General features: G+C 65.9%; 53 protein-coding genes, 5 tRNA genes and 1 pseudogene (1 of these 59 running past the window's edge). 20 read left to right on the forward strand and 39 right to left on the reverse strand.

Features of this window, described 5'->3' with window-relative positions; genetic code table 11:
• Positions 1-52: 52 nt before the first annotated feature.
• From NMG10_RS03395 to rluC, 3 genes are read right to left on the reverse strand one after another with little or no spacing between them, the layout of a single operon-like run.
• Positions 53-1039, reverse strand: coding sequence for a S49 family peptidase (locus NMG10_RS03395; RefSeq protein ID WP_232857560.1), 987 nt, complete (start codon positions 1037-1039; stop codon positions 53-55).
• Positions 1040-1041: 2 nt separating this feature from the next.
• Positions 1042-1722 (reverse strand): HAD family hydrolase, encoded by a 681-nt coding sequence (locus NMG10_RS03400; RefSeq protein WP_232857561.1) that lies wholly within the window; start codon positions 1720-1722, stop codon positions 1042-1044.
• 3 nt (positions 1723-1725) lie between these two features.
• Positions 1726-2679 carry a 23S rRNA pseudouridine(955/2504/2580) synthase RluC gene (rluC, locus tag NMG10_RS03405; RefSeq protein WP_203647551.1) on the reverse strand — a complete coding sequence of 318 codons (954 nt, stop codon included), beginning with the start codon at positions 2677-2679 and terminating at the stop codon, positions 1726-1728.
• A gap of 796 nt (positions 2680-3475) precedes the next feature.
• On the opposite strand from rluC, the gene rne reads away from it, so the two are divergent.
• The gene (rne, locus tag NMG10_RS03410) at positions 3476-6721 is read left to right on the forward strand and encodes a ribonuclease E (RefSeq protein WP_232857562.1); all 3246 of its coding nucleotides are present in this window, start codon (positions 3476-3478) and stop codon (positions 6719-6721) included.
• 186 nt (positions 6722-6907) lie between these two features.
• Here the strand turns inward: rne and murB are convergent, their stop codons facing one another.
• The 8 genes from murB to NMG10_RS03450 all read right to left on the reverse strand — a co-directional run bounded on the left by murB (position 6908) and on the right by NMG10_RS03450 (position 13838).
• Positions 6908-7927, reverse strand: coding sequence for a UDP-N-acetylmuramate dehydrogenase (murB, locus tag NMG10_RS03415; RefSeq protein WP_203647552.1), 1020 nt, complete (start codon positions 7925-7927; stop codon positions 6908-6910).
• Entirely contained in the window at positions 7924-8388 is a 465-nt protein-coding gene (locus NMG10_RS03420; RefSeq protein WP_232857564.1) for a low molecular weight protein-tyrosine-phosphatase, read from the reverse strand. The genes murB and NMG10_RS03420 overlap by 4 nt, the downstream gene beginning before the upstream one ends.
• Positions 8388-9152: a 3-deoxy-manno-octulosonate cytidylyltransferase gene (gene kdsB / locus NMG10_RS03425; RefSeq protein WP_232857566.1), complete on the reverse strand. Its 765-nt coding sequence runs from the start codon at positions 9150-9152 to the stop codon at positions 8388-8390. Before kdsB ends, NMG10_RS03420 begins: the two co-directional genes overlap by 1 nt.
• Entirely contained in the window at positions 9149-9334 is a 186-nt protein-coding gene (locus tag NMG10_RS03430; RefSeq protein WP_011532874.1) for a Trm112 family protein, read from the reverse strand. The genes kdsB and NMG10_RS03430 overlap by 4 nt, the downstream gene beginning before the upstream one ends.
• Before the next feature lie 34 nt (positions 9335-9368).
• Positions 9369-10373, reverse strand: a complete 1005-nt coding sequence (gene lpxK, locus NMG10_RS03435) for a tetraacyldisaccharide 4'-kinase (protein ID WP_254463838.1) — start codon at positions 10371-10373, stop codon at positions 9369-9371.
• Positions 10373-10807, reverse strand: coding sequence for a biopolymer transporter ExbD (locus NMG10_RS03440; RefSeq protein ID WP_186735899.1), 435 nt, complete (start codon positions 10805-10807; stop codon positions 10373-10375). The genes lpxK and NMG10_RS03440 overlap by 1 nt, the downstream gene beginning before the upstream one ends.
• On the reverse strand, positions 10804-11439 hold the full coding sequence (locus NMG10_RS03445) for a MotA/TolQ/ExbB proton channel family protein (RefSeq protein ID WP_028690976.1): 636 nt from the start codon (positions 11437-11439) through the stop codon (positions 10804-10806). The genes NMG10_RS03440 and NMG10_RS03445 overlap by 4 nt, the downstream gene beginning before the upstream one ends.
• A 182-nt stretch (positions 11440-11621) precedes the next feature.
• On the reverse strand, positions 11622-13838 hold the full coding sequence (locus NMG10_RS03450) for a DNA internalization-related competence protein ComEC/Rec2 (RefSeq protein ID WP_232857568.1): 2217 nt from the start codon (positions 13836-13838) through the stop codon (positions 11622-11624).
• 144 nt (positions 13839-13982) lie between these two features.
• Here NMG10_RS03450 and NMG10_RS03455 point away from each other — a divergent pair, with 144 nt between their 5' ends.
• Positions 13983-14624, forward strand: coding sequence for a DUF2062 domain-containing protein (locus NMG10_RS03455; protein WP_052896362.1), 642 nt, complete (start codon positions 13983-13985; stop codon positions 14622-14624).
• Here the strand turns inward: NMG10_RS03455 and NMG10_RS03460 are convergent.
• The 3 genes from NMG10_RS03460 to NMG10_RS03470 all read right to left on the reverse strand — a co-directional run bounded on the left by NMG10_RS03460 (position 14508) and on the right by NMG10_RS03470 (position 16972).
• A complete protein-coding gene (locus NMG10_RS03460; protein WP_186716199.1) occupies positions 14508-15287 on the reverse strand; it encodes an ABC transporter permease in 780 nt (259 codons plus the stop codon). The genes NMG10_RS03455 and NMG10_RS03460 overlap by 117 nt on opposite strands.
• A complete protein-coding gene (locus NMG10_RS03465; RefSeq protein WP_028690973.1) occupies positions 15284-16216 on the reverse strand; it encodes an ABC transporter ATP-binding protein in 933 nt (310 codons plus the stop codon). The genes NMG10_RS03460 and NMG10_RS03465 overlap by 4 nt, the downstream gene beginning before the upstream one ends.
• A gap of 132 nt (positions 16217-16348) precedes the next feature.
• Entirely contained in the window at positions 16349-16972 is a 624-nt protein-coding gene (locus NMG10_RS03470) for a glutathione S-transferase (protein WP_232857570.1), read from the reverse strand.
• A gap of 531 nt (positions 16973-17503) precedes the next feature.
• Here NMG10_RS03470 and NMG10_RS03475 point away from each other — a divergent pair.
• The 4 genes from NMG10_RS03475 (at position 17504) to NMG10_RS03490 (ending at position 21246) form a co-directional block, all read left to right on the forward strand.
• Positions 17504-17743, forward strand: a complete 240-nt coding sequence (locus tag NMG10_RS03475) for a hypothetical protein (protein ID WP_203647562.1) — start codon at positions 17504-17506, stop codon at positions 17741-17743.
• The gene (locus NMG10_RS03480) at positions 17740-17979 is read left to right on the forward strand and encodes a DUF3077 domain-containing protein (protein ID WP_203647563.1); all 240 of its coding nucleotides are present in this window, start codon (positions 17740-17742) and stop codon (positions 17977-17979) included. The genes NMG10_RS03475 and NMG10_RS03480 overlap by 4 nt, the downstream gene beginning before the upstream one ends.
• Before the next feature lie 234 nt (positions 17980-18213).
• Complete coding sequence (locus NMG10_RS03485; protein ID WP_203647564.1) at positions 18214-20661, forward strand: acyl-CoA dehydrogenase; 2448 nt, start codon at positions 18214-18216, stop codon at positions 20659-20661.
• Between the two features lie 174 nt (positions 20662-20835).
• Complete coding sequence (locus tag NMG10_RS03490) at positions 20836-21246, forward strand: PA2817 family protein (RefSeq protein WP_232857572.1); 411 nt, start codon at positions 20836-20838, stop codon at positions 21244-21246.
• A gap of 63 nt (positions 21247-21309) precedes the next feature.
• Here NMG10_RS03490 and NMG10_RS03495 read toward each other — a convergent pair whose 3' ends face one another.
• From NMG10_RS03495 to NMG10_RS03520, 6 genes are all read right to left on the reverse strand, one after another.
• A complete protein-coding gene (locus NMG10_RS03495) occupies positions 21310-21534 on the reverse strand; it encodes a hypothetical protein (RefSeq protein WP_232857574.1) in 225 nt (74 codons plus the stop codon).
• A 249-nt stretch (positions 21535-21783) separates the two neighbouring features.
• Positions 21784-21859: transfer RNA gene (locus tag NMG10_RS03500), tRNA-Gly, on the reverse strand.
• A gap of 81 nt (positions 21860-21940) precedes the next feature.
• A tRNA-Gly gene (locus NMG10_RS03505) sits at positions 21941-22016 on the reverse strand.
• Between the two features lie 5 nt (positions 22017-22021).
• Positions 22022-22097 (reverse strand) — tRNA-Glu (locus NMG10_RS03510).
• A gap of 92 nt (positions 22098-22189) precedes the next feature.
• A tRNA-Gly gene (locus NMG10_RS03515) sits at positions 22190-22265 on the reverse strand.
• 5 nt (positions 22266-22270) lie between these two features.
• Positions 22271-22346: transfer RNA gene (locus NMG10_RS03520), tRNA-Glu, on the reverse strand.
• Positions 22347-22779: 433 nt separating this feature from the next.
• On the opposite strand from NMG10_RS03520, the gene NMG10_RS03525 reads away from it, so the two are divergent.
• Positions 22780-23547 (forward strand): hypothetical protein, encoded by a 768-nt coding sequence (locus tag NMG10_RS03525; protein ID WP_050704683.1) that lies wholly within the window; start codon positions 22780-22782, stop codon positions 23545-23547.
• Between the two features lie 162 nt (positions 23548-23709).
• Here the strand turns inward: NMG10_RS03525 and NMG10_RS03530 are convergent, their stop codons facing one another.
• Together NMG10_RS03530 and NMG10_RS03535 are read right to left on the reverse strand one after the other, a co-directional pair.
• A complete protein-coding gene (locus NMG10_RS03530; protein WP_232856389.1) occupies positions 23710-24192 on the reverse strand; it encodes a GAF domain-containing protein in 483 nt (160 codons plus the stop codon).
• Complete coding sequence (locus tag NMG10_RS03535) at positions 24193-25080, reverse strand: ATP-binding protein (protein WP_254463839.1); 888 nt, start codon at positions 25078-25080, stop codon at positions 24193-24195. It lies immediately after the preceding gene.
• A 167-nt stretch (positions 25081-25247) separates the two neighbouring features.
• Between NMG10_RS03535 and NMG10_RS03540 the strand changes: the two genes are divergently transcribed.
• Complete coding sequence (locus NMG10_RS03540; protein ID WP_254463840.1) at positions 25248-27602, forward strand: response regulator; 2355 nt, start codon at positions 25248-25250, stop codon at positions 27600-27602.
• Here the strand turns inward: NMG10_RS03540 and NMG10_RS03545 are convergent.
• Together NMG10_RS03545 and msrB are read right to left on the reverse strand one after the other, a co-directional pair.
• Positions 27592-28080, reverse strand: coding sequence for a glutathione peroxidase (locus NMG10_RS03545; protein ID WP_232856392.1), 489 nt, complete (start codon positions 28078-28080; stop codon positions 27592-27594). The genes NMG10_RS03540 and NMG10_RS03545 overlap by 11 nt on opposite strands.
• A 12-nt stretch (positions 28081-28092) precedes the next feature.
• Positions 28093-28488 carry a peptide-methionine (R)-S-oxide reductase MsrB gene (msrB, locus tag NMG10_RS03550; protein WP_254463841.1) on the reverse strand — a complete coding sequence of 132 codons (396 nt, stop codon included), beginning with the start codon at positions 28486-28488 and terminating at the stop codon, positions 28093-28095.
• Between the two features lie 167 nt (positions 28489-28655).
• Here msrB and NMG10_RS03555 point away from each other — a divergent pair, with 167 nt between their 5' ends.
• The gene (locus tag NMG10_RS03555) at positions 28656-29867 is read left to right on the forward strand and encodes a pyridoxal phosphate-dependent aminotransferase (RefSeq protein ID WP_050704677.1); all 1212 of its coding nucleotides are present in this window, start codon (positions 28656-28658) and stop codon (positions 29865-29867) included.
• 254 nt (positions 29868-30121) lie between these two features.
• Positions 30122-31009 carry a protease HtpX gene (gene htpX / locus NMG10_RS03560; protein WP_038705666.1) on the forward strand — a complete coding sequence of 296 codons (888 nt, stop codon included), beginning with the start codon at positions 30122-30124 and terminating at the stop codon, positions 31007-31009.
• A gap of 192 nt (positions 31010-31201) precedes the next feature.
• Here htpX and NMG10_RS03565 read toward each other — a convergent pair whose 3' ends face one another.
• On the reverse strand, positions 31202-31852 hold the full coding sequence (locus NMG10_RS03565; RefSeq protein WP_254463842.1) for a thiopurine S-methyltransferase: 651 nt from the start codon (positions 31850-31852) through the stop codon (positions 31202-31204).
• Between the two features lie 101 nt (positions 31853-31953).
• Here NMG10_RS03565 and NMG10_RS03570 point away from each other — a divergent pair, with 101 nt between their 5' ends.
• Positions 31954-32706, forward strand: a complete 753-nt coding sequence (locus NMG10_RS03570; RefSeq protein ID WP_232856395.1) for a class III extradiol ring-cleavage dioxygenase — start codon at positions 31954-31956, stop codon at positions 32704-32706.
• Positions 32707-32844: 138 nt separating this feature from the next.
• On the opposite strand, the pseudogene NMG10_RS03575 reads toward NMG10_RS03570, so the two are convergent.
• Positions 32845-34555: pseudogene (locus NMG10_RS03575) on the reverse strand (DEAD/DEAH box helicase).
• A gap of 397 nt (positions 34556-34952) precedes the next feature.
• The gene (locus tag NMG10_RS03580; protein WP_234562532.1) at positions 34953-35708 is read right to left on the reverse strand and encodes a spermidine synthase; all 756 of its coding nucleotides are present in this window, start codon (positions 35706-35708) and stop codon (positions 34953-34955) included.
• A 116-nt stretch (positions 35709-35824) separates the two neighbouring features.
• Between NMG10_RS03580 and NMG10_RS03585 the strand changes: the two genes are divergently transcribed.
• Entirely contained in the window at positions 35825-37171 is a 1347-nt protein-coding gene (locus NMG10_RS03585; protein ID WP_028691729.1) for a class II 3-deoxy-7-phosphoheptulonate synthase, read from the forward strand.
• Here NMG10_RS03585 and NMG10_RS03590 read toward each other — a convergent pair.
• Positions 37152-38372: a winged helix-turn-helix domain-containing protein gene (locus NMG10_RS03590; protein ID WP_232856397.1), complete on the reverse strand. Its 1221-nt coding sequence runs from the start codon at positions 38370-38372 to the stop codon at positions 37152-37154. The genes NMG10_RS03585 and NMG10_RS03590 overlap by 20 nt on opposite strands.
• Positions 38373-38528: 156 nt before the next feature.
• Entirely contained in the window at positions 38529-38747 is a 219-nt protein-coding gene (locus NMG10_RS03595) for a DUF1127 domain-containing protein (protein WP_028691731.1), read from the reverse strand.
• A gap of 96 nt (positions 38748-38843) precedes the next feature.
• Between NMG10_RS03595 and NMG10_RS03600 the strand changes: the two genes are divergently transcribed.
• Positions 38844-39695, forward strand: coding sequence for a LysR substrate-binding domain-containing protein (locus tag NMG10_RS03600; RefSeq protein ID WP_028691732.1), 852 nt, complete (start codon positions 38844-38846; stop codon positions 39693-39695).
• A gap of 66 nt (positions 39696-39761) precedes the next feature.
• Here NMG10_RS03600 and NMG10_RS03605 read toward each other — a convergent pair whose 3' ends face one another.
• Entirely contained in the window at positions 39762-40511 is a 750-nt protein-coding gene (locus tag NMG10_RS03605; protein WP_203647577.1) for a sulfite exporter TauE/SafE family protein, read from the reverse strand.
• Positions 40512-40628: 117 nt separating this feature from the next.
• On the opposite strand from NMG10_RS03605, the gene NMG10_RS03610 reads away from it, so the two are divergent.
• The 3 genes from NMG10_RS03610 to NMG10_RS03620 all read left to right on the forward strand — a co-directional run bounded on the left by NMG10_RS03610 (position 40629) and on the right by NMG10_RS03620 (position 42655).
• The gene (locus NMG10_RS03610) at positions 40629-41585 is read left to right on the forward strand and encodes a LysR family transcriptional regulator (RefSeq protein WP_232856398.1); all 957 of its coding nucleotides are present in this window, start codon (positions 40629-40631) and stop codon (positions 41583-41585) included.
• A gap of 55 nt (positions 41586-41640) precedes the next feature.
• Complete coding sequence (locus tag NMG10_RS03615) at positions 41641-42096, forward strand: MarR family winged helix-turn-helix transcriptional regulator (RefSeq protein ID WP_203647579.1); 456 nt, start codon at positions 41641-41643, stop codon at positions 42094-42096.
• A 130-nt stretch (positions 42097-42226) separates the two neighbouring features.
• The gene (locus NMG10_RS03620) at positions 42227-42655 is read left to right on the forward strand and encodes an organic hydroperoxide resistance protein (RefSeq protein WP_023632623.1); all 429 of its coding nucleotides are present in this window, start codon (positions 42227-42229) and stop codon (positions 42653-42655) included.
• Between the two features lie 213 nt (positions 42656-42868).
• Here the strand turns inward: NMG10_RS03620 and efp are convergent, their stop codons facing one another.
• Together efp and earP are read right to left on the reverse strand one after the other, a co-directional pair.
• Complete coding sequence (efp, locus tag NMG10_RS03625) at positions 42869-43438, reverse strand: elongation factor P (protein ID WP_060483780.1); 570 nt, start codon at positions 43436-43438, stop codon at positions 42869-42871.
• A gap of 48 nt (positions 43439-43486) precedes the next feature.
• The gene (earP, locus tag NMG10_RS03630) at positions 43487-44620 is read right to left on the reverse strand and encodes an elongation factor P maturation arginine rhamnosyltransferase EarP (RefSeq protein WP_254463843.1); all 1134 of its coding nucleotides are present in this window, start codon (positions 44618-44620) and stop codon (positions 43487-43489) included.
• 133 nt (positions 44621-44753) lie between these two features.
• On the opposite strand from earP, the gene NMG10_RS03635 reads away from it, so the two are divergent.
• Positions 44754-45152 (forward strand): hypothetical protein, encoded by a 399-nt coding sequence (locus NMG10_RS03635; RefSeq protein WP_234562527.1) that lies wholly within the window; start codon positions 44754-44756, stop codon positions 45150-45152.
• A gap of 2 nt (positions 45153-45154) precedes the next feature.
• Positions 45155-45637, forward strand: coding sequence for a GreA/GreB family elongation factor (locus tag NMG10_RS03640; RefSeq protein WP_234562526.1), 483 nt, complete (start codon positions 45155-45157; stop codon positions 45635-45637).
• A 127-nt stretch (positions 45638-45764) separates the two neighbouring features.
• On the opposite strand, the gene NMG10_RS03645 is transcribed toward NMG10_RS03640, so the two are convergent.
• Positions 45765-46697 (reverse strand): LysR family transcriptional regulator, encoded by a 933-nt coding sequence (locus NMG10_RS03645; protein ID WP_234562536.1) that lies wholly within the window; start codon positions 46695-46697, stop codon positions 45765-45767.
• A 125-nt stretch (positions 46698-46822) separates the two neighbouring features.
• Here NMG10_RS03645 and NMG10_RS03650 point away from each other — a divergent pair, with 125 nt between their 5' ends.
• Complete coding sequence (locus NMG10_RS03650) at positions 46823-47572, forward strand: 3-oxoacyl-ACP reductase family protein (RefSeq protein ID WP_254463844.1); 750 nt, start codon at positions 46823-46825, stop codon at positions 47570-47572.
• Between the two features lie 138 nt (positions 47573-47710).
• On the opposite strand, the gene NMG10_RS03655 is transcribed toward NMG10_RS03650, so the two are convergent.
• Positions 47711-48589: a LysR family transcriptional regulator gene (locus NMG10_RS03655; protein ID WP_203647582.1), complete on the reverse strand. Its 879-nt coding sequence runs from the start codon at positions 48587-48589 to the stop codon at positions 47711-47713.
• Positions 48590-48697: 108 nt separating this feature from the next.
• Here NMG10_RS03655 and NMG10_RS03660 point away from each other — a divergent pair, with 108 nt between their 5' ends.
• Positions 48698-49897, forward strand: coding sequence for an MFS transporter (locus NMG10_RS03660; RefSeq protein ID WP_254463845.1), 1200 nt, complete (start codon positions 48698-48700; stop codon positions 49895-49897).
• Between the two features lie 131 nt (positions 49898-50028).
• Here the strand turns inward: NMG10_RS03660 and NMG10_RS03665 are convergent, their stop codons facing one another.
• The 5 genes from NMG10_RS03665 to NMG10_RS03685 form a co-directional block, all read right to left on the reverse strand.
• Positions 50029-51312, reverse strand: a complete 1284-nt coding sequence (locus NMG10_RS03665) for a TolC family outer membrane protein (RefSeq protein ID WP_232856449.1) — start codon at positions 51310-51312, stop codon at positions 50029-50031.
• Positions 51313-51391: 79 nt separating this feature from the next.
• A complete protein-coding gene (locus NMG10_RS03670) occupies positions 51392-52684 on the reverse strand; it encodes an HlyD family type I secretion periplasmic adaptor subunit (protein WP_203647584.1) in 1293 nt (430 codons plus the stop codon).
• Positions 52681-54402 carry a type I secretion system permease/ATPase gene (locus tag NMG10_RS03675; RefSeq protein ID WP_254463846.1) on the reverse strand — a complete coding sequence of 574 codons (1722 nt, stop codon included), beginning with the start codon at positions 54400-54402 and terminating at the stop codon, positions 52681-52683. The genes NMG10_RS03670 and NMG10_RS03675 overlap by 4 nt, the downstream gene beginning before the upstream one ends.
• A gap of 44 nt (positions 54403-54446) precedes the next feature.
• Positions 54447-54824 (reverse strand): AprI/Inh family metalloprotease inhibitor, encoded by a 378-nt coding sequence (locus NMG10_RS03680; protein ID WP_203647586.1) that lies wholly within the window; start codon positions 54822-54824, stop codon positions 54447-54449.
• 53 nt (positions 54825-54877) lie between these two features.
• Positions 54878-55010, reverse strand: the 3' portion of a protein-coding gene (locus NMG10_RS03685) for a serralysin family metalloprotease (RefSeq protein WP_203647587.1). It continues 1325 nt past the right edge of the window; 133 of the gene's 1458 nt are visible here — the last part of the coding sequence; its start codon lies beyond the right edge, outside the window; the stop codon is at positions 54878-54880.

Below are 55010 nucleotides of genomic sequence, written 5' to 3' on the forward strand. Positions count from 1 at the left end.
TCGCAAAGCGACCCCTGCATCTTGGACCGATCCACGACGATGAACCTTCAGCTCAACGCAGCGAAGGCCCCTGGAAGCCCATGTACAGCGCCAGGCGCTCAGCCACGCTGGCACCGATGCGCTTGGAGAAGCGATCGAACGGCGACTCCTGAACGGTGAAGTCAACCAACTCCTTCTCACCCACGATGTCGCGGGCGACATAGCTGGCACTGCCCAGCCCATCCACCAGCCCCAGCACCTTGGCCTGCTCGCCGGACCAGATCAGCCCGCTGAACAGCTCCGGATGCTCCTTGTCCTTCAAACGCTCGCCCCGCCCCTGCTTGACCATGGCGATAAACTGGCGATGAGTGGTGTCCAGCACACCCTGCCAGAACGCGGTCTCCTCGGGTTTCTGTGGCGAGAACGGATCGAGGAACGCCTTATGCTCGCCAGCCGTATAGGTACGACGCTCCACCCCCAGCTTGTCCATGGTCCCGACGAAGCCATAACCGGCCGCGGTGACACCAATGGAGCCGACCAGGCTGGCCTTGTCGGCATAGATCTCGTCGGCGGCGCTGGCGATGTAGTAGGCGCCGGACGCGCCCAGGTCGGCGATCACCGCATACAGCTTGATGGCCGGGTACTCGGCGCGCAGGCGACGGATCTCGTCATACACGTAGCCCGACTGCACCGGACTGCCGCCCGGGCTGTTGATGCGCATGACCACGGCCTTGGTCTTCGGATCCTTGAACGCCTCGCGCAGGCTCTTGACGATATTGTCGGCACTGGCCGGCTCCTGGTCGGCAATCACCCCGCGCACCTCAACCAGCGCGGTATGGTTGCCGCTGCGCGAGGCCGCCTTGTCCACATCCATCAACGGCGTGAACAGGAACAGGATGCCGAACAGGTAAACGAAGGTCAGCAGCTTGAAGAAGATCCCCCAGCGCCGCGCCCGGCGCTGCTCCTGGACGCCGGCCAGCAAGGTCTTCTCCAGCAGCTTCCAGCTCTTGCGCTCCTCGCCGGTTTCGTCCGGCTCGGGCGCCTTCCATTCGTCAGTCATGCTCACCTACCTTGGAAATTGATCTGCGCAGGCTCGGCCAGCCATTCGCGCAACTGGGAAAAATGCTCGATGCACACTTGCGGACCGAATTCGGCCAGGGCCTGCAGCGACATGGCGCCGTAGCCCACGGCAACCGAATGCATGCCGGCATTGCTGGCCATCTGCAGGTCGAACGCCGAATCTCCGACCATCAGCGCCCGTCCAGGTTCGACCCGGCAATGGGCGAGAATTTCTTCGAGCATCAGCGGATGCGGCTTGCCACGGGTTTCGTCGGCCGCCCGGGTGATATCGAAATAACCTTCCCAGCCATTGGCCTTGAGCACCCGATCCAGGCCGCGTCGCGCCTTGCCGGTGGCCACCGCCAGGCGATAGCCCTCGGCACGGAACGCTTCCAGCGACTCGACCACGCCGTCGAACAACGGCGACGGCTGTTGGTCCAGCGCCATGTAGACGTCGGCGTAGTGCTGACGGAACGCCTCGACCTGCGGTGCATCTAGGTGCGGGTACAGGGTAGCGATCGCCTCCCCCAGCGCCAGGCCGATAATACCCTTGACCGCCTCGTCGCTACTGGCGACCTCGCCGGCACGCCCGGCGGCCACGTTCATGGCCTCGACGATGCGCCCGATGGAGTCGGCCAGGGTGCCGTCCCAGTCGAAGATCAGCAGGTCATAACTTTTATTCATGGCTCAGGACGCCAGCCGCTCGATGGTCTTGGCCCACATCTCGTCCACCGGCGCCTCGAGCTTGAGCTCGCCACCGTCGGGCAGCGGCACGGTCAGCTGGTAGGCATGCAGGAACAGACGCTTGCCGCCCAGCTCGCGGATCTCGCGACTGAAGTCTTCATCGCCGTACTTGCTGTCGCCGGCGATCATGTGCCCGGCATGCAGGGTATGCACGCGGATCTGGTGGGTACGCCCGGTGATCGGCCGCGCCTCGACGATGGTGGCGAACTCGCCGAAGCGGCGCAGCACGCGGAACATCGTCAGCGCGTCCTTGCCCTCGTCATTGACCTCGACCATGCGTTCGCCGGAACGCAGGTTGCTCTTTTGCAGCGGCGCGTTGACCTGCTTCTTCGAGGTCGGCCAGTGGCCGCGCACCAGCGCCATGTAGCGCTTGTCGACGCCATCACCGCGCAGGGCGGCGTGCAGGTGGCGCAGCATGCTGCGCTTCTTGGCGATCATCAGCAGGCCCGAGGTGTCGCGGTCCAGGCGATGCACCAGCTCGAGCTCCTTGGCGTCCGGGCGCAACTGGCGCAGCGCCTCGATCACGCCGAAGCTCAGGCCGCTGCCGCCATGCACGGCGATGCCGGCTGGCTTGTTCATCACGATCAGCGCCTTGTCCTCATAGACAATGGCGGCCTCAAGGCGCTGCAGCAGCCCCTGGGCCACCGGTGCCGGCTCGTCGCGCTCGGGCAGACGCACCGGCGGCACGCGCACGATATCGCCGGCCTGCAGCTTGTACTCAGGCTTGATCCGACCCTTGTTGACCCGCACCTCACCCTTGCGCAGGATGCGGTAGACCAGGGTCTTGGGCACGCCCTTGAGGGCCGTGATGAGGAAATTGTCGATGCGCTGGCCGGCAAGCTCCGGCGGGACTTCGATCAGCTGAACGCCGGAAGTCGGGGGGGTATTGGTCGTCATGGCGGGATCATAACAATTTTTTATGGAATTGAAGCACTTAATCATTGCTGCTATAGTCGCGAACGCCGCCAAAAGCGGCAGGCCAGCGGCACCAGGCTCTACGCCGGCCCTGACCATCGCAATTCCCGAGGACGCGAGGCCGTCCTACGGAGCGTTCGCCAGTTTAACTAAATGCCTGGAATCGCCACCAGCGCTGTGTAGAGAAGACCGAAAAAAAACGACAAGTGCGGTGTTTCACCTGCTTACCCGATTCTTTTCGCCGTACCTCTGCCCGCCACCGTCGTCTCCGCGCATTTGGGCGAATGCCTCGGAAATTCCTGCCTTGGATATGTTATGGCGCCAGCCCGGAACCGGGCTGGCGAAAAATGCAACCCGTTGCGGATTCAGCGCGCGGCAGCACCGAATTTTCAAGGGATACGTGCAGGGTGGAGATGCACAGCCCTCGGACCGTGTGGCACCGAACCCGCCCCAGCGCCCCACTCAACGGGCGATGAGCGGACAAGGTCCTCAACAGACGCCCTAGTGGCGTCCACGGCCGACCGGTTGATTCCTCCTCCTGACTGAGTGCACCAGGCCCGCTCGATTGATTCGGATAACCTTCGAAAAGCTCGACAGGTCTTTTGGCACCGCAAAACAGGACGCGTCGTCGCGACAACGGCAGGCTGGGCAACCGGCTGGTGCCGAACGTCGCCAGACACGGGGGTGGCCCGCCACCCTTTGCGCACCTTGGCACCGACCCTGAGAAGTCGTGTGTGCCGCACGCCGTTTCCGGCAGCCCGGAAACCGACGGTACAACATGAAAAGAATGCTGATTAACGCAACTCAGCCCGAAGAGTTGCGTGTAGCCCTGGTGGACGGCCAACGTCTCTACGACCTGGACATCGAGTCCGGCGCCCGTGAGCAGAAAAAGGCCAACATCTACAAAGGCAAGATCACCCGGATCGAGCCCAGCCTCGAAGCCGCCTTCGTCGACTTCGGCTCCGACCGTCACGGCTTCCTGCCGCTGAAGGAAATCTCCCGCGAATACTTCAAGAAAGCCCCTGAAGGCCGGGTCAACATCAAGGAAGTCCTGAGCGAAGGCCAGGAAGTCATCGTCCAGGTCGAGAAGGAAGAGCGCGGCAACAAAGGCGCCGCCCTGACCACCTTCATCAGCCTGGCCGGCCGCTACCTGGTGCTGATGCCCAACAACCCGCGCGCCGGTGGCATCTCCCGCCGCATCGAAGGCGAAGAGCGCAACGAACTGCGCGAAGCGCTGAACGGCCTGACCGTTCCGGGCGACATGGGCCTGATCGTGCGCACCGCGGGCCTGGGCCGCAGCAGCGAAGAAATGCAGTGGGACCTCGACTACCTGCTGCAGCTGTGGACCGCCATCAAGGAAGCCTCGCAAGACCGCGCCGCGCCGTTCCTGATCTACCAGGAAAGCAACGTCATCATCCGCGCCATCCGCGACTACCTGCGCCAGGACATCGGCGAAGTGCTGATCGACAGCATCGACGCCCAGGAAGAAGCCCTGACCTTCATCCGCCAGGTGATGCCGCAGTACGCCAGCAAGGTCAAGCTGTACGAAGACAGCGTGCCGCTGTTCAACCGCTTCCAGATCGAAAGCCAGATCGAAACCGCCTTCCAGCGCGTGGTCGACCTGCCGTCCGGCGGCTCGATCGTCATCGACCCGACCGAAGCCCTGGTGTCCATCGACATCAACTCGGCGCGCGCCACCAAAGGCAGCGACATCGAAGAAACCGCCCTGCAGACCAACCTGGAAGCGGCCGAAGAGATCGCCCGCCAGCTGCGCCTGCGTGACATCGGCGGCCTGATCGTCATCGACTTCATCGACATGACCCCGGCCAAGAACCAGCGCGCCGTCGAAGAACGCGTGCGCGAATGCCTCGAGGCCGACCGCGCCCGTGTGCAGGTGGGCCGCATCTCGCGCTTCGGCCTGCTGGAGATGTCCCGTCAGCGCCTGCGTCCATCGCTGGGCGAAAGCAGTGGCATCGTCTGCCCGCGCTGCTCCGGCACCGGCATCATCCGTGACGTCGAGTCGCTGTCGCTGGCGATCCTGCGCCTGATCGAGGAAGAAGCGCTGAAGGACCGCACCGCCGAAGTGCGCGCCCAGGTGCCGATCCCGGTGGCCGCCTTCCTGCTCAACGAGAAACGCAACTCGATCACCAAGATCGAACTGCGTACTCGCGCACGCATCATCATCCTGCCGAACGATCACCTGGAAACCCCGCACTTCGAAGTCCAGCGCCTGCGCGACGACAACCCGGACGTGCTGACCAACCAGTCCAGCTACGAGATCGCCTCGGCCGAGACCGAAGAAGCGCCGCAGCCGACCGCCACCCGCACCCTGGTGCGCCAGGAAGCCGCGGTCAAGACCGCGCCGGCCCGTGCCAACGCACCGGTTCCGGCCACCGCTGAAGAACAGCCTGCCCCTGCCGCGCCGGTCGCTGCCCCTGCCGCCGCCGAGCCGAGCCTGTTCAAGGGCCTGGTCAAGTCGCTGGTCAGCCTGTTCGCCGGCAAGGAAGAGCCCGCCGCCGCACCGGCCGCCGCCACCGAGAAGCCAGCCACCGAGCGCTCGCCACGCAATGAAGAGCGTCGCAACGGTCGCCAGCAGAGCCGCAACCGCAACGGCCGTCGCGAAGAAGACCGCAAGCCACGCGAAGAGCGCGGCGAGCGCGCCCCGCGTGAAGAGCGTCAGCCTCGCGAAGAGCGTGCCCCGCGTGAAGAACGCGCGCCACGTGAAGAGCGTCAACCGCGCCAGCCGCGTGAAGACCGCCGCGGCAACCGCGAAGAGCGTGTGCGCGAACTGCGCGAGCCGCTGGACGCCGCGCCGGTTGCCCGCGAAGAACGCGCCCCGCGTGAAGAGCGTGCGCCACGCGAAGAACGCGTAGCCCGTGAAGAGCGCGCACCACGTGAAGAACGTGCTCCACGTGAAGAACGTGCTCCACGTGAAGAACGTGCCCCTCGCGAAGAACGCGCTCCACGTGAAGAACGCGCCCCTCGCGAAGAGCGTGCTCCACGTGAAGAACGTGCCCCTCGCGAAGAACGCGCTCCACGTGAAGAACGTACCCCTCGCGAAGAGCGTGCCCCACGGGAGGAACGCGCTCCACGCGAAGAGCGCCAGCTGCGCCCTGAGGTGCAAGCCGCCGAACAGGTTGCCGAGCTCGCCGAGGAAGAACTGCCGAACGAAGAGCTGCTGCAGGACGAGCAGGAAGGTGCCGATGGCGAGCGTCCGCGCCGTCGTTCCCGTGGCCAGCGTCGTCGCAGCAACCGTCGTGAGCGCCAGCGCAACGCCAATGGCGAGCTGATCGAAGGCAGCGACGAAGACGCCGGCGAAGAGCAGCCACAACAGCACCAGGCCACCGAGCTGGGTGCCGAACTGGCCGCCGGCACTGCCGTCATCGCCGCTGTCGCCACCAGCAACATCAGCGCTGACGCCGAGGCCGAAGCCAACCAGCAGGCCGAACGCGCCAGCGCCGCTGTCGCCGAGACCCAGGTGGAAATCACCGAAGTCGTGGCCGAGCAGGTCGCCATCGCCCCGGTGGTCGAGCAGCCTGTCAGCGAGCCTGTGGTCGCCGCCGAGCCAAGCATCGAGCCTGTAGTTGAAGTGGCGCCGCAGCCAGTGGTTGAAGAAGCCGCCGCCGAGCAGCCGGCCGCCGCCGTTGTCGAGGCAGCCGTCGAGCCTGCAGCGGTCGTGGAAGCCCCTGTGGTGGAAGCGGGCGAGATCGAGAAGGCACCGGTTGCCGAAGTGGTCGAAGCCCAGGCGCCAGTCGCCGAGCAGCCTGCTCCGGTGGTCGAAGCCGTCGAAGCCCAGCCTGAAGTGGTCGAAGCCCCGGTGGCCGAGCCTGCGCCAGCCGTGGTTGCCGAAGAAGCGCCAGTCGAGCCGTCCACCATCATGCTGTCGAACGGCCGTGCGCCGAACGACCCGCGTGAAGTGCGTCGCCGCAAGCGTGAAGCCGAAGCAGCCGCCGCTGCCCTGGCCGCCGCTGCCCCGGCCGAAGCCCTGGAAACCGCTGACGAGCACAAGCCTCATCACGGTTGATAGCCTCGGCTGAATGAAAAAGCCCCGCCAGTGCGAACTGGCGGGGCTTTTTCTTTGCCGGTGTGGATGGCACCGGCTCTGCCGGTGATCGCGGGGCAAGCCCGCTCCCACGCAGTCCCTCTCAGCCGCGGGACGGTGGCGTGGGAGCGGGCTTGCCCCGCGATAGGGCTGGCACAGGCCAACCCATCAGTACAGGTTCGGCTCCATCTCCAGCTCCACCCCGAAGCGCTCGAGGATATCCGCCTGGATCCGCCGCGCCAGGGCATGCAACTGCGCCCCACTCGCCTGGCCGTAGTTCACCAGCACCAGCGACTGCAAGCGGTGCACCCCGGCATCACCATCGCGATAGCCTTTCCACCCCGCCTGCTCGATCAGCCAGCCGGCCGCCAGCTTCACCTGGCCATCGGCCTGGGGATAGGCCACCACGCCAGGGTGCCCGGCACGGATGCGCTCGACCAATTCAGCGGGCACCACGGGGTTCTTGAAGAAGCTCCCAGCGTTACCCAGCTCAGCCGGATCCGGCAGCTTTTCCCGACGGATACTGCAGATCGCGTCGCTGATCGCCTGCGCGCTCGGCTGCTCGACGCCCTGCTCCGCCAGGCGCTGACGCACCGGGCCGTAGTCCAGGTGAGCCTGCAAGGTGCGGCTCAAGGCAAAGCGCACGCGCAGGATCAGCCAGCGCCCGGGGCTGCGCTTGAACAGGCTGTCGCGATAACCGAACGCGCAGTCCTCCAGCGAGAAGTCCCGCAGCTCGCCGGTCTCGCGGTCCAGCGCGGTCAAGCCGGCGAACACATCCTTGATCTCCACGCCATAGGCACCGACGTTCTGCATCGGCGCGGCGCCCACGGTGCCGGGGATCAGGCTGAGGTTTTCCAGCCCGCACAGCCCCTGCCCAAGGCTCCACTGCACAAACGGGTGCCAGGGCTCGCCGGCCTCGGCCTCGACCACCACCCGCTCGCCGTCGTCGCTGAGCAGGCGTCGGCCACGGCTGGCCATATGTAGCACCAGGGCCTCGACATCGCGTGACAGCAATAGGTTGCTGCCGCCGCCGATCACCAGCACCGGCACCTGCCGCTCGGCGGCCTGGGCCAGGGCCTGGCGGACTTCGTCGTCGTCATGGGCCTGGGTGAAGTAGCGGGCACTGACATCGATGCCGAAGGTGTTGTAGGGCTTGAGCGACACCCGCTCCTGCCAGTGCGTCGTCATAACCGCCCCTTGATTTCCACGACCAGCTCGCGACAGGCCGCCTCGATCAGGTCCAGGACCTGCTCGAAGCCTTCGACACCGCCGTAGTAAGGGTCCGGCACTTCGTCCAGGGCCGCGCCATAGCGGCGCAGGAACAGGTCGAGCTCGCCCTTGGCGTTGTGCGGGCGCAGGGCCTGCAGGTGGCCCAGGTTGCTCTTGTCCATGGCCAGGACCAGGTCGTACTCGGCGAAGTGCGCCGCCTTGACCTGCTGGGCGCGCTGGCGCGACAGGTCGTAGCCACGGGCCAGGGCGGCCTTGCAGGTACGGCTGTCGGGCGCCTTGCCGACATGCCAGTCGCCGGTGCCGGCGGAGGCCACCTGCACCACATCACCCAGGCCTGCGGCCTCGAGCTGGTGGCGCAGCACGCCTTCGGCGGTCGGAGAACGGCAGATATTGCCGAGGCAGACGAACAAAACGCGCATCAGGCCTCCAGCAAGCGCCGTACGCGCTCCAGGTCTTCAGGGGTGTCCACACCCACGGCCGGTGCCTCGATGGCGTCGGCGACATGGATGCGCACGCCGTGCCACAGGGCGCGCAGCTGCTCCAGCGATTCGGTCTGCTCCAGCCAGCACGGGCCCCAGGCGACGAAGTCCTGGAGGAAGCCCACGCGGTAGGCGTACATGCCGATATGGCGGCGATAGGGCACGCCCTCCGGCAACTGGTCGCGGTTTTTGGCGAAGGCGTCGCGGGCCCAGGGCAGCGGCGCGCGGCTGAAGGTCAGGGCCAGGCCGTGCTTGTCGCTGACCACCTTGACCGCGTTGGGATTGAAGATGGTTTCTGGCGCGTGGATCGGCTCGGCCAGGGTGGCGATGCCGGCTTCCGCGTGCGCCGCCAGGTTGGCCGCCACCTGGTCGATGATCACTGGCGGAATCAGCGGCTCGTCGCCTTGCACGTTGACCACGATGGCATCGGCGGCCAGGCCCAGTTGGGCAGCCACCTCGGCCAGGCGATCGGTGCCCGACTCGTGGTCGGCGCGGGTCAGCAGCACTTCGGCGCCGAACGCTTGGCAGGCTTCGACAATGCTGGTGTCGTCGGTGGCGATGACCACGCGGCTGGCACTGCTCTTGCGCGCCTGCTCCCACACATGCTGGACCATCGGCTTGCCGGCGATCGGCAGCAATGGCTTGCCCGGCAGGCGCGTGGAGCGCAGCCGGGCGGGAATCACCACGGTGAAGTCCAGGCTCATTTGTCCAGGCGCTCTTCATCGGTCAGGGTGCGCGCCTCGCTTTCCAGCATCACCGGGATGCCGTCGCGGATCGGATAGGCCAGGCCCGCGCCCTTGCTGATCAGCTCGGTCTTGTCGGCGCTGAGCTTGAGCGGGCCCTTGGTGATCGGGCAGGCCAGGATATCGAGCAGTTTGGTGTCCATGGAGGTGTCCTTGCGACGGAAAATGAAAAAAGGCTCAGGGGCGGCCGGGCAGCAGGCGGTCGAGCTGGGCGTCGAACCAGGCGCTGAAGGCGGGCGTCGGCACGGCGTCGACCGCCAGGTACCACCAGTCGTCGGCGGCGAAGGGCCGGCATTTCACCGCATCCTTCTCGGTCATCACCAACGGCAGCGGCGGGCTGAACGACAGCACTTCACGGCTGTAGGGCGCATGGTCGGCGAAAGGGTGCGGCACCGGCTGCCAGTGTAGCCCCAGCAGGGTGTTGAAGAAACGTTGCGGATTGCCGATGCCGGCCACGGCGTGCAGCGCCTGGCCAGCCGGGAACAGGTCGAGCTCGCGGCGTTCGCCGCTGCGCAGGTTGATCAGCGCCGAGGGTTGCAGGCGGAAGGCGAAGCCGTCGTCGCGGTCGCTCTCGGCGCCGTTGAACAGCACCGCGTCCGCCTCGCCCAGCCGCTCGGCCGGTTCACGCAACGGGCCGGCCGGCAGGCAGCGGCGATTGCCCAGGCCCCGGGCGGCGTCGATCAGCACCAGCTCCAGGTCGCGGGCCAGGCGGTAATGCTGCATGCCGTCGTCGCACAGGATCAGGTCTGGCGCGTCGCTGGCCAGCAAGGCCTGCACGGCGCGGGAACGGTCGGGGTCGATCACCAGCGGCACGCCGGTGCGCTGGACGATCAGCAAGGGCTCGTCGCCGGCCTGCTCCGCAGGCTGGTCAGCCTGGACGCGCCAGGGATAGTGCGGCGGCTTGGCGCCATAGCCACGACTGACCACGCCGACCTTGAGCCCCTGCCGGCGGCAGTGCTCGATCAACCAGAGGATCATCGGCGTCTTGCCGGTACCGCCGACGGTGATGTTGCCCACCACGATCACCGGTACCGGGGCACGGTAGCTGGGGCTTTCGCCACTGAGGAAGCGCGCGCGCTTGCGCGTCACCACGCGCCGGTACAGCGCCTCCAGCGGACGCAGCAGGGCCAGCGCCGGATGCCCGGCGTACCAGGCGGCGAGCAGACGGTCGGCGAAGGCCATCAGGGCTTGCCCTGCGCGGCCTCGACGGTGGTCATGCGCAACTTGCTGAAGCCGAGCTTGCCGGCCGCGTCCATTGCGGTGATCACAGCCTGGTGCGGGGTCTTGCCGTCGGCGCTGATGGCCAGCGGCAGAGTGATGTCACCGCCGGACTCCTTCTCGATCGCCTCGGTCAGGGTGTCCAGGTCGCTCTTGGGCAGCAAGTGGTTGTTCACCGAATACACGCCGTCGGCGCTGATGGAGATCTCCACCAGCTTGCCCGGGTCGGCCGGCGGCTGCTCGGCGCTGCTGGCCTCGGGCAGCTCGACGCGCAACTGGGTCTCGCGGGTGAAGGTGGTGGTGACCACGAAGAACAGCAGCAGCACGAAGACCACGTCGATCAACGACGCCAGGTTGATGTCGACGTTCTCGCGCTGGCGATTGCGCCGGAACTTCACGCCTTGCCTCCGGCCACTTCCACTTCGCGGTCGCCCTGCAACACTTCCACCAGCTTGATCGCTTCCTGCTCCATGCCCACCACCAGCTCATCGATGCGGCGCAGCAGGAAGCGGTGGAAGAACACCGCCGGGATACCGACCATCAGGCCGGCCGCGGTGGTAACCAGGGCCTTGGAGATACCCCCGGCCAGAACGGCGGCGTTGGCGGTCATCTGCGAGCCCATGAAGGCGCTGAAGATGTCGATCATGCCCAGCACGGTGCCCAGCAGGCCCAGCAGCGGGGCCATGGCGGCGATGGTGCCGAGGGTGCTGATGTAACGTTCCAGCTCGTGGATGACCCGCGAGGCGGCCTCCTCGATGCACTCCTTCATGATCTCGCGGCCGTGGCGCGAGTTGGCCAGGCCCGCGGCAAGGATCTCGCCCAGCGGCGAGTCGGCGCGCAGGGCCTTGAGCTTGTCACTGGTGAGTTGTTTGTCCTTGATCCACATCCACACCTGGCCCAGCAGGTGCGGCGGGGTGACACGGCTGGCGCGCAGGGTCCACAGGCGCTCGACGACGATCGCCATGGCGGCGATGGAGCTCAGGATGATCGGCAGCATCATCCAGCCACCGGACTTGACCAATTCCCACACAGTTAGCATCCCCTCGGAAAAAGGCCGCCACTCTACCATAGGACCGCCTGGGGCTCATCTGCCGGAGGTCAGGGAAACGTTCGGTCCGCGTAATCGCGGGGCAAGCCCGCTCCCACGCAGGTCCGCTCACACGATGGTTTCGCGCTGGCGTGGGAGCGGGCTTGCCCCGCGATGGCGCCGGCTCAGCCCTCGTCAACCTCACGCCAGAACCGCCGCTCCCGCCGCACACCCTCCACCCCGCCCTGGCTCCCCAGCACCAACCGCAACGCCCCCTCCACCGCCGTGTCATGCACCACCACCCCATGCCGCCGATAGCGCTCGATCACCTGCCCATGGGGATGCCCGAAGCCATTGTGTCGCCCTCGGGAAATCAGCACCCCGCGCGGCGCCGTGGCCTGGACGAACGGCTCGCTGGACGACGTGCGGCTGCCATGGTGCGGCGCCTGCAGCCAGTCCACCCGAGGATCCTCGACCGTGGCCAGCCAGGCGCGCTCCGCCCCGGCCTCCATGTCCCCGGCCAGCAGCAGGCGCTCGCCCATGGCCTGCACCCGCAACACACAGGAACGCTCGTTGCTGGAAGCCCCCTGCGGCCAATGCCAAAGCTCGAAATCGACGCCATCCCACTGCCAACGCTCACCACTGCTGCACAGCGACGCCGCCTCCAGCCCGTCGACCTCGCCGGCCAGCACCCGCGCCACCGGTACCCCACGCCGCACCGCCGCCGCCCCACCGGCATGGTCGGCATGGCCATGGCTGATCAGCATCACATCCAGCGCCTTCACCCCGAGCTTGCGCAAGGCCGGCAGCACCACCGTCTCGCCCAGGTCACTGCCACCCCGGGCCGGGCCTGCGTCATACAGCAGCGCGTGATTGCGGGTACGCAGCAGCACCGCCAGACCCTGCCCCACATCCAGCTGCCAGACCTGCACCTGGCCCAAGGGCACCTGTTCGCGTGGCGCCCACAGCGCCAGCAACATAACCGCCCCCGGTGCCCGCAATGGCACGCCCCGGGGCAGCAGCACCAGCACGGCGCCCAGGCACACCAGCAGCCAGGCCCACAACGGCAGCGGCTCGGGTATCCAGGCCGGCTGCTGGCCCGCCAATCGCGTCAGCACGGCAAACAATCCATCCAACGACAGGCCCGCCAGCCACAGCATTCCCTCCCCCAGCCCAGGCACCGGCAACATGGCCGTGCCCAGCAACGCCAACGGCAGCACGCCCAAACTAAGCCACGGCACCGCCAGCAGATTGGCCAGCGGCGCGCTGAGGCTGACGGGCAGCCCCAAGGCCAGCAATACCGGCAACAACCCTACGGCGATCACCCACTGGGCGCGGGTCCAGGCCTGCCAGGGCCGCCAGGCGCCCAGCCGCGCGGCAAAGCACAACACCAATACCGCCACGGCAGTGAACGACAGCCAGAACCCCGGCAACAGGCTGGACAGCGGCTCGACCAGCAGCACGCCCGACAGCGCCATCAGCAACGGCACCCAGGCGCCCAGGTGACGAAAACGCAAGCGCCAGAGCAGCACCACCGCCAGCATCAGGCACGCCCGCTGCACCGGCACGCCGAACCCCGCCAGCCAGCCGTACCCTAGCGCCGCCGTCATCGCCAGGCCGCAGGCCCAGGGCAGCCACGGCAACCGCCGGGGCCAGGCCCCCAGACGCGCCAACCCTGCCACCAGCCCATAGACCAATCCGGCCAGCAAGCCGATGTGCTGTCCGGAAATCACCAGCAGGTGCACCGTGCCGGTGGCCTGCAGCACCTGCCAATCCTCCCGTGCCAGGCCTGCCCCATCCCCGAGCACTAGGGCGGTCAACGCCGCCTCCCGGCCATGGGCATCGGTGGCCAGCAAGCGCTGGCGCAGGCCGTCGCGCCAACTGCTGGCCTCCTCCCCCTGGCGTGTACCGGCCTTGACCGTGCCGGTGGCGCCGACCCGCCGTGCCAACAGCGTGGCCTCCTGATCCGGGCCATGCGGGTTGAGCAGGCCCTGCGGCCGACGCAGGTTGACTGCCAGCCGCCAGTGCTCCCCCGCCCGCAGCGGCGGCCCGTCAAACCAGCTCAATTGCACCCGCTGCGGCAACCGGGCCCGGCGCGACTGCGGCTGCTCCAGCTCAAAACGCACGCCGCGCTCGGTGCGAGTCGGCAGGCCCACCACCCGCCCCTCCAGCCACAGCGTACGGCCGTCCAGCGCGGCCGGCAGGCGGTCGTCCAGGGCCTGCTGCGCCGACCAGCAGGCCCAGCAAACACCCAGCAGGAACCCGCCCAGCGGCCAGGCCCGGGTACGCAGGCAGGCCAGGGCCAGCAACAGCAGTGGAATCAGCCATCCGACCGGTGGCAAGGCAGGCAAGAAGCGCAGGCTCAACAGCCCGAGGACCAGCGCCAGCATCCCTGTGCGCATGAGATAGAGCTCCAGAAGCGAAAACGCCCCCTGAGGCTTAGCCGATTGGCGGGAAAAACCTGCTAATCAATTGTCACAAACTCTGAACGAGGTTGCGCTTGAATGAAGGCATACTGACGCCCTTCAACCCCGCCGGGAGCCCACATGCCGCGCCGTCTGTTCAAACGCTACATGCCGGACCCGACCAGCATCCGCGAACACAAGTCCTTACGTTTTTTCGGCAAGCTGCTGCACGACCCCAACCTGTGGCACCTCAATCGCCATTCGGTGGCGCGGGCCATGGGCGTCGGTCTGTTCGCGGCGTTGATCCCCATCCCCATGCAGATGCTGCTGGCCGCCGCGCTGGCGATCCCGGTGCGCGGCAACCTACCGATCGCGGTGAGCCTGGTGTGGCTGACCAACCCGCTGACCATGCCGCCGGTGTTCTTCGTCACCTACATGACCGGCGCCTGGCTGATGCAGGTGCCGCCGCGCACGCTGCCCGACGAGATCACCGTCGACTGGGTCACCGACCAGCTGGCGACGATCTGGCAACCGTTCCTGCTCGGCTCGGTGGTGTGCGGGGTGGTGCTCGGCGTGCTCGCCTACTTCACCACCATGGGCTACTGGCGCTGGTGGGTGGGCCGGCAGTGGCGCCGGCGCCAGTGCCGCTGTGCCCTCACCCGCAGCTCAGGCACGCATGCCGCGGCCGCTGACCAGCAGGCGCACGCACAGCAGGTAGAGCAGCGCGGTGGCCACCAGCATGAAGCTGATCGCCGTGCCGATGCTGATGTCCGACACCCCTAGGATGCCGTAGCGGAACGAGTTGACCATGTGCAGCACGGGGTTGGCCAACGACACGGTCTGCCAGAACGGCGGCAGCAGGTTGATCGAGTAGAACACCCCGCCCAGGTAGGTCAGCGGCGTCAGCACGAAGGTCGGAATGATCGAGATGTCGTCGAAGTTGCGGGCGAATACTGCGTTGACAAAGCCCAGCAGCGAAAAGATCGTCGCCGTCAGCAGCACCACGATGACCGTCACCCCCAGGTGATGCACCTGCAAATCGGTGAAGAACAGCGACAGGAAAGTCACGATCACCCCCACCGCCAAGCCGCGCAGCACGCCACCCAGCACATAACCGACGAGGATGGTGTGCGGCGACACCGGCGAGACCATCAGTTCCTCGATGGAGCGCTGGAACTTGCTGCCAAAGAAGCTCGACACCACGTTGCCGTAGGAGTTGGTGATCACCGACATCATGATCAGCCCCGGCACGATGTACTCCATGTAGGTGAAGCCGCCCATGTCACCGATCTGCCGGCCGATCAGGTTACCGAAGATCACGAAGTACAGGACCATGGTGATCGCCGGCGGCAGCAGGGTCTGCGGCCAGATGCGCAGGAAGCGCCGCACTTCGCGGTAGACGATGGTGTTCAGGGCGACCCAGTTGGTGCGCAGCTCCACACTCATACGGCCACCTTCGACAGGTTCTTTTCCACCAGGGACACGAACAGCTCCTCGAGTCGGTTGGTCTTGTTGCGCAGGCTTTGCACCTCGATGTTCTTCAACGCCAGCTGGCCGAACAGCGCGGTGATGCCGATGTCCTTGTCCACCTGCACCTCCAGGGTGTGCGGGGTGATCAGCCGGCACGGGTAGCCCTGCAGCTCAGGGGCGGCGGGCAGGTCGTGCTTGAGGTCGAGGACGAAGGTCTCGACATGCAGCTTGCCCAGCAGCTGGCGCATGCTGGTGTTCTCGACGATGGTGCCGTGGTCGATGATGCCGATGTTGCGGCACAGCTGCTCGGCCTCTTCGAGGTAGTGGGTGGTGAGGATGATGGTGATGCCCTTCTGGTTGAGCTCGGTGAGGAAGCTCCACATCGAACGGCGCAGCTCGATGTCGACCCCCGCGGTCGGCTCGTCGAGGATCAACAGGCGCGGCTCGTGGATCAGCGCCCGGGCGATCATCAGCCGGCGCTTCATGCCGCCGGACAGCGAACGCGACGGCACGTCGCGCTTGTCCCACAGCCCGAGTTGCGTCAGGTACTGCTCGGCGCGTTCCTTGGCCACCTTGGGCGGGATGCCGTAGTAGCCGGCCTGGGTGACGACGATGTCGAAGGTCTTCTCGAACTGGTTGAAGTTGAACTCCTGGGGCACCACGCCCAGGCAGCGCTTGAGCGCCGCCGGCTCGCGGTCCAGGTCGTGGCCGAACACGTTGACCGTGCCGCTGGTCTTGTTCACCAGGGTCGAGAGAATGCCGATGGTGGTGGACTTGCCGGCGCCGTTGGGGCCGAGCAAGGCGAAGAAGTCGCCTTCGGAAACGTCCAGGTCGATGCCCTTGAGGGCCTGGAAACCGTTGCCGTAGGTCTTGGTCAGCTGTCGGATGGACAGGGCGGAACTCATAGCGGGTCGGGTACCGAGAAAAGGGTTCGGGACACGCCAGGCAAAGTCACTGGCGCAGTGAGTGCGGCCATGGTGCAAGGGCTGGCCGCACAAGTACAGTCACATCTATTGATAATGACTATCGAAGTGGCGTCACGTCAGGGCGGTCATCACCGCCGCCTGGTAGGCCGGGCGCTGCTTGAGGCGCGCGTACCAGGCTTCGAGGTGGTGCATGGCCGGGCGTTCGATGGGCATTTCGAACCAGGCGTAGATGAAGCTGCCCAGGGGGATGTCGCCCATGCCGATCTGCTCGCCGGAGAGGTACGGCTGCCTGGCCAGGGTCTCGTCGGCGATGGCCAGCAGTTGCGCGCACTGCTTGTGCGCGGCGTTGATCGCCACCCAGTCGCGCTGCTCCTCGGGGGTGCGCAGCAGGCCCCAGAACAGCGGACGGAAGGGGCCGGCGAAGGACGAGGTGGTCCAGTCCATCCACTTGTCGGCCAGGGCGCGCTGGCGCGGGTCGTCGAGGTACCAGCCTTGTTCTTCGCCGTACTCGGCGCACAGGTAGCGCACGATGGTGTTGGACTCCCACAGCACCAGGTCGGCGTCTTCGAGCATGGGCACCAGGCCGTTGGGATTGAGTGCCCGGTAATGCGGTTCGTTGACCACGCCGAAGGCGCCGCCGGCATCGATGGACTCGAAGTCCAGGCCCAGCTCGTGGGCGATCCACAACGCCTTGCGCACATTGCTCGAATTCTTGCGGCCCCAGATCTTCAGCATGGCAACGTCCTTAATGAATGCGGGAGGGGGCCAGTCTACCCCAAGCGGTGGGCGGTGCCAGTGAAACCGGGGGGCCGCTTTGCGGCCCTTTCGCGGCACAAGGCCGCTCCTACAGGGACCGCACCACGGCAGAACTGGCGCATATCCTGTAGGAGCGGCCTTGTGCCGCGAAAGGGCTGCGCAGCAGCCCCAGCGACCTCAGAGACTGTCAGATCTTTCCGAACCTGAAACCAAATGCTTCAGCCAGCAAAGCTTGGGAACTATCCTACGCGCTTGCCGGAAGCCGCCACGTTGTCGGGGAAATACCCCGGGGATAACTTCATCGGGTCGCCCAATTGGGTGACCGGGTGTGAGAAACCCGATTTCCACAACGGTAACGCGCCTCCGTCATGGTGGCCGTGTACGGGCAGACCTCGGTCTGGCCGGGTTTACCTTGTGGCCCGGATTTCTCACCTCGTACATGGCTGCCACCTTGATCTCGTGAGAAAGGATGCGGGTGGTGGTTACTCGTAACCACAAGGAAGCTCGACCATGAAAAAAATCGTCCCCGACCCACCCCGTCTCTCCCACTTCATCACCATCCGCCCCACCCTCCCCCGCGACGACGCCATGGCCGCCGCCGTCGAAGTGGCCACCGCCATCTCCGATGTCCTCGACATCTACTTCAAGACCGAGCCCGGCGAAGCCCAGGACCGCCTGTTCACCGTCAGCGACTACCTCGGTCAGCTCGCCTGCGCCCTGCTCGAGCACAAGCCGCAGGTGCAGCCATGAGCCGCGGGCATACCGCAGGCCGCATCACCTGCCTGGACCTGTTCAAGGTCGAGCCGGGCGTTACCTTCGAAGACGCCTTCAGCGAGTTGTCGGTGCTGCTCGGCTGCATCCGCCACCTGACCTGCGAAGCGGAGATGGAAGGCGACCTGCTGGCCGGCAGCTCGGCGCGGATCCTCAGCGCCATGGCCAAGGCGCTGATCGATGACATGGAGGTGGGGTTGAACAGAAGTAAATGATCCCCGGGGCCGCTTTGCGGCCCTTTCGCGGCACAAGGCCGCTCCTACATGGGATCGCGGCCGTCTGTAGGAGCGGCCTTGTGCCGCGAAAGGGCTGCAACGCAGCCCCACAATCCCCCAACCGCCACCGAACTCCCGCCACCCAACCCGGTCAGTCTTCTAAGCAGGCCATCCACCCCAACACGTCTAAGCTCTGTGGATCGCCCCCCGCCCCGCTTCCAAGGAGGAAGAATCATGCTGCTGTTGTGGTTGCTGGTCCTGGTGCTAGGCGCCGCGTATCTCCTGCATCGACGCCTGGCGCCGTTGCAGATCCTCGCGGCAATCGCCGCCTACACCCTGCTCATGGGCCTGTTCAGCACGGCGCCGGGCTGGCTGCTGACGCTGATCTGGGTGGTGATCGCCCTCAAGGTCGCCTTCTTCGTCCTGCCAGAAATGCGCCGCAAACTGTTCACCGCGCCGATGTTCAGCTGGTTCCAGCGCACCCTGCCGCCGATGTCGCAGACCGAGCGCGAAGCCATCGACGCCGGCACCGTGTGGTGGGACGGCCACCTGTTCAGCGGCCGCCCCGACTGGAACACCCTGCTCGACTACCCCGCGCCCAAGCTCAGCGAGGAAGAACAGGCCTTCATCGACGGCCCCACCGAGCAGCTGTGCGCCATGGTCAGCGACTGGCAGATCGGCCAGGACCTCGACCTGCCGCCGCAAGCCTGGGACTTCATCAAGCAGCACGGCTTCTTCGCCCTGATCATCCCCAAGGAATACGGCGGCAAGGGCTTCTCGGCCTACGCCCACTCCCAGGTGGCGATGAAACTGGCCACCCGCAGCGGCGACCTGGCCTCCACGGTGATGGTGCCCAACTCCCTGGGCCCGGCCGAACTGCTGCTGCACTACGGCACCGACGAACAGCGCAGCCACTACCTGCCGCGCCTGGCCCGTGGCGACGACATCCCCTGCTTCGCCCTCACCGGCCCCCTGGCCGGCTCCGACGCCGGGGCCATGCCCGACACCGGCGTCATCTGCAAAGGCCAGTGGCAGGGTGAAGAAGTCATCGGCCTGCGCCTGAACTGGGAAAAGCGCTACATCACCCTCGGCCCGGTCGCCACCCTGCTGGGCCTGGCCTTCAAGGCCTACGACCCCGACCACCTGTTGGGCGAGCAGACCGAGCTGGGCATCAGCCTGGCGCTGATCCCCACCGACCTCCCCGGCGTGGAGATCGGCCAGCGCCACCTGCCGCTTGGCGCCGCGTTCATGAACGGCCCCAACAGCGGCAAGGACGTATTCGTGCCGCTGGACTGCCTGATCGGCGGCCAGGCCATGCTCGGCAAGGGCTGGATGATGCTGATGAACTGCCTGTCAGTGGGCCGCTCAATCTCCCTGCCGGCGGTCGGCACGGGCGCGGCCAAGTACACCAGCCTGGTCACCGGCCAATACGCCCGCGTGCGCGAACAGTTCAACGTACCGCTGGCCGCCTTCGAAGGCATCCAGGAATCCCTGGCACGCATCGGCGGCAACGCCTGGCTGATGGACAGCGCCCGCCTGCTCACCGCCAAGGCTGTCGACCTGGGGGAAAAACCCTCGGTGCTGTCGGCGATCCTCAAGTACCACCTCACCGAGCGCGGCCGCGAATGCATCCAGCACGCCATGGATGTGCACGGCGGCAAGGGCATCATCATGGGCCCGAACAACTACCTGGGCCGCAACTGGCAAGGCGCGCCGATCTTCATCACCGTCGAGGGGGCGAACATCCTGTCGCGCAACCTGATGATCTTCGGCCAGGGCGCGATCCGCTGCCACCCGTTCGTGCTCAGGGAAATGGCCCTGGCCGGACGCGAGGACCACGACCAGGCGCTGAACGAGTTCGACGACCTGCTGCTGCAGCACATCCTGTTCGCCGCCGGCAACGCCGCCAGCACCCTGGTGCTGGGCCTGGGCCTGGGGCATTTCGAGAAGGTCCCGGGCGATGCCTTGAGCCAGGGCTACTTCCGCGCCCTCAACCGCCAGGCGGCGGCGTTCGCCCTGCTGGCCGACCTGTCGATGATGCTGCTGGGCGGCGCGCTCAAGCGCCGCGAACGCCTGAGCGCCCGGCTGGGTGATGTGCTCAGCTACCTGTACCTGTCCAGCGCCGCGCTCAAGCGCTACCACGACCTCGGCTCGCCCGAACACCTGCGCCCCCTGCTGCGCTGGGCCCTGGAGGAAAGCCTGGGGCAGGCCGAGAAAGCACTCGATGCGTTGCTCGACAACTTCCCCAACCGCTTCCTGGGCTGCGCCCTGCGCGTGCTGGTGTTCCCGTTCGGCCGCCGACATACCGGGCCCAGCGATGAGCTGGATGCCGAGGTGGCGGCGCTGATCGGCCGCCGCAAAGGCGACCCGGCGCTGGAAGAGCTGCTGGCGGGTTGCTTCAGGCCTCAGGCCGACGGCGACCCGGTGGCCGCGCTGCAGACCGCCTGCGACCTGCTGGACGATGCCGCCCCACTGCACAAGGCGCTGCATCAGGCCATCAAGGAAGGTAAGGTGCAGGCGACACCAGGGCAATCGGTGATCGACGCCGCCATCGAAGCGGGCGCCTTGCAAGCGGAGGAAGGCCAACGCCTGCATCAGGCCGAGCAGGCGCGGCGGGTGGTGATCGATGTGGATGCGTTCGACAAGGAAGTGCTGTTGCCCGAAGCAGGCAAAGTGCGCTGAACATTCATCGACAACATCGCGGGGCAAGCCCGCTCCCACGAACAAGCCGTGAACATGTGTTCGTGGGAGCGGGCTTGCCCCGCGATAGCGCCAGCACAGGCAGCTACGCTGCCAGCCTATGCAAAACCGGCGTATACTCCGCCCCCCGTTTCAACCACCCCGAGGACCGCCGCCATGGCCAACCCCCACCTGGACTACCACCTGCAACTGCTCCACCACCTGCGCACCATCCTGGCCGCGCTGGGTGAAGCCGAACAGGTCCCGGAGGAAAGCCACGCCCTGTTCCTCGAGCGCTTCGACGAACTGCTCACCCTGCTGCCCCAGGACCCGCTGCAAAGCCAGTACCTGGGCCAAGACCTGATCTGCCAGGTGATCCAGCGCTACCCGCAGATCGCCCATCTGGTGCCGCGTGACCTGCTGTGGTTCTTTGGTGGCGATTGCCTGCACTTCATGCCGGATGAAGAGTTGGAGCTTTACCAAACGCTGGAAGAGCGCCGCTACGAGGCCGAGCAGAACGGTGAAGCGTTTGATTGGCACCAAGAAAAGCAACTGCTAGCCAAGCCTGCTCAGGGTGATATTCACTGATATAGATGCATCCCGGCCCCATCTGGGCCGGGAACCCCAATCACCTGAGCGGGACAAGTGAATTCACTCCGCCAAATCACGATCTAGCAAGTCAGGGGGAATCCTAGCCTCACCCCCGAAAAAATGATGCGCCGAAGAACATAAGAACTCTGCTTCCAGTCGAAGTCGTTCTACCTGCGAAGGGGGCTGCTTCCCTTTACTTTCTTCATAACGCCTCCACGCATCGACCGCCCGTTTACATATCTCCAGCTGGACTTCCAAATCCGTCGTTTCGATCGTCACGGTCATTGCTCCTTCCTTGTTCAAGGCAGAATGGAGTGTGATCAGGCGCGCCCAACATTCTCCCCCGACAGAGTAATAACTGATGGTATGAGTACGAACATCGGGCGTAACGAGTAGCGCCATGCCGTTGTACGCCCCCAGACGACATTAGCCAACTAGTAAAATTGATAGGTGTGCAGAGCCAGCTCGCCCCAAAAAACCAATCTCGCGAGCAAAAAAAAAAACGCCACTTCAAACGAAGTGGCGTTTTCAATTTGGAGCGGGAAACGAGACTCGAACTCGCGACCCCGACCTTGGCAAGGTCGTGCTCTACCAACTGAGCTATTCCCGCAGGGTGAAGCTTTACCGCATGTGGCGTGAAGCGCCTTGACGACCTTCACCACCTGCACCGTCGGAAACGATGCGTTGAAACTGGAGCGGGAAACGAGACTCGAACTCGCGACCCCGACCTTGGCAAGGTCGTGCTCTACCAACTGAGCTATTCCCGCAAATATGGCGTCCCCTAGGGGACTCGAACCCCTGTTACCGCCGTGAAAGGGCGGTGTCCTAGGCCACTAGACGAAGGGGACTAAGCCGACGCTTTTCAGCGCACCAGAACATGAACCTCACGATTCAGCCTGGATTTTCTTTTCCTGCCCTGCCTAAGCAGTGCCGGAGAAACTGGAGCGGGAAACGAGACTCGAACTCGCGACCCCGACCTTGGCAAGGTCGTGCTCTACCAACTGAGCTATTCCCGCAAATATGGCGTCCCCTAGGGGACTCGAACCCCTGTTACCGCCGTGAAAGGGCGGTGTCCTAGGCCACTAGACGAAGGGGACACGCTGCTCGCATTACCTATTAAAGTACTGCTTGCTTTCACTCTCTGTCGCGTTTCGCTGTGTGCTTTACGCTGCAAGTGGCGCGCATTCTATGGATGCCTTGGAAGGTCGTCAACCCCTTTGTAGAAATTTATTTAAATCAATGACTTCCCGTCGTCATGGGCGGTGGTGCAGGATGCGTCCGGGGATTGGCGTTGCTTTTCTGACGTTGGCTCGGCAAGCTCGTAGCGATGTGCCACTATCTGTAGGTTTTGGATGATGGGCCGATACATATAAGCAAGGCTTGAGGGCCTCATCGCGGGGCTAGCCCGCTCCCACGAATGCTTCACGGATTCAAGGGCGCGCAGGACTGTCCGCCAGGCTGCACTGTTCGCTTTCGGGCGGACTCACTACACTCTCGATAGATGCAAAACTTCTTCATGAGGCGTTAACGGTGACACCACTTCTGATCACCCTGCTTATCGTTGCGGGTATCGCGCTGCTGATCGTGATCGGCTACCTCAACAATGTGGTCGAGAACGGCAAGCTCGAGCGTGCACGGCTCAAGGTCGAGCTGGCCGACCGCCTGCGCCGCTGCGGCGAAATCACCGAGACCTTCCCCGGGCAGTTCATGACGCCTGCGCTCAAGCTGCTGTTGACCCGCCTCGAACTGAACCTCAACCAGCGCCAGCTGGCGCTGGACAAGCACAGTGGTGACCTCAAGGCACGTATCGCCGAGCTGGAGGGGCTGATCGGCCAGGGTGAGAGAATCCCGGTCAGCAACCCGCCCTCGCCGATCCAAACCGAGGTCAAGGCCAAGGATGTGCGCTTTTTGCTGGAGCTGCTGCACAACCAGATCGTGCGCGCCACCCAGGAAGGGTTCCTCGCGACCAACGAGGGCAAGTACTGGGTCAAGGAGATCCGCCATATCCTGGTGTTGCTGCATATCGAGTTCTTCAACAACCTCGGCCAGCAGGCCCTGCAGCAAAACCAGCCGGGGCAGGCGCGCCTGGCGTTCGAGCGTGGCGTGCAGTACCTGCGCAAGCAGCCTGAGCCCAAGCAGTATGAAGAGCAGCTGACTTACCTTGAGAAACTGCTGAACCGGGCCAACGCCCAGGTGCTGGACCAGATGGAGCCGGCGGAGAACGAACAGAATGCGCTGACCCAGGGGCTCAAGACTGATGAGGATGAGACCTGGAAGAAGAAGGTTATTTACGACTGACCGGGATTCTGGGGGGCGCTTTGCGCCCCTATCGCGGCACAAGGCCGCTCCTACAGAGGGTTGCGATTGCCTGTAGGAGCGGCCTTGTGCCGCGAAAGGGCTGCGAAGCAGCCCCCAGCGATCTTGATAAAGAAAGGGGCCTTCGCAGGCCCCTTCTTCATTTCAGCAATCGGTCAACTCGAGGAACACCTCGACCAACCGCTCCAGCCCCACCTGGTCGGCCTCGCTGAAGCGCGCCAGCTTCGGGCTGTCCAGGTCGAGCACGCCGATCAGCCTGCCGGCCTTGACCAACGGGATCACCAACTCGCTGTTGGACGCGCTGTCACAGGCGATATGCCCGGGGAACGCATGCACATCCTCGACCCGCTGGGTCGTGCGGGTAGCCGCCGCGGCACCGCACACGCCCCGGCCGAAGGGGATGCGCACGCAGGCCACCTGGCCCTGGAACGGGCCGAGCACCAGTTCTTCGTTGCGGTTGATATAGAAGCCCGCCCAGTTCAGGTCCTCTACCTGGTTGTACAAAAAGGCCGAGAACTGCGCGGCGTTGGCGATGAAGTCGCGCTCGTCGGCGAACAGCGCCTGCACTTGCGCGGCCAGCAGGTCGTAGCCATCGAGGCCTTGGCCACTGGCGTTGAGGTCGATCATTTATTTCTGCTCCAGCAATTGCAGCCCGACCCAGTAGCGGGCGAACTGATAGGCACAACGGCCATTACGGTTGCCGCGGCCGGTGGCCCAGCGTACGGCGAGGATGTCGAGCGCTTCGCTGCGCTGCCACTGCAGCCCGGCCGGGCGCGCCAGCTGGCCGATCCAGTGCTCGACCACGTTGAGGAAATGCTCCTGGCTGAACGGGTAGAACGACAGCCACAGGCCGAAACGGTCGGACAGGGCGATCTTGTCCTCCACCGCCTCGTTGGGGTGCAGCTCGCCGTCGACCATCTTCCAGTTCTCGTTGTCGCTCTGCTTCTCCGGCACCAGGTGGCGGCGGTTGGAGGTGGCGTACAGCAGCACGTTGTCCGGGGCTTGCTCCAGCGAGCCGTCGAGCACGCTCTTGAGCACCCGGTAGTCACCCTCCCCGGCTTCGAACGACAGGTCGTCGCAGAACAGGATGAAGCGTTGTTCAAGTTTTTGCAGTTGCTCGACCACCCGCGGCAGGTCGGCCAGGTGGTCGCGCTCGATTTCGATCAGGCGCAGGCCGGCGCCGGCATGCTCGGCCAACAGCGCACGCACCAGCGACGACTTGCCGGTGCCGCGCGAACCCCACAAGAGGGCGTGGTTGGCCGGCATGCCGTTGATGAACTGGTGGGTGTTGCGGCCCAGCTGTTCACGCTGCTGATCGACGCCGATCAGGTCGGACAGGCGGATGTCGAGGCTGACTTCGAGGGGCATCAGGTAGCCGCTGCGGCCGTCGCGCTGCCAGCGGGCGGCCAGGGTGCGGGTCCAGTCGATGTCCGGGCGCGGGGCCGGCAGCAGGGGTTCGAGGCGGGCGAGGACGGATTCTGCGCGGTCAAGGAAAGCGGTAAGGCGGGTGTCCATGAGGGCTCCTGCAAATCAGGTTTCGGTACCGTGCCGGCCCCTTCGCGGGTAAACCCGCTCCCACAGCAGGCAGTGGACCCTGTGGGAGCGGGTTTACCCGCGAAGGGGCCGGCACGGACAAAAGCTGAATGTTCGACAGACCCGCCAGCAGCCAGGGCTGATCGGCTATGCTTGCGCAGCGCACGGAGCAAGTAACCGGCTTGGGACCCATGGATATCAAGTTCACCAATCGCCTGTCATACAAGCAAGCCCGGTTGACAGTCCTGGTCGGCTTCATCCTGGGAACATTGCTCAGTCTCATCCAGATCGGCATCGATTATGCCAGCGAAGACGCGTCCATCAACCGTGAAATTCAGGCACTGTTGAAGATCAGCCACGACACGGCCTCGCGCATCGCCTACAACATCGACACGGAGCTGGCCCAGGAGCTGACCGGCGGCCTGCTGAAATCGCCAGCGCTGATCCGTGCGCGGCTGATCGACAACAACGACACCGTGCTGGCCGACGTGCAGCGCCCCAGCACGGAGAGCCGCTACCGACCGCTGTCGGACTTCCTGTTCGGCGAGCAGCGCCAGTTCCAGGACCGACTGTTCCTCGCCCACATGCCCGACGAATACCTCGGCACCCTTTACCTGGATGTCGACACCTACACCTTCGGCGGGCGCTTCCTCGACCGCGCCGGGGTCACCCTGGTCAACGGCTTTGCCCGCAGCCTGGTGCTCACCGGCATTCTCCTGGGGCTGTTCTACCTGATGCTGACCAAGCCGCTGGTGACGGTGATCGGCGCGCTCAGCGGCAACGATGCGCGCACGCCCAGGCAGAACCGCGTGGACTGCCCCAAGGGCCACGAGAACGACGAGATCGGCGTGCTGGTGCGGGTCGCCAACCAGCAGTTCGTCAGCATGGCCACCGAGATCCAGCAGCGGCGCACCGCCGAGAACCGTCTGACCCAGTACCTCAACGAGCTGGAGGACATCGTCTCGGCGCGCACCACCGAGCTCAAGGCCAGCAACAGCCGCCTGAGCCTGTCCAACCAGGAGCTGGACGAGGCGCGCCAGCGCGCCCTGGACATGGCCCAGGCCCGCGCCGCCTTCCTGGCCAACATGAGCCACGAGATCCGCACCCCGCTCAACGGCATGCTGGGCATGATCGCCCTGGCCCTGGACAGTGGCCTGGCGCCCGAGCAGCGCCAGCAGCTGTCGATCGCCCACGACTCGGGCAAGGTACTGGTGGAGTTGCTCAACGATATCCTCGACCTGTCCAAGTTCGACGCTGGCCAGCTGGAGCTCGAGCGCATTCCGTTCGACCTCGGCGCCATGGTCGAGGACACCGCCAACCTGCTGTCGCAAAACGCCGCGCCCAGCGTCGAGCTGACCTGCCTGGTCGCCCCTGACTTCCCCAGCACGGTGCTGGGCGACCCGACCCGGGTGCGGCAGATCGTCAGCAACCTGCTGTCCAACGCCCTCAAGTTCACCCGTTTCGGCCGCGTCGACGTGCGCCTTTGCAGCATCGTCGGCGGTATCCGCCTCGAGGTGAGCGACACCGGCATCGGCATCCCCGAGGAGGCCCAGGCGCGGATCTTCCAGCCGTTCACCCAGGCCGGCGCCGGCATCACTCGCCAGTACGGCGGCACTGGCCTGGGCCTGGCCCTGACCCGCAACCTGTGCAAGGCCATGCAGGGGCATCTGCATATCCAGTCCGAAACCGGCTTCGGCAGCCGCTTCAGCGCCGACCTGCCGCTACCGGCGCACACCGAGGCGATCCCGCCGGCGCCATTGAACGGGCGGGTGGTGGCCCTGGGCAACCCCGGCAGTGGCCTGGCCGAGCTGCTGGAGGGGCTGTTGCCGCGCTGGGGGCTGGAATACGTGCGTCATGAGGATGCCAAGGACCTGGCCGGCACGGCTGTCGACCTGCTGATTACCGACGACCTGGACCACGTGCTCGACCTGCGCCCGGCCATCGAGGCACCGATCCTGCTGGTGACCGCCTACGGTAACTTCCTGCCCACCGAGCAGGCCGAGCAACTGGCGCCCTTGCAGCAACTGGCCCGCCCCCTGGCTCGCAATGCCTTGTACCAGACCCTGCGCCGCACCTTGCAGGGCGAGCCCAACGCGCCACTGCCCCACGAGGTACCGGCCTCGCGCGAGCTCAGGGCGCGCATCCTGCTGGTGGAGGACAACCCGGTGAACCAGCTGGTGGCCAAGTGCATGCTGGGCAAGCTCGGCTGCCAGGTGCAGGTGGCTGCCCACGGCCAGGAGGCCCTGGACTGCCTGGAGCGGGACAGCTTCGACCTGGTGCTGATGGACTGCAACATGCCGGTGATGGATGGCTACGAGGCCAGCCGACGGATCCGCCAGAGCAGCCGCTGGCCGGAGCTGCCGATCGTCGCGCTGACTGCCAACGCCATGCCCGAGGAGCGCGAGCGCTGCCGCGCCGCAGGCATGAACGACTACCTGGCCAAGCCGTTCCGCCGCGAGGAACTGCTGGCGCTGATCGAGCACTGGGTGCCGGTCAGCGGTTGAGCAGCGGCTCGATCGCCGACTTCAGCGCCTCGGGCTTGGTGGTCGGGGCAAAGCGGCTGACCTTGCCGGTGCGCGGGTCGACCAGGAACTTGGTGAAGTTCCACTTGATCTTCTGCGTGCCCAGCACGCCCGGCGCCCGGCGCTTGAGCTCGGCGAACAGCGGGTGGGCACCGGGGCCGTTGACCTCGATCTTGCGAAACAGCGGGAAACTCACGCCGAAGTTGAGCTCGCAGAACTGCGCGATCTCGCGGGCGTCGCCCGGCTCCTGCTTGCCGAACTGGTTGCAGGGGAAGCCCAGCACCACCAGGCCCTGGTCGCGGTACTCCTGCCACAGGCGTTCGAGGCCCTTGTATTGCGGGGTGAAACCGCACTGGCTGGCGGTGTTGACCACCAGCAGCGCCTTGCCGGCGAAGTCGCCCAGCACTTTCTGTTCGCCACCGAGGGTGACGCAGGGGATGTCCAGCAGCGCATCGGCCATGTTCGCTCTCCGTCAATCGCGTGGCTTGAGGTCCAGGCACACCGAGTTGATGCAGTAGCGTAGCCCGGTCGGCGGCGGGCCGTCGGGAAATACATGGCCCAGGTGGGCATCACACTGCGCGCAGGTGACTTCGGTGCGGATCATGCCGTGGGAGGTGTCGCGGATCTCGATCATCGCGGCTTCTTCGATCGGCTCGTAGAAGCTCGGCCAGCCGCAGCCGGAATCGAACTTGGCCTTGGCGTCGAACAGCGCCAGGTCGCAGCAGATGCAGTGGTAGATACCATCGCCGCGCTCGCTGTTGTACTTGCCGCTGAACGGCCGCTCGGTGCCCTTGAGCCGGCACACCTGGTACTGGGCCGGATCGAGCATGGCGCGCCATTCGTCCAGGGTTTTGTCGATCTTTTGCATGATGGGACCTCGGCAGGCTGAATTTCACCTCGCACCGGCTTTTCCCTGGCGCGGGTGGCACGTATATTAGGTGGCTTCGTGTGCAAGGCAGCCAGTCTGGCACCCGCTTCCCGCCCTTTCAAACCTTTCGAGCAGGGGCGGCGCGTATTCTCACTCGGGATCTCATCATGCAGTTCAGCAAATCGAACAAGCTCGCCAATGTCTGCTACGACATTCGCGGCCCAGTGCTCAAGCACGCCAAACGCCTGGAAGAGGAAGGCCACCGCATCCTCAAGCTGAACATCGGCAACCCGGCGCCGTTTGGTTTCGAGGCGCCGGACGAGATCCTCCAGGACGTGATCCGCAACCTGCCCACCGCCCAGGGCTACAGCGACTCCAAGGGTCTGTTCAGCGCGCGCAAGGCGGTGATGCAGTACTGCCAGCAGAAGGAAATCGAAGGCGTCACCATCGAGGACATCTACCTCGGCAACGGTGTGTCCGAGCTGATCGTGATGTCGATGCAGGCGCTGCTCAACAACGGCGACGAGGTGCTGATCCCGGCTCCCGACTACCCGCTGTGGACCGCCGCGGTGAGCCTGGCCGGCGGCAAGCCGGTGCACTACCTGTGCGACGAGCAGGCCGACTGGTTCCCCGACCTGGACGACATCAAGGCCAAGATCACCCCGAACACCAAGGCCCTGGTGATCATCAACCCGAACAACCCGACCGGCGCTGTGTATTCCAAGGAATTGCTGCTGGGCATGCTGGAGCTGGCGCGCCAGCACAACCTGGTGGTGTTCTCCGACGAGATCTACGACAAGATCCTCTACGACGAGGCCGTGCACATCAGCACCGCGTCGCTGGCCCCGGACCTGCTGTGCCTGACCTTCAACGGCCTGTCCAAGTCGTACCGGGTGGCGGGCTTCCGCTCCGGCTGGCTGATCATCTCCGGGCCCAAGCACCACGCCCAGAGCTACATCGAAGGCATCGACATGCTGGCCAACATGCGCCTGTGCGCCAACGTGCCGGCCCAGCACGCGATCCAGACCGCCCTGGGCGGCTACCAGAGCATCAACGACCTGGTGCTGCCGCCGGGCCGCCTGCTGGAGCAGCGCAACCGCACCTACGAGCTGCTCAATGCCATCCCCGGGGTGAGCTGCGTCAAGCCGATGGGCGCGCTGTACGCGTTTCCGAAGATCGACCCGAAGGTCTGCCCGATCTTCAACGACGAGAAGTTCGTGCTCGACCTGCTGCTGTCGGAGAAGCTGCTGATCGTCCAGGGCACGGCGTTCAACTGGCCATGGCCGGACCACTTCCGCGTGGTGACGCTGCCGCGGGTGGATGACCTGGAACAGGCCATTGGCCGGATCGGCAATTTCCTGCGCACTTATTCGCAATGATTGATGGCCTTTTCGCGGGTAAACCCGCTCCCACAGGTTCGGCGCCGAACCTGTGGGAGCGGGTTTACCCGCGAAGGGGTTGACCCGATCCCTCTTACATCCTGCAACGCTCTATCCCACGGTACGCCCGGCATCCTCTGCCATACTCCTCGCGTACACAGTTTGAAATAGTCGCCCGGTTGAATAGCCGCGCCCTCCCCCTTATATACCCCGCAGTACGCAACGAACTTATCCGTCAGGAGAACGTAACAACCATGATGCGCATTCTGTTGTTTGTAGCCACCAACCTCGCGGTGGTGCTGGTTGCAAGCATTACCCTGAGCCTGTTCGGCTTCAACGGGTTCATGGCGGCCAACGGGGTTGACCTCAACCTCGGCCAGCTGCTGGTCTTCTGCGCCGTGTTCGGTTTCGCTGGCTCGCTCGTCTCGCTGTTCATCTCCAAGTGGATGGCGAAGATGACCACCGGCACCCAGATCATCACCCAGCCCCGCACCCGTCACGAACAGTGGCTGCTGCAGACCGTCGAGGAACTGTCCCGCGAGGCCGGCATCAAAATGCCCGAGGTGGGTATCTTCCCGGCCTACGAGGCCAACGCCTTCGCCACCGGCTGGAACCGCAACGACGCGCTGGTCGCCGTCTCCCAGGGCCTGCTGGAGCGCTTCTCGCCCGATGAGGTGCGTGCGGTGCTGGCCCACGAGATCGGCCACGTGGCCAACGGCGACATGGTCACCATGGCGCTGGTGCAGGGCGTGGTGAACACCTTCGTGATGTTCTTCGCCCGCATCATCGGCAACTTCGTCGACCGGGTGATCTTCAAGAACGAAGAAGGCCACGGCATTGCCTACTTCATCGCGACCATCGTCGCCGAGCTGGTCCTGGGCATCCTCGCCAGCATCATCGTCATGTGGTACTCGCGTCGCCGCGAGTTCCGCGCCGACGAAGCCGGCGCCCACCTGGCCGGTACCGGCGCGATGATCGGCGCACTGCAGCGCCTGCGCTCCGAACAAGGCCTGCCGGTGCACATGCCCGACACCATGAAGGCCTTCGGCATCAATGGCGGCCTCAAGCATGGCCTGGCCGGCCTGCTGATGAGCCACCCGCCGCTGGAAGACCGCATCGACGCGCTGCGCCGTCGCGGTTGATCCAGGCAGCAATAAGAAAGGGCGACTTCGGTCGCCCTTTTTCATTGCCATGTCGCCCTCCCCTGTAGGAGCGGCCTTGTGCCGCGAAAGGGCTGCGCAGCAGCCCCGGCGATTTTGCATGATGCCAAGATCCTGGGGCTGCTGCGCAGCCCTTTCGCGGCACAAGGCCGCTCCTACAGGGTTGAAGCCAGCTTAGCGCCGAACGCTGTAGACTCGCTCAACCAAACTTTCGACACCAGCTTTGAGAAACTTCGGACTCTCGTCGAGAATCTCCCGCGCCTCGACATCGTCGACCCACCACCCGGAAAACCCTGCCCGCACTTCGGCGTCCGGCACCGAAAACGGTGGCCCGTCGATCAATCCCTGGTCGTAATCCAGGGTCACCAACAGCCCCCGACAGGCCGCCGGCAACTGCTCACCCAACAACGCCATGTAGCGCTCGCGCATCGCTAGCGGCAAGGCGATCAGCGCCGCCCGGTCATACACCCCCGCGCAGTCCGCCAGATCCTCGGCGCGCAGGGCAAACACATCCCCGCACCACAGCTCCACCTCGTCGCTGCGCCACACCTCGAAGGCACCATGCCGGGCAATCTGCGCCACCAGGCCATGCTCGGTGAAGAAGTCCGCCACCGCCCTGCGCGACAACTCCACCCCCAGCACCCGATAGCCCTGGGCGGCCAGCCAGAGCAGGTCCAGGCTCTTGCCACACAGCGGCACCAACACCCGCGCGCCCGGGGCCAGCCCCAAGGTCGGCCAGTGCGCCTGCAGGTACGGGTTCACCTGGGATTGGTGAAAGCCGATCTGGTTGTCCGCCCACCGCTTGTGCCAGAACGCTGGCTCCATGATTCCTCCCGGTTTTTCGATAAAAGCCTATGAAAACTTATATTGGATCTCGATCGAAGGCTGATCGAAGATGGCAGCATCTTACCTGCCAGGACCCCGCCATGCTGCCCAGCCTGTTCATCTCCCACGGATCGCCCATGCTCGCCCTGCAACCCGGTGCCAGTGGCCCGGCCCTTGCCGCGCTGGCCCGTGCCCTGCCCCGGCCGAAGGCGATCGTGGTGGTGTCGGCGCACTGGGAAAGCCGCGAGCTGCTGGTGATGGGCAACGCTCAGCCGCAGACCTGGCATGACTTCCATGGTTTTCCGCCGGCGCTGTATGCCGTGCAATACCCCGCGCCCGGCGCGCCGGAACTGGCCCAGCGGATCGCCGAGCGCCTGGGCGCGCAGTTGGACTCGCAGCGGCCCTTCGACCATGGTGCCTGGGTGCCGCTTTCACTGATGTATCCCGAGGCGGATATTCCGGTGGTTCAGGTGTCGCTGCCCAGCCAGGCCGGTCCTGATCTGCAACTGAAGGTTGGCCGGGCGCTGTCGGCACTGCGCGAGGAAGGCATCCTGCTGGTCGGCTCGGGCAGCATCACCCACAACCTGGGCGAGCTGGACTGGCATGCCGGGCCGGACGCAGTCGAGCCCTGGGCGCTGGCGTTTCGTGACTGGGTGGTGGAGCGGTTGAACGCTGGGGATGAGGCGGCGCTGGTGGATTATCGGCGGCAGGCGCCGTTTGCGCTGCGTAACCATCCCAGTGATGAGCATCTGTTGCCGTTGTTCTTCGCCATGGGGGCTGGTGGGCGGTGTGGGGTCGTGCACCAGGGGTTTACGCTGGGGGCGCTGGGGATGGATATCTATCGGTTCGACTGACGGGCCTCTTCGCGGGTAAACCCGCTCCCACAGGTACAGCGCGATACCTGTGGGAGCGGGCTTACCCGCGAAGAGGCCGGGACAGGCAAAAAAAATCCCCGACCAAAAGGCCGGGGATTTTTTATTGCAGCGCCAGGATCAGTCTTCGCGGTAACGGCGCAGCTTCAGCTGCTTGCCGGCCACGCGGGTGTCCTTGAGCTTGGTCAGCAGGCGCTCGAGGCCGTCTTCCGGCAGCTCGACCAGGCTGAAGCTGTCACGCACCTGGATACGACCGATGGCGTCACGCGCCAGGCCACCCTCGTTGAGGATCGCGCCCAGCAGGTTCTTGGCGGCGATGCCGTCACGGGCACCCAGGGCGGTACGGCAACGCACGCGGCCTTCGGCCAGCGGCATCGGCGCGCGGCGCTCGCGGTCACCACGGTCCGGACGCTCGCCACGCTCGGTACGCTCAGTGCGCTCACGCGGGCTGTAGGTCGGTACCAGCGGCTGCTCGCGCTCCACCGAAGCCAGGTCCAGCGCCTGACCGTTGGTGGCCTTGCGCAGCAGGGCCGAGGCCAGGGCACGGGCACTGCAACCCAGGTCGGCGGTCAGGCGGTCGAACAGCTCGCCGTGGCTGGCTTCGGACTCGGCCACCAGCGGCGCCAGGCTCTTGGTCAGCTTCTTGATGCGCGCATCCAGCACGGCTTGCGGGTTAGGCAGGCGGGCTTCGGCGACTTTCTGACCGGTGACACGCTCGATCACCTGCAGCATGCGGCGCTCACGCGGGGTGACCAGCAGCAGCGCACGACCATCGCGACCGGCACGGCCGGTACGGCCGATACGGTGCACGTAGGACTCCGGATCGTACGGCATGTCGACGTTGAACACGTGGGTGATGCGCGGTACGTCCAGACCACGGGCAGCGACGTCGGTGGCGACGACGATGTCCAGGCGGCCGTCCTTGAGCGAGTCGATCACGCGCTCACGCTGGTTCTGGGCGATATCGCCGTTCAGCGCAGCAGCCTTGTAGCCTTTGGCTTCCAGGGCGGCGGCCAGGTCCAGGGTGGCTTGCTTGGTGCGCACGAAGGCGATCAGCGCGTCGAACTCTTCCACTTCCAGCAGGCGCAGCACGGCCGGGATCTTCTGGTCGGCGTGGACCATCAGGTGGGCCTGCTCGATCGCGGTCACGGTCTGGGTCTTGCTCTGGATCTTGACGTGCTTCGGCTCGCGCAGGTGGCGCTCGGCGATGGCACGGATCGAGGCCGGCAGGGTGGCGGAGAACAGCACGGTCTGGCGGGTGGCAGGGATGGCGTCGAAGATCACTTCGAGGTCATCCATGAAGCCCAGCTTGAGCATCTCGTCAGCTTCGTCGAGTACCAGGTACTGGACGGTGGACAGGACTTTCTCGTCGCGGCGCAGGTGGTCGCACAGGCGGCCCGGGGTGGCGACGACGATCTGTGCGCCATTGCGAATGGCACGCAGCTGTGGGCCCATCGGGGCACCACCGTACACGGCCACCACGTTAACGCCCGGCATCTGCTTGGCGTAGGTTTCGAAAGCGGTGGCTACTTGCAGCGCCAACTCACGGGTTGGCGCCAGGATCAGGGCTTGCGGTTCGCGCTTGCTCACGTCGATCTTGTTGAGGATCGGCAGGGCGAAGGCAGCGGTCTTGCCGGTGCCAGTCTGCGCCTGGCCGATCATGTCGTGACCGGCGAGGATGATCGGGATCGACTGTTGCTGGATGGCCGACGGCTCTTCATAGCCGGTGGCCAGGACGGCAGCAACGATGTTCGGATTGAGTTCGAGAGCGGCGAATCCGCCGGTTTCCTGGGTCATGGGTCTGCCTCTAGGTGCATCCGCAAAGACCCATGCTCCAAAGCTGCACATGCCTTGAAAGACCAGTCGGTCACCCAGGCAGCTTTGGCGGCGGGGATTTGCGAAAACGATTGAAATAGGAACGTCTTGGGAAGGTCCGCCTAGCGGACGCGCAGCCGAAGCTGGATTCGGAGGATTTGCACCACCTGATTTTGAGGTCCGCTAAAAGACCGGCGCGTACTATACCCGAAATAGCCGTGAATTGTGAGAAATATTTCGAAGATCAAGGGCCATATTGGATCCAGGCTGAATCGTTTCCCTGTAGGAACGGCCTTGTGCCGCGAATGGGCCGCAATGCGGCCCCAGGATGTGTGCCTACCTCAAGATCGCCGGGGCCGCTGTGCGGCCCTTTCGCGGCACAAGGCCGCTCCTACAGGGGGCGCACACTCGGATCAGGTCGCCGGGCGGATTTCCTTGATCAGGTATTCCAGCGAATAGCCCAGACGCGGCGCCAACGCTTCGGCCCGCGCCCGCACGGCATCGATATCCAGCGTCTGCTCCAGGTCCGCCGGCACCAGCACGATCACGTTGCCCTCCTTCACCGGCAGCTCCCAGTAATGGCGGTGGTACAAACCACGCAACAAGGCTGCGCCCAGCGGCTTGCCGTCGTCCCCGGCCCACTGGTTGATCACCAGCCAGCCATCGGGGTTCAGCTGCTTCTGGCAGTTCTCCAGGAAGCCCCAGGCCAGGTGGCCGACACCGGGACCATAGTCGGTATAAAGGTCGACGAACAGCAGGTCGGCCTTCTCGGCGCTGGGCAAAAGCTCGAGGGCGTCGCCCACCCGCACATACAGCCGCGGGTCGTCGTCCAGGCCCATGTACTCCATGGCCAGGCGCGGCACGTCGGGGCGCAGCTCGATGGCCTCGACATCCTCCAGCGGCAGGAACTTCAGGCACGCCTGGGTCAGGGTGCCGGCGCCAAGGCCGAGGAACAGCGCGCTCTCCGGCTGCCCGTGGCACAGCGCGCCGACCAGCATGGCGCGGGTGTAGTCGTACTCCAGCCAGCTCGGGTCGGCGGTGAAGGTGCAGCTCTGCTCGATGGCGTCGCCGAACTCGAGGAAGCGATAGTCATCCACCTCGTACACGCTGATGACGCCAAAGGCGTCCTCGACCCGTGCCAGCAGCCGCTCTTCCCGCTCCGTCGCCATCCTTACCACCTGCCCGCGCAAAACGTGCATTGTCCGCCAATGCCGGTGGTGCAACAAGCACACCCGGGCGTACCATGGCTGGCAGGCCTTAACGACACTTATGGATAGAGCTTGCGATGACCCGACAATGGACCCCTGACAGCTGGCGCGCCCTGCCGATCCAGCAGCAACCGATCTACCCCGACGCCGCGCACCTGCTGAAGGTGGAGCAGACCCTGGCCAGCTACCCGCCACTGGTGTTCGCCGGCGAGGCACGCGAGCTGCGCCGGCAGTTCGCCGAAGTGACCCAGGGCCGGGCGTTCCTGCTGCAGGGCGGCGACTGCGCCGAGAGCTTCGCCGAATTCTCCGCGGCGAAGATCCGCGACACCTTCAAGGTGCTGCTGCAGATGGCCATTGTCATGACCTTCGCCGCCGGCTGCCCGGTGGTCAAGGTCGGGCGCATGGCCGGCCAGTTCGCCAAGCCGCGCTCGGCCAATGACGAGACCATCGGCGACATCACCCTGCCCGCCTACCGTGGCGACATCGTCAACGGCATCGGCTTCGACGAAAAGAGCCGCGTTCCCGACCCCGAGCGCCTGCTGCAGGCCTACCACCAGGCCACCGCCAGCCTCAACCTGCTGCGCGCCTTCGCCCAGGGCGGCTTCGCCGACCTGCACCAGGTGCACAAGTGGAACCTGGACTTCATCGCCAACTCGGCGCTGGCCGACAAGTACCACCAGTTGGCCAACCGCATCGACGAGACCCTGGCCTTCATGCGCGCCTGCGGCCTGGACACCGCGCCGCAACTGCGCGAGACCAGCTTCTTCACCGCCCACGAAGCGTTGCTGCTCAACTACGAGGAAGCCTTCGTGCGCAGCGACAGCCTGACCGGCGACTACTACGACTGCTCGGCGCACATGCTGTGGATCGGCGACCGCACCCGCCAGCTCGACGGCGCCCATGTCGAGTTCCTGCGCGGCGTGCACAACCCGATCGGGGTCAAGGTCGGCCCGAGCATGAACCCCGAGGAGCTGATCCGCCTGATCGATGTGCTCAACCCGGACAACGACCCGGGCCGCCTGAACCTGATCGTGCGCATGGGCGCCGGCAAGGTCGGCGACCACCTGCCGGGGCTGATCCGCACCGTGCAGCGCGAAGGGCGCCAGGTGCTGTGGAGCTCCGACCCGATGCACGGCAACACCATCAAGGCCAGCAGCGGCTACAAGACCCGCGATTTCGCGCAGATCCTCGATGAGGTCAAGCAGTTCTTCCAGGTGCACCAGGCCGAGGGCAGCCACGCTGGCGGCATTCATATCGAGATGACCGGGCAGAACGTCACCGAGTGCATCGGCGGCGCCCGGCCGATCACCGAAGATGCCCTGTCAGACCGCTACCACACCCACTGCGACCCGCGGATGAACGCCGATCAGTCGCTGGAGCTGGCGTTCCTGATCGCCGAAACCCTCAAGCAGGTACGCCGCTGAGCAATGCCTGACGCAGCCGGCTGCCCTCGGCGCGGGGGCAGTTGAGCTGCACCTGCGCCAGGCCCAGCCAGTTGGCCAGCTGCCGCAGGCTGAGCGCCAGCGCCTGGTAGCCCGCCTCGTCCAGCCCCAACGCCTCTTCGTGCACCGCATGCACCGCCAGGCGCCCGTGGGCGCGCTCGGCACGCAGGTCCAGGCGGGCGGCGATGCGCCCGTCGTGCAGGAATGGCAGCACGTAGTAGCCGTACACCCGCTTATGCGCCGGCGTGTAGATCTCCAGGCGGTAGCGGAAATCGAACAGGCGCTCGGTACGCTCGCGCGCCCAGACCAGCGAATCGAACGGCGAGAGCAAGGCGCTGGCTTCGATGCGCCTGGGAATCCGTGGCCCCCCCGCGACATAGGCCGGTTGTTTCCAGCCCTGCACGGTGCAGGCCTGCAGGTGCCCGGCCTCGACCAATACGGCCAGGGCGGCCTTGCTCTGCTGCGGCGAGAGGCGAAAGTAGTCGCGCAGGTCCTGTTCGGTGGCCACGCCCAGGGCGCCGGCGGCATGCAGCAGCAAGCCCTGGTGCGCTTCGGCCTCGCTGGGCCGGGCCTGATCGAGGATGGCCGCCGGCAGCACCCGCTCGGGCAGGTCGTACAGGCGCTCGAAACCGCGACGCCCGGCCACGGTGACCTCGCCGGCGGCGAACAGCCATTCCAGCGCGTGCTTCTCTTCGCTCCAGTCCCACCAGGGGCCGGCGCGCTCTTCGCGGGTGGACAGGCTGCCCGCGCCCAGCGCGCCCTGGTCGCGCACCGCCGCCAGCACCCGCTCGATCACCTCGCGCCGCTCGCGGCCGAACGCGGCCAGTTGCCGGTAGATGCCCTTGCCGTCGGCGGCGTGGGCCATGCGCCAGCGCATCAGCGGGTACAGCGCCAGCGGCAGCAGCGATGCTTCATGGCCCCAATACTCGAACAATCGGCGCTGGCGGCGCTGGCCCCAGGCGAGCTGGTCGAGCAGGTCGTGCGGGTAGTCGCCCAGGCGCGAAAACAGCGGCAGGTAGTGGGAGCGCACCAGGGCATTGACCGAGTCGATTTGCACCACGCCCAGGCGCTGGAACATGCGCGTGAGACTGCCAAGGGTCGGCGGGCTGCCGGGCGACTTGCCGAAGCCCTGAGCGGACAGGGCCAGACGGCGGGCCTGGTGGATAGACAGTTCGAGGGGCAATGGAGGTACCTCACAGTGGCTCTGCAACTCATTCTGTGTCTGCACCATAGCATTCGCGGGTAAACCCGCTCCCACAGGGTTACCGTTGACCAGGGAACAACAGCGAACCTGTGGGAGCGGGTTTACCCGCGAAGAGGCCAGCAAAGCCTTCACGGCCTATTTACGCAACGGATCCTCCCAGAAATGCCGGTCGGCCTCCTGCTGGATATCCGCCCGCGACAACCCCAGGTCGTGCAGCGTGGCATCGCTCAGGCGCGCCAGTTCGTCGCGTTGGCGGTGCAGCTCGTACCAGCGCAGCAGCCGCCCGCCGGCATCGTGCAGCAGGTGGCCGAGGGTAGACCCAGGCTGGTGAGCAACGTTGAAATGACCTTTCATCTTGACGCCCTCCTTGTGGATGGCTCCAGTCTCTGCCCAGGCCTAAGATCAATCCAACGAATGTTTCTGATGTCATGCATCTCGGAGATTGATGCCATGTCCCAGTATCAGAGTCTCGACGCGGACGTGCTGCGCACCTTCGTCGCCATCGCCGAGCAAGGTGGCTTCACCCGCGCCGGCGAGGTGGTCAACCGCACCCAGTCAGCGGTGAGCATGCAGATGAAGCGCCTGGAAGAGGACATCCTGCAGCGCCAGCTGTTCGAGCGCGACGGCCGCCAGGTGCGCCTCACCGCCGAGGGCCAGGTCCTGCTGGGCTATGCCCGGCGCATCCTCAAGCTGCACGGCGAGGTGTTCAACACCCTGCGCATGCCGCACATGGTTGGCGTGGTGCGCATCGGTACCCCGGACGACTACGCCATGCGCTACCTGCCGGGCATCCTCACCCGCTTCGCCCAGGCGTACCCGTTGATCCATGTCGAGGTGCACTGCGACTCGTCCAAGCAGCTGATGCTGCGCCAGGACCTGGACCTGACCATCGTCACCCGCGAGCCGGGCAACGAGGTCGGCCAGCTGCTGCGCCAGGAGCGCCTGGTGTGGGCCGCGGCCAAGGGCTTCTGCCCCCACGAGCAGCGGCCGATGCCGCTGGCACTGTTCAACACCGACTGTTTCTGCCGCGCCTGGACCTGCAACGCCCTGGAGCGCCAGGGCATCGAGTACCGCATCGCCTACACCAGCCCGAGCCTGGCGGCGATCTTCGCCATCGTGCATGCCGGCCTGGCGGTGACCGCGCAGCTACAGAGCCTGATCGGCGGCGACCTGCGCATCCTCGGCGCGGACGACGGCCTGCCGCAGTTGCACATGGCCAATGTGATGCTGCTGCGCAACGACCAGCAGCATTCGCCGATCACCGACTGCATGGCCGAGTACATCGTCGAAGGGTTCAAATAAGCATCCCGCCCGCCCCCTGTAGGAGCGGGCTTGTCCCGCGATGGGCCGCAACGCGGCCCCGGCTATCTAGAGCTCGAACCCAAGCATCACCGCACACACCACCAAAAACCCGCAGAACAGCGTGCGTAACACCCTCTCCGGCAACGCATGGGCCAGCTTCACCCCCCAGCTGATGCTCAGCAACCCACCCACAGCCAGCGGAACCCCGATGCTCCAGTCGACACTCTGGTGCAGCCCATAGGTCAGCAAGGTCACCATGGTGCTAGGCGCCGCCAACGCCAGCGATAACCCCTGGGCCACCACTTGGGTGGTGCCGAACACCGAGGTCAAGATCGGTGTGGCCACCACCGCCCCGCCCACGCCGAACAGCCCGCCCATGGTCCCGGCGAAGCTGCCCAGCACGCCCAGCCAGGGCCACGGATAACGCAGTTGGTTGCTCGGCGGCCTGACCGGCAGAAACATCCGCGCCACGTTCCAGATCGCCAGCGCCACCAGGAAACCGACGAAGTACAGGCGCATCGACTGGGCATCGATGCCCACCGCCCAGATCGACCCCAGCCAGGCGAACACAAAGCTGCACAGCGACAACGGCACCGCGTGGCGCAGCTCGATGCGGTTACGCTGGTGATAGCGCCACAGCGCCAGCAACACGTTGGGCACCACCATCACCAGGGCGGTGCCCTGGGCCAGCTGTTGGTCAAGGCCGAACAGCACGCCCAGCGCCGGAATGGCGATCAACCCGCCGCCGATGCCGAACAGCCCACCCAGGGTGCCGAGCGCGGCACCCAGCACGATATACATCACCCACTCGATCATCAGCGCCTCTTCCGCCTGCTTTCAGAGAATGAGGGCATGCTAGTCAGTCACGGCTGGCGGGGAAACGCACAGCAGCGCACAATGGCTTTGCGTATTTCGCACAAGCACCGAGCCGCCATGAGCCCCGACATCCTTACCGAACAACTCAGCCTGTTCCTCGACGTGCTGGAAACCGGCAGTTTCTCCGCCGCCGCCCGGCGCCACCCGTTGACGCCCTCCGCCGTGGCGCGGCGCATCGACAACCTGGAAAGCGCGGTGGGCAGCCGCCTGTTTTCGCGCAGCACCCACGCCGTGCGCCCGACGCCGGCCGGCAACGCCTTCGCCGAGCGAGCCCGGCGCATCATCGAAGAGCTGCGCCTGGCGCGCGCCGAGGCGGTGTCGTTGAGCAACGCCCCGGAAGGCTTGATCCGCATCGACGCACCGGCCGCCTTCGGCCGTCGTCACCTGGCCCCGGCCATCGCTGACTTCCTGGTGGCCTACCCCGGGCTCGACGTGCAGTTGCGTCTGATCGACAGCTTCGTCGACCTGCATGGCAGCCACCTGGGCGAAGTGGACCTGGTGCTGCGCGCCGGCCCCCTGGCCGATACCCGCCTGGTGGCCACGCCCCTGGCCTACATGGTGCGCATCGCCTGTGCCAGCCCTGCGTACCTGGCCAGCCGCGGGGTGCCGGCCTGCCCCAGCGAACTGCCCGGGCACGACGGCCTCGACTGGGACGGGCTGGCCCCGCCGTTCGCCTGGCGTTTCGCGGTCGACGGCCAGACCCGCCTGTACCGTCCGGCGCGCATGCGCATGGCCGCCAACAACGCCGAGACCCTGCTGTTCGGCGCCCTGGCCGGCCTGGGCATCGCCCACCTGCCGACCTGGCTGATCAGCGACTACCTGCTGCGCGGCGAACTGGTCCCGCTGTTCTGCGACAACGGCCTGCCGCAACCTGAGACCAGCGGCATCTATGCCCTGCGCCTGGAACATGAAACGAACTCTCGCAGCCGCTTGCTGCTCGAATTTCTCAAGAGCCGTTTCAGCCCGGTGCCGCCCTGGGACCTGGCGCTGAGAAGCGAGCTGCGCTGGCAATGAGCGCACCAAGCTTTGGCGTGCTAGATTTTAACCCTTACCGATTCCAAGGACCTGCATGAACGCCGACACCCAAGCCCCCTGCAACGCGCTGCTGCTGGACAACCAGGTCTGCTTCGCCCTGCACTCGACCTCGTTGCTGATGACCAAGGTCTACAAGCCCCTGCTGCAGGCGCTGGGCCTGACCTACCCGCAGTACCTGGCCATGCTGGTCCTGTGGGAACAGGACGGCCTGACCGTGGGCGAGATCAGCCAGCGCCTGCTCACCGACCCCGGTTCGCTGACGCCGCTGCTCAAGCGCCTTGAGAGCGAAGGCCTGCTCAAGCGCAGCCGCAGCCGCGAGGATGAACGGGTGGTGCTGGTGCAACTGACCGACAAAGGCCGCGCCCTGCAGGTCGAGGCCCAGCGCGTGCCACAGTGCATTCTGCAGGCCAGCGGCCATAGCGCCGAGCAACTGCGCAAGCTGCAGGCCGACCTGCTCGCCCTGCGTGCGCAGCTGCAAGAAAACCTCTGACGTCTAAGCTGTGAGATGGCTGTTCGGATGAATGGTCGAATATTTAACTTGCGCACTAAATAATTGCACGCTAAGTTAAGCCCATACCCACTCAGCGCCGACGGCGCACAGCACCCAAGCGAGGCTCAAGATGCAAAAGGTCACTCCGCTGTACATCGCAGAAGCCACTTCCACCGGTGGTCGTGATGGCAAATCCCGCTCCAGCGACGGCAAGCTGGAAGTCAAGCTGAGCACCCCCAAGGAGCTGGGTGGCGCGGGCGGTGACGGCACCAACCCCGAGCAGATGTTCGCCGCCGGCTACTCGGCCTGCTTCATCGGCGCGCTGAAATTCGTCGCCGGCCAGGAGAAAAAGGCCCTGCCGGCGGATGCGTCGATCACCGCCAAGGTCGGCATCGGCCAGATCCCGGGCGGTTTCGGCCTGGACATCGACCTGCACATCAATCTGCCGGGCCTGGCCCAGGCCGACGCCGAAGGGCTGGTGGAGAAGGCGCACAAGGTCTGCCCTTACTCCAACGCCACCCGCGGCAATGTGGATGTGCGGTTGCATGTGACGGTGTGATACACGATCGATGTGTAGGAGCGGCCTCGTGCCGCGAAAGGACCGCAGAGCGGTCCCGGAATGCACGAGGGCTGCTTCTTAGGTTTGCCTGATCCATGGTCGGGGGCGCTTCGCGCCCCTTTCGCGGCGCAAGGCCGCTCCTACAGGGGCCAGACAACCCGCCATAAAAAAACCCGGCCAAGGCCGGGTTTTTTGTGCTTATCGCAAGAAGGATTACTTCTTGGAACGGCCCTTGAAGCTGTTGTCGCGAGTGTCGATGTCGATCCACTCGTCGATCTGGATGAAGTCGGCAACCGAGATCTCGGTACCGTTCTTCAGCTTGGCAGGCTTCATGACCTTGCCCGAGGTGTCGCCACGTGCGGCGTTCTCGGTGTAGACGACCTGACGGCTGATGGTGGTCGGCAGTTCTACCGAGACCAGGCGGCCTTCGAAGAACACGGCTTCGCAGATGTCTTCCATGCCTTCTTCGATGTACGGCAGAACGGCGTCGATGTCTTCGGCGTTCAGTTCGTACATGGTGTAGTCGGTGGTGTCCATGAAGGTGTACGAGTCACCGCTGATGAACGACAGGGTCGCTTCTTTGCGATCCAGGATCACGTCGTCCAGCTTGTCGTCCGCACCGTATACGGTTTCGGTCTTGTAGCCGGTCAGCAGGTTCTTCAGCTTGGTCTTCATGATCGCGCTGTTACGGCCCGACTTGGTGAACTCAGCTTTCTGAACCAGCCACGGGTCGTTGTCGATCCGCAGTACGGTACCGGGTTTCAGTTCTTTACCAGTTTTCATTACGAAGTATCCGAATCTGGATGGATTTATAAAAATCGAGGCCGCGTATCATAGCGAATTTCGGTAAAACTGTACCAGCCTCGTAGCAAGGTCCGGCCGAGCGGCCTGCGCGGCCTGCCACTGGCGGGCATGTTCGCGCACTTCGTCCCAGTGCGGCTGCAGCGCCTGCCAGGCCTGGCCCATCGGGCGATCCATGTTCCAGGCGCGCCACAGTTCGGTCAGCGCCTGCCCGGCGGCGGCCGACAGGCCTTGGCGATAAAGGGCGAGGAATGCCTCGAGCTTTTCCCAGTGGGCGTTCTCTTCCTGGATGTAGATGTGCCAGAGCATCGGCACGCCAGCCCATTGCGCGCGCACGAACGAGTCTTCGCCGCGCACGGCGTTGAAATCGCAGCTCCACAGCAGCCGGTCGTAGTCGTCCTGGCTGACGAAAGGCAGGACCTGCACGGTCAAGGCTCCGCGCCGATGCAGCGCGCCCACGGGCAGGTCAGCCACGCCCAGCCAGTTGCCGAGGTCTCCCAGGATGCGCCCCTGCGGTACCAGCAGATGGGTGGGATGCACATCGGCGGCCAGCACATCGAGCCAGTTGCCCAGCTGCGGGTTCTCGTAGGCGAACAGCGAGATCAGCCGGGCCCCTTCCTGGGGATGCACAGCCAATCCTGCCAGGAACTTCGCCCGCTCGCCGGGCGACTGCCGGAACGCCTGGCAACGCGGTAGCAAGGTGGCTTCACGCAGCAACCCACCGGTGTTCTCGGTGAAGCCCGGGAAGAAGAAGAACTTGCGCAGCCCATTGGCCTGGGGCGAGGGCAAGCCATGGCAGCCCTCCACCCAGTCTTCGGCACTGAGGTAGTCCAGGTTCAGCCACAAAGGCGGCGTGGGCTGACGGGCCATGGCCTCGACGTAGCCGTCCGGCAGTTGGCAAGCAAAGGCGCCTACCACCACCTGGGCTGGCTCCGCCCCTTGCCACGTGACAGGCCAGTGGCGTACCTCGACCCCTTGCCGCCACTGCTGCCCGGCCTGGCTGTCGGCGTCCGGACACAGGCGCGCGAAAGCCTGCAGGTCGTCCACCCACAGGCGCACCGCCAGGTCGTGCTCGGCCGCCAGCTGGCGCGCCAGGCGCCAGGTGACGCCGATGTCGCCATAGTTGTCGACGACCGTGCAGAAGATGTCCCAGGTGGTTTTCATCGCCACGTTCCGTTACCTGCGAAAAAAGACCGCGGATTTTGCGGATATTTACCCGTCAGCAAAAGCGCGGCGCTGAAAAAACCTGTCGCGCCATGCGAGAATGGTCCCTCGAACCGCCTGCCAGGAGGCCGCCATGCCCCGCCCCCGCGAATTGAAGATCACCCTCAGACCCGTGCAACTGGTGCTGTGCGTCGCCCTGGGTCTGTGGCTCGGCGCCGTGGCCATCGCCTTGAGCCTGTGGCTGGCCCTGCGCCTGTGGCCGGCACAGGTGCAGCCACTGGTCGAGGCCGCCGTCCCCGCCGTGGTCCAGCCTGCGCCTGCCGCCGCGCCAGCACAACCGGCCGACGCCCAGGCGCAGATGTTCGAGCACTACAAGGAGATCCTGCACAAGCAGGAACTGCAACAGGCCGCCGAGGCCGCCCAGGGCAATCCGCGCAACCTCAACAGCCCCAAATGCCAGTTCTGGCTGCAGCAGAACCGCACCGCGCCGACCGACAAGAGCCAGGCCAACGTGCTGGAGTTCTGCTACTGACCATGGACAAGGCCTGCCTGCTGCAATGCATCATCGCCACCCTCGAGCTCGACATGGAGGTGCTGCGCCGTGCCGCCCAGACCGCCTACGAGGCCGCCACCGCCGAAGAGAACATCGCCGAGAACAAGTACGACACCCTGGGGCTTGAGGCGTCGTACCTGGCCACCGGGCAGGCGCGGCGCACGGCCGAGATCCGCCAGGCGTTGCACACCTACCAGCAGTGGGTGCTGCGCGATTACGACCCGGCGCGGGGGATCCAGATCGGTTGCCTGGTGACCCTGGAAGATGAAGCGGGCCAGCGGCGCCGGCTGTTCCTCGGGCCGGAAGGAGCCGGGCTGAAGGTTGGCGAGGGGGATGGGCTGGTGACGGTGATCACGCCACGCGCGCCGCTGGGGCAGCAACTGCTCGGCAAGCGGGTGGATGACGAAGTGGGCCTGGTGGTGGCTGGGGTGGCGCAGGTGCAGTTCATCATCGATATCACCTGATAGAGCGCCATCGCGGGGCAAGCCCGCTCCCACGCAGCCCACAGGAGCCTGAGTCATCATGCAAGACCGTGACTCCTGAGCTCGATGCAGTGCCGTCGTGGGAGCGGGCTTGCCCCGCGAAAGGCCATCAATGGCGCTGCAACGCATCGAACCGCCCCGCCAGCCCCTGCTCGGCGAACTGCTCCACCACGAAATCGATGAAGGCCCGGGTCTTACCCGGCAACAGCTTGCGCTCGGCGTAGTACAGGCTGATATGTCCATCGTCCACGTACCAGTCCGGCAACACCCGGCTCAGACGCCCGGCAGTCAGATAGGGCAAGGCGAACGGCAGGCTGACCAGGGCGATGCCCAGGCCTTGCTCGGCCACCGCGCAGGCGGCGTCTGAATCGCTCATGGTCAGGCGCTGGGGCAGTTGCAGCGGCTGTTGCTCCTGCCAGCGACTGGTCAGCGGCCAACTGCGCACCCGGCCGGTCTGCGGCGAGCGGATAAGGATGCCGGCGCACGCCTGCAACTGCTCCGGGCGGCTCAGTGGTCCGTGCTGTTGCAGGTAGCCCGGCGAAGCGACCAGCACTCGGTGTGCCGGGGTCAGCTTGCGCGCCACCACCCCCGGCGGCAGTTCGAAGCCGCCACCGATGGCGGCGTCGAAGCCCTGGCCGATCAGGTCGACCTGGCGATTGTCGAAGTGCCAGTCCGCCGTCACCGCCGGAAAACGGGCCAGGAACTCGCCCAGCAGCGGCAACACGTACAGGCGCCCGAATACCGTGCCCATGCTGACCCGCAACACGCCCGAGGGATGCCCTTCGCAGTTGGCGAGATTGGCCACCGCGTACTGGATGGTGCGAAAGCTCTCGCTCACTTCGGCCAGAAAGCGCTGACCGGCCTCGGTCAGGGTCAACTTGCGCGTGCTGCGCAGGAACAACCGCACACCGAGCCGCGCCTCCAGCTGGGCGACGTTCTTGCCGACCGCCGCCGGGGTGAGCGACAGGCGCCTGGCCGCCTCGGCAAAGCTGCCGACTTCGGCGCTGCGGATGAAGCATTCCAGGCTGCTGAAGGATTCCATCACGGCCATTATCAACTCCTGGTTTATTCTGAGTAACTCGATTGCCATCTTATCAACAGGTAATCGAGCGCCGATACTGCGTCCATCCCAAGGCATCCGGCCTTGCTTCACTGCAGGAGATCAGCATGTCCCAAGCACTTCCCCTCACCGGCAAGGTGGCCCTGGTCCAGGGCGGTTCCCGCGGTATCGGCGCGGCCATCGTCCGCCGCCTGGCCCGCGACGGCGCCAAGGTCGCCTTCACCTATGTCAGTTCCAACGCCAGCGCCGAAGCCCTGGCGGGTGAAATCAACAACGCCGGCGGCCAGGCCCTGGCCCTGCGCGCCGACAGCGCCGACATCCAGGCCGTGCAACAGGCCGTGGCCGACACCGCCAAGGCCTTCGGCGGTCTCGATATCCTGGTCAACAACGCCGGCGTGCTGGCGGTGGCGCCAGTGGCCGAATTCGACCTGGCCGACTTCGACCGCCTGCTGGCGATCAACGTGCGCAGCGTGTTCGTGGCCACCCAGGCAGCGGTGAAGCACATGGGCAAGGGTGGACGGATCATCAACATCGGCAGTACCAACGCCGAGCGCATGCCGTTCGCCGGCGGCGCACCCTATGCCATGAGCAAGTCGGCGCTGGTCGGCCTGACCAAGGGCCTGGCCCGGGACCTGGGGCCGCAGGGGATCACCGTCAACAATGTGCAGCCGGGGCCGGTGGACACCGACATGAACCCGGCCAGCGGCGAGTTCGCCGAGAGCCTGATTCCGTTGATGGCCATCGGGCGCTACGGGCAGGCGGATGAAATCGCCAGCTTTGTTGCCTACCTGGCGGGGCCTGAAGCAGGGTACATCACCGGGGCGAGCCTGCTGGCCGATGGTGGGTTTGCGGCCTGAGGTGCCATTCCCCTGTAGGAGCGGCCTTGTGCCGCGAAAGGGCCGCGCAGCGACCCCTGCGATCCATGCGTCGACGCTGAGATCCTGGGGCTGCCTTGCAGCCCTTTCGCGGCGCAAGGCCGCTCCTACAGGGGAGCATCAGGTCGGCGGGAGGCTCTGTTCCATGACGTCGAGGAACGCCCGCGCCGCGGGCGTGGGGCTCGGCGACCAGACCGCATACAAATGCCGCACCGGCGCATCCACCAGCGGCACCATGGCCACCCCCTGAAAACCCCGGGCGACACGCTCGGGCACCAACCCCAGCGCCATCGCGCGCTGGACGAACTTTTCCACCAGGCGAATATGGCCAATCTCGAACTGCACCCGATGCTGCAACCCCGCCGCCTGGAACGCCTCATCGGTCTGCCGGCGCGCCCCGGTGCCCTCGGGAAAGTCCACCAGCACCTCGTCGGCCAGATCGGCCAGGGCCAGCCGCGCCCTGCCCGCCAGCCGATGGCCGGGCGGCAACACCGCCACCAGTTCCTCCCGCGCCAGCAGGCGATGCTGCACGCCATGCAGCGCCTCGCCCTGCCACAGGCCGATGAAACCCACGTCCAGGCGCCGTTCGCAGACGTCCGCCATCAGCAACTCGCTCTTGGCGGTCAACCAGCGCACGTCCACATCCGGATAACGCTCATGGAACACCGCCAGCAGATCGACCAGGTCGAGCGCTGTGAGCGAGCTGATCTCGCCGATCGACAGGCGTCCACGCACCTGTCCGCAGGCGGCGGCGACATCCTCGGCCACCCGCCGCGCCGCCGCCACCGCCGGCCGGGCGCTGAGCACGAAGGCCTCGCCGGCCGGAGTCAGGCGCACGCGCCGCGAACTGCGCTCGAACAGGCTCACCCCCAACTGTGCCTCCAGCCGCGCCACCTGGTGGCTGAGGGCCGACTGCACCACATGGCAGCGCTCGGCGGCGCGGGTGAAACTGCCGGTGTCGGCCACGGCCAGGGCGTATTCGAGCTGCTTGAGGTTCATCAATCTATCTGCTTTCAAGATGGATAAGTTGAAAACTATACATTGGCGTCATGCAAGACACTTCCTGATACTTGTCGCCACACAACCTTGCCTGCAACGAGACAACCCATGAACACCCCGACTCTCGGCCGCGCCCTGATCCTGCTGATGGCCACCGCAACCGGCCTTGCCGTGGCCAGCAACTACTACGCGCAACCGCTGCTGCACAGCATCGCCCAACAGTTCGGCCTGAGCACCGCCAGCGCCGGCACCATTGTCATCGCCGCCCAGCTCAGCTACGGCGCCGGGCTGCTGTTGCTGGCGCCGCTGGGTGACCTGTTCGAGCAGCGCCGGCTGATCGTCACCATGGTGCTGATCGCCACCGCCGGGCTGCTGATCAGCGCCTGCGCGCCAAGCCTGCCGTGGCTGCTGTTCGGCACCGCGCTGACCGGGCTGTTCTCGGTGGTGGCCCAGGTATTGGTGCCCATGGCCGCCGCCCTGAGCGCCCCGGAGCAACGCGGCCGCGCCGTGGGCACGCTGATGAGCGGGCTGTTGTTGGGCATCCTGCTGGCGCGCACCGCCGCCGGCTTCATGGCCGAGCTGGGTGGCTGGCGCAGCATCTACGTGCTGGCGGCGGTGCTGATGGCGATCAGCGCCATCGCCCTGTACCGCAGCCTGCCGCAACACCACAGCCATGCGGGGCTCAAGTACCCGGCGCTGATCGGCTCGGTGTTCCGCCTGTTCGTCGAGGAGCCGGTGTTGCGCCTGCGCTCGCTGCTGGGGTTGCTGGCGTTCAGCCTGTTCGCGCTGTTCTGGACGCCGCTGGCGTTCCTGCTGAGCGATGCGCCCTATCACTATTCCGACGCGGTGATCGGCCTGTTTGGCCTGGCCGGGGCGGTCGGTGCGCTGGCAGCCAACTGGGCCGGGCGCCTGGCTGATCGAGGCAAGGGGCCGCTGGGCACCACCGTGGGGCTGGTGGCGCTGCTGCTGTCGTGGGTACCGCTGGGGTTCGCGCAGAGCTCGCTGGTGGCGTTGCTGGTGGGGGTGCTGCTGCTCGACCTGGCAGTGCAGCTGGTGCACGTGAGCAACCAGAACGCGGTGATCGTGCTGCGGCCGGAGGCGCGTACGCGGCTCAATGCCGGGTATATCACCTGTTACTTCATTGGTGGGGCGCTGGGGTCGTTGCTGGGGACGCAGCTGTTCGAGGTGCATGGCTGGGACGGGATCGTGGTGGCCGGGCTGGTGATCGGCGCGCTGGCGCTGGTGGTGTGGGGGTTGGCTGAGCGCAAGCGGGGGAAACGCCTGAGCGCCGGGATGTCCCCCCTGTAGGAGCGGCCTCGTGCCGCGAAAGGGCCGCGTAGCGACCCCGGCAGTATCAGCTTGATGCTCGAATCCTGGGGGCGCTTCGCACCCCTTTCGCGGCACGAGGCCGCTCCTACAGGGATTTGCGCATGGTCTGGTCAGCCTGACGTGCCCTCGATGAACGCTTCATCCACCCGCGCCAGCTGCGTCTCGCTCAACACCCCGGCCTGGTAATGCAGTTTGATCCAAGCCAGCAGGTAGTCGTAGCGCGCCTGGGCCAGGTCGCGGCGGGTAGTGGCCAACTGCTGCTCGGCGTTGAGCACGTCCAGGTTGACCCGCTCGCCGCCCTGCACGCTCTTGCGCGTGGAGACCACCAGCGCTTCGGCCGCCACCAGCGCCCGTTCGTAGGCGCGCAGGCGGCTGGCGCCGGACTCGCAAGCGTTGTACTGCCTGCGCAGCTCGATCAGCGCGCTGCGGGTGTTGCCATCAAGCTCGTACTCGGCCTGCTCCAGGTGCCGGCTGGCCTGGCGGGTCGAGGCCAGCACGCCGCCCCCGGCGAAGATCGGCACGCTGACTTCGATACCCACGGTGTTGGTGTCGTAGCGCTGGTTGTAGGTGTTGCCGCTGTCCGACTCCTGGCGCCGCGAGGTGGCGAACGCGGTGACCTTGGGCAGGTGCCCGGCACGGTTGCGCTCGACTTCGTAACGCGCCACTTCCAGCGCCTGGCGTGACGAGGCCAGTTGTGGGTTGTTGGCCAGGGCCCGCTCCTGCCACGCCTCGTAGCCGCTGGGGTCGACCACCGGCAGGGCGAAGCCCAGGCGCAGCGGCGCCAGGTCCTCGACCCGCACCGCCGGCTCGCCGATCAACGCGCCCAGCTCGCGCAGCGCGGCATCCTGCTCGTTGCGCGCCTTGATCTCCTCGGCGTCGGCCAGCTCGTAGCGGGCCTGGGCTTCGAGGATGTCGGTGCGGGTGCCTTCACCGGCGTCGAACAGACGCTGGTTCTGCTGGAACTGCTGGCGGTAGGCCTGCTTGCTGGCCACGCTGATGGCAATCTGGTCCTGGGCGAACAACGCCTGGGTGTAGTTGGTCATCACCCGCACCAGCAACTGCTGGCTCTGGTCACGGAAGCTTTCGTCGGCGAACAACGCCTGGGCCACACCCTTGCGGTAGCTCGAATACGCCTCGTAGTCGAACAGCGGCTGCTGGAGGATGAAGGTCGAACCCATGCTGTTGTAGTTGCGGTCTTCCTTTTGCCGCCGCGAATCCCCCAGGTAGCGCACCTCGGAATCGTTGCGCCCCTTGTTGTAGCTGTACGAGATGTTCGGCAGCAGGCCAGCGCGGCCGATGGCCCGGTATTCCTGACCAGCCTCGCGGGCCTTGAAGGCGGCGAGGTAGGTCGGGTCGCGGCGCAGGGCCTGCTCGTACACCTGGAACGGCCCCATGCCGGCCAGGGCGATGGTCGGCAGCCAGGCGCAGGCCAGCAGCAGCCCGGTCAGTGGGAACTTCTTCACTGGGCGGTCCTTATTGTTCGGTCAAGGCGGTACCTGCACGGTCGAGCAGGGGTTTGAACAGGTAGTTGAGCAGCGAGCGCTCACCGGTACGCACGAACAGCTCGGCAGGCATGCCCGGACGGATTGCCAACCCCTCGAGACGCGCCAGCGCTTCTTCGCTGACGGTGCTGCGCAGCACGTAGTACGGCTGGCCGCTGCGCTCGTCGATCAGCTGGTCGGCCGACACCAGCGCCACCTCCCCGGTCACCCGTGGCGTGCGGTTCTGGTTGAAGGCGGTGAACAGGATGTCCACCGGCAGTTGCGGCGCCACCTTGTCCACCAGGTTCACCGGCAGGCGCCCTTCCACTTCCAGCGCGGTGCCCTGGGGCACGATTTCCAGCAGGGTGTCGCCAGCTCGCACCACGGCGCCTTCGGTATGTACGCCGAGGTTGACCGCCACGCCGTCGGCCGGCGCCAGGATCTCGCTGTGCTGCAACTCGAAGTGCGCGGAGTTGAGCTGCTGTTCCAGGGTCGCGGCCTTGACCTGAGCGTCGGCCAGTTGCGTGCGCACCTCCTTCTGGTACTCCTCGCGGCGCTGTTGCAGGTTGAGCCGGGACTCGACGATCACCTGCTCCAGGCGCGCGCTCTCGCCGGCGTTCTGCGCCAGGTCGCGCTGCACCTGCGACAACTGGCGCTGGTACTCGAGCACGCGGTTGCGCGGGATGTAGCCGTCGCCGGCCAGCGGGCGCAGGCTGTCGAGCTGCTCGCGCAGCGAATCGGCCTGAGCCTGCAGGTCGCTGCGCGCGCGGCGCATGCCGGTCAGCTGGGCCTGGGAGCCGTCGATGCTGGCGGCCAGGGCGCCCTGCTCGCGAGCCTGGGCCTGGCGGCGGCTGTCGAACAGCTGGCGCTGGCCTTCGACAATCAGTGCCAGGCGGGCATCGGAATCTTCCAGCAGCTCTGCGGGAAACTGCACCTGCCCCAGGTTGTCGCGCTCGCTCTGCCAGCGCGCCAGGGCGGCGCGGGTCATGCGGTACTGGGCCTGCAGCGCGTCGACATCGGCCTGCACCTGGGTGCGGTCGAGGCGGAACAGCGGCTCGCCCTGGCGTACCTGCTGGCCTTCGCTGACCAGAATGCGGCTGACCACGCCGGCGGCCATCGACTGCACCGCCTTGCGCTTGCCCGACACCACCACGGTGCCCTGCACCGGCACGCCCTGGTCGAGCGGGGCGAGGCTGGCCCAGGCCATGAAACCGCCGAAACCGACCAGGGTCAGCAACCACCCCAGGCGAACATGGAAACGTGCATCACGGGTGTGCTGGCTCATGCGCCACCTCCGGCTTGCAGCGGGCGTTGCGCCGGGGCCTGGCCCATGGCGTGGAGGATGTCGCGGGCCGGGCCGAAGCCCTGCATGCGCCCTTCGTTCATCACCAGCAGCTTGTCGGCCTGGGCCAGCGCCGCGCTGCGGTGGGTCACCAGCACCACGGTGCGACCCTGGGCCTTGAGCTGGACGATGGCGCTGGCCAGCGCGGCCTCGCCGTGGCTGTCGAGGTTGGAGTTGGGCTCGTCGAGCACGATCAGCCGGGCATCGCCGTACAGGGCGCGGGCCAGGGCGATGCGCTGCTTCTGCCCGCCGGAGAGGTCGACGCCCTCCTCGCCCAGGCGCGTGTCGTAGCCCTGGGGCAGGCGCAGGATCAAATCATGCACGCCGGCCAGCCGGGCCGCCTCGACCACCTTGATGCCGTCCAGCTCGCCGAAGCGGGCAATGTTCTCGGCGATGCTGCCGCGCAGCAGCTCGATGTTCTGCGGCAGGTAGCCGATGTGCGGACCCAGGGCATCGCGATCCCACTGACTGAGCTCGGCGCCGTCGAGGCGCACATGGCCGCTCATCGTCGGCCACACGCCGACCAGCACCTTGGCCAGGGTCGACTTGCCCGAGCCCGAAGCGCCCAGCACGCCGAGCAGTTCACCCGGTGCCAGGGCGAAGTTCACCTGCTGCAGGGTGGCCAGGTTGCGCCCGGGTGGGCCGGCGCTGACCTGCTCCACCGCCAGTTGCCCGGTAGGCACCGGCAGCGGCATCGGCGTCGGCGGCTCGGGGTGCTCGCGCAGCAGGACGTCCAGGCGCTGGTAGGCCAGCTGCGCGCCGCTCCACTGCTTCCATACCGCGATCAGTTGGTCGATCGGGGCGAGTACCCGGCCCATCAGGATGGAGCCGGCGATCATCATGCCCGGGGTCATCTGCCCCTCGATCACCAGCAGCGCGCCCAGCCCCAGCACCAGCGATTGCAGGCACAGGCGCAGGCCCTTGCTGGTGGCGGTGATCACCGCCGACGTATCGCTGGCCTTGTTCTGCAGGTCGAGGAAGCGCCCGTGCAAGGTGTACCAGCGCTGGCGCAGGGCGCCGAGCATGCCCATGGCCTGGATGCTCTCGGCGCTTTGCAGCTGGCTGCCGGCCAACTGCGTCGATTGCAACTGGAAGCCACTGGCCTCGGCCAGGGTGGCATGGGTGAGGCGTTCGTTGAGGATCGCCAGGGCGATCAGCAGCAGCGCGCCGACCGTGGCCATCACCCCCAGCCAGACGTTGAAGGCGAAGATCACCGCCAGGTAGATGGGGAACCAGGGCGCATCGAAGAAGGCGAACAGCGCGGGGCCGGTGATGAACTGGCGCAGCTGGGTCAGATCGCCCAGGGCCTGCCCGGCGGCGCCGTCGCGCTGGCGCAAGTTGCGCTCGAAGGCGGCGCGGTAGACCTTCAAGTTGAAACTTTTCTCCAACTGGTTGCCCACGCGGATGACAATGAAACTGCGGACTGCTTCAAGCCCGCCTATATAAACGAAGAAGCCGACCACCATCAGGGTAAGCACCCACAAAGTTGTGGTGCTCTGCGAACTCAGTACACGGTCGTACACTTGAAGCATATAAATCGACGGCACCAGCATGAGCAAGTTGATCAATGCCGTGAAACAGCCCACGCTGATCAAGGTTGACTTATGTTCGCCGAGTGCCGCCCACAAAGGCGCCCCGGGCTTTTGGCTCGGTAGTTTCATGTTTCGCCCTGGCTCGCCTGGAACTTTTTAGTTCCAGGTGGGAATTATTTGTCGAGGCGCTCGAGCACCAGTTGCTTGCCGTCCGGGGTGGTCCAGGCGTAGCGCTGGTCGCCATCGCGGCTGAAGTGCACCACGCTGCTGCCGTCACCGCCCACCAGGGCCAGGGTGTCGGGGGTCACCAGCCAGCTGCCGGGGCGCAGGCCTATCAGCCCCTTGGCGCACTCCAGGTCACCTTCGATTTCGCCTTCCGTGGCGCCAAGACGCAGGTCGCAGGCCTGCGTCTGCTGCTGTTCGGGGTAAAGCTGCCAACGGCCGGCCAGTTGCGCGGCGTTGGGGAGTAACAGGCTGCTCGCCATGACTACCTCGGTCATCGACACCATGGGGATCGCGGCCAGCGCGATCGTTTTCAGGTTTGCTTTCATTGGTTCGCCTCACCGGCAAAAGGGGCGACGCGCAAGCGCCGCCCCCTGTTGCATCAGACCACGATGTCGGTGACAGCGGCCTGGCCAACGGTGGTCACCAGGAAGTCAGCCGAGCTGTTTCCGGTGAAGTCGATGGACAGGCTGCCCAGGTTGGTGGCCTGGTCGTAGGTCAGCAGCGCCTCGCCG

The organism is Pseudomonas sp. DVZ6 (assembly GCF_024259445.1).
GTDB lineage: Bacteria > Pseudomonadota > Gammaproteobacteria > Pseudomonadales > Pseudomonadaceae > Aquipseudomonas > Aquipseudomonas peradeniyensis.

Excerpts from the sequence above, each read along its gene's own strand:
- NMG10_RS03395 (WP_232857560.1), bottom strand. The coding sequence starts at position 1,039 with ATGACTGACGAATGGAAGGCGCCCGAGCCGGACGAAACCGGCGAGGAG.
- NMG10_RS03400 (WP_232857561.1), bottom strand. The coding sequence starts at position 1,722 with ATGAATAAAAGTTATGACCTGCTGATCTTCGACTGGGACGGCACCCTG.
- rluC (WP_203647551.1), bottom strand. The coding sequence starts at position 2,679 with ATGACGACCAATACCCCCCCGACTTCCGGCGTTCAGCTGATCGAAGTC.
- rne (WP_232857562.1), top strand. The coding sequence starts at position 3,476 with ATGAAAAGAATGCTGATTAACGCAACTCAGCCCGAAGAGTTGCGTGTA.
- murB (WP_203647552.1), bottom strand. The coding sequence starts at position 7,927 with ATGACGACGCACTGGCAGGAGCGGGTGTCGCTCAAGCCCTACAACACC.
- NMG10_RS03420 (WP_232857564.1), bottom strand. The coding sequence starts at position 8,388 with ATGCGCGTTTTGTTCGTCTGCCTCGGCAATATCTGCCGTTCTCCGACC.
- kdsB (WP_232857566.1), bottom strand. The coding sequence starts at position 9,152 with ATGAGCCTGGACTTCACCGTGGTGATTCCCGCCCGGCTGCGCTCCACG.
- NMG10_RS03430 (WP_011532874.1), bottom strand. The coding sequence starts at position 9,334 with ATGGACACCAAACTGCTCGATATCCTGGCCTGCCCGATCACCAAGGGC.
- lpxK (WP_254463838.1), bottom strand. The coding sequence starts at position 10,373 with ATGGCCTTCGCCGACCGTCTGCTCGCCGCCTGGTACGCCGGGCATCCG.
- NMG10_RS03450 (WP_232857568.1), bottom strand. The coding sequence starts at position 13,838 with ATGCGCACAGGGATGCTGGCGCTGGTCCTCGGGCTGTTGAGCCTGCGC.
- NMG10_RS03455 (WP_052896362.1), top strand. The coding sequence starts at position 13,983 with ATGCCGCGCCGTCTGTTCAAACGCTACATGCCGGACCCGACCAGCATC.
- NMG10_RS03460 (WP_186716199.1), bottom strand. The coding sequence starts at position 15,287 with ATGAGTGTGGAGCTGCGCACCAACTGGGTCGCCCTGAACACCATCGTC.
- NMG10_RS03465 (WP_028690973.1), bottom strand. The coding sequence starts at position 16,216 with ATGAGTTCCGCCCTGTCCATCCGACAGCTGACCAAGACCTACGGCAAC.
- NMG10_RS03470 (WP_232857570.1), bottom strand. The coding sequence starts at position 16,972 with ATGCTGAAGATCTGGGGCCGCAAGAATTCGAGCAATGTGCGCAAGGCG.
- NMG10_RS03475 (WP_203647562.1), top strand. The coding sequence starts at position 17,504 with ATGAAAAAAATCGTCCCCGACCCACCCCGTCTCTCCCACTTCATCACC.
- NMG10_RS03480 (WP_203647563.1), top strand. The coding sequence starts at position 17,740 with ATGAGCCGCGGGCATACCGCAGGCCGCATCACCTGCCTGGACCTGTTC.
- NMG10_RS03485 (WP_203647564.1), top strand. The coding sequence starts at position 18,214 with ATGCTGCTGTTGTGGTTGCTGGTCCTGGTGCTAGGCGCCGCGTATCTC.
- NMG10_RS03490 (WP_232857572.1), top strand. The coding sequence starts at position 20,836 with ATGGCCAACCCCCACCTGGACTACCACCTGCAACTGCTCCACCACCTG.
- NMG10_RS03495 (WP_232857574.1), bottom strand. The coding sequence starts at position 21,534 with ATGACCGTGACGATCGAAACGACGGATTTGGAAGTCCAGCTGGAGATA.
- NMG10_RS03530 (WP_232856389.1), bottom strand. The coding sequence starts at position 24,192 with ATGATCGACCTCAACGCCAGTGGCCAAGGCCTCGATGGCTACGACCTG.
- NMG10_RS03535 (WP_254463839.1), bottom strand. The coding sequence starts at position 25,080 with ATGGACACCCGCCTTACCGCTTTCCTTGACCGCGCAGAATCCGTCCTC.
- NMG10_RS03540 (WP_254463840.1), top strand. The coding sequence starts at position 25,248 with ATGCTTGCGCAGCGCACGGAGCAAGTAACCGGCTTGGGACCCATGGAT.
- NMG10_RS03545 (WP_232856392.1), bottom strand. The coding sequence starts at position 28,080 with ATGGCCGATGCGCTGCTGGACATCCCCTGCGTCACCCTCGGTGGCGAA.
- msrB (WP_254463841.1), bottom strand. The coding sequence starts at position 28,488 with ATGCAAAAGATCGACAAAACCCTGGACGAATGGCGCGCCATGCTCGAT.
- NMG10_RS03555 (WP_050704677.1), top strand. The coding sequence starts at position 28,656 with ATGCAGTTCAGCAAATCGAACAAGCTCGCCAATGTCTGCTACGACATT.
- htpX (WP_038705666.1), top strand. The coding sequence starts at position 30,122 with ATGATGCGCATTCTGTTGTTTGTAGCCACCAACCTCGCGGTGGTGCTG.
- NMG10_RS03565 (WP_254463842.1), bottom strand. The coding sequence starts at position 31,852 with ATGGAGCCAGCGTTCTGGCACAAGCGGTGGGCGGACAACCAGATCGGC.
- NMG10_RS03570 (WP_232856395.1), top strand. The coding sequence starts at position 31,954 with ATGCTGCCCAGCCTGTTCATCTCCCACGGATCGCCCATGCTCGCCCTG.
- NMG10_RS03580 (WP_234562532.1), bottom strand. The coding sequence starts at position 35,708 with ATGGCGACGGAGCGGGAAGAGCGGCTGCTGGCACGGGTCGAGGACGCC.
- NMG10_RS03585 (WP_028691729.1), top strand. The coding sequence starts at position 35,825 with ATGACCCGACAATGGACCCCTGACAGCTGGCGCGCCCTGCCGATCCAG.
- NMG10_RS03595 (WP_028691731.1), bottom strand. The coding sequence starts at position 38,747 with ATGAAAGGTCATTTCAACGTTGCTCACCAGCCTGGGTCTACCCTCGGC.
- NMG10_RS03600 (WP_028691732.1), top strand. The coding sequence starts at position 38,844 with ATGTCCCAGTATCAGAGTCTCGACGCGGACGTGCTGCGCACCTTCGTC.
- NMG10_RS03605 (WP_203647577.1), bottom strand. The coding sequence starts at position 40,511 with ATGATCGAGTGGGTGATGTATATCGTGCTGGGTGCCGCGCTCGGCACC.
- NMG10_RS03610 (WP_232856398.1), top strand. The coding sequence starts at position 40,629 with ATGAGCCCCGACATCCTTACCGAACAACTCAGCCTGTTCCTCGACGTG.
- NMG10_RS03615 (WP_203647579.1), top strand. The coding sequence starts at position 41,641 with ATGAACGCCGACACCCAAGCCCCCTGCAACGCGCTGCTGCTGGACAAC.
- NMG10_RS03620 (WP_023632623.1), top strand. The coding sequence starts at position 42,227 with ATGCAAAAGGTCACTCCGCTGTACATCGCAGAAGCCACTTCCACCGGT.
- efp (WP_060483780.1), bottom strand. The coding sequence starts at position 43,438 with ATGAAAACTGGTAAAGAACTGAAACCCGGTACCGTACTGCGGATCGAC.
- earP (WP_254463843.1), bottom strand. The coding sequence starts at position 44,620 with ATGAAAACCACCTGGGACATCTTCTGCACGGTCGTCGACAACTATGGC.
- NMG10_RS03635 (WP_234562527.1), top strand. The coding sequence starts at position 44,754 with ATGCCCCGCCCCCGCGAATTGAAGATCACCCTCAGACCCGTGCAACTG.
- NMG10_RS03640 (WP_234562526.1), top strand. The coding sequence starts at position 45,155 with ATGGACAAGGCCTGCCTGCTGCAATGCATCATCGCCACCCTCGAGCTC.
- NMG10_RS03645 (WP_234562536.1), bottom strand. The coding sequence starts at position 46,697 with ATGGAATCCTTCAGCAGCCTGGAATGCTTCATCCGCAGCGCCGAAGTC.
- NMG10_RS03650 (WP_254463844.1), top strand. The coding sequence starts at position 46,823 with ATGTCCCAAGCACTTCCCCTCACCGGCAAGGTGGCCCTGGTCCAGGGC.
- NMG10_RS03655 (WP_203647582.1), bottom strand. The coding sequence starts at position 48,589 with ATGAACCTCAAGCAGCTCGAATACGCCCTGGCCGTGGCCGACACCGGC.
- NMG10_RS03660 (WP_254463845.1), top strand. The coding sequence starts at position 48,698 with ATGAACACCCCGACTCTCGGCCGCGCCCTGATCCTGCTGATGGCCACC.
- NMG10_RS03665 (WP_232856449.1), bottom strand. The coding sequence starts at position 51,312 with ATGGGGCCGTTCCAGGTGTACGAGCAGGCCCTGCGCCGCGACCCGACC.
- NMG10_RS03670 (WP_203647584.1), bottom strand. The coding sequence starts at position 52,684 with ATGAGCCAGCACACCCGTGATGCACGTTTCCATGTTCGCCTGGGGTGG.
- NMG10_RS03675 (WP_254463846.1), bottom strand. The coding sequence starts at position 54,402 with ATGAAACTACCGAGCCAAAAGCCCGGGGCGCCTTTGTGGGCGGCACTC.
- NMG10_RS03680 (WP_203647586.1), bottom strand. The coding sequence starts at position 54,824 with ATGAAAGCAAACCTGAAAACGATCGCGCTGGCCGCGATCCCCATGGTG.